This is a genomic window from Streptomyces sp. NPDC041784, from assembly GCF_055591025.1.
In genome coordinates this window covers 352,817-410,141 of the sequence record NZ_JBVJAB010000001.1, presented here as the reverse complement: position 1 = coordinate 410,141, position 57,325 = coordinate 352,817, and the positions used below count along the sequence as shown (strand labels likewise).

At 72.8% G+C, this 57,325-nt stretch carries 49 protein-coding genes (2 of these 49 cut by a window edge); 20 read left to right on the top strand and 29 right to left on the bottom strand.

What is annotated here, in order from left to right; genetic code table 11:
- The 3 genes in view from ettA to ACZ6D7_RS01790 are tightly spaced (at most 6 nt apart) and all read left to right on the top strand, a layout consistent with a single transcriptional unit that may run on beyond the window.
- A protein-coding gene (ettA, locus tag ACZ6D7_RS01800) for an energy-dependent translational throttle protein EttA (protein ID WP_469482285.1) crosses the window boundary here: on the top strand, positions 1-436 show its final stretch. 1,229 nt of this gene lie to the left of the window's left edge; the window shows 436 of its 1,665 coding nt (coding positions 1,230-1,665); the start codon falls outside the window, past its left edge; its stop codon occupies positions 434-436.
- 6 nt (positions 437-442) lie between these two features.
- Complete coding sequence (locus ACZ6D7_RS01795; RefSeq protein ID WP_469482283.1) at positions 443-853, top strand: acyl-CoA thioesterase; 411 nt, start codon at positions 443-445, stop codon at positions 851-853.
- Positions 850-1,533, top strand: coding sequence for a DUF8185 domain-containing protein (locus ACZ6D7_RS01790; protein ID WP_469482279.1), 684 nt, complete (start codon positions 850-852; stop codon positions 1,531-1,533). Before ACZ6D7_RS01795 ends, ACZ6D7_RS01790 begins: the two co-directional genes overlap by 4 nt.
- Before the next feature lie 42 nt (positions 1,534-1,575).
- Here ACZ6D7_RS01790 and ACZ6D7_RS01785 read toward each other — a convergent pair whose 3' ends face one another.
- On the bottom strand, positions 1,576-1,980 hold the full coding sequence (locus ACZ6D7_RS01785) for a globin (RefSeq protein ID WP_469482277.1): 405 nt from the start codon (positions 1,978-1,980) through the stop codon (positions 1,576-1,578).
- Positions 1,981-2,096: 116 nt separating this feature from the next.
- On the opposite strand from ACZ6D7_RS01785, the gene ACZ6D7_RS01780 reads away from it, so the two are divergent.
- A complete protein-coding gene (locus ACZ6D7_RS01780) occupies positions 2,097-3,128 on the top strand; it encodes a methyltransferase domain-containing protein (protein WP_469482275.1) in 1,032 nt (343 codons plus the stop codon).
- 43 nt (positions 3,129-3,171) lie between these two features.
- On the opposite strand, the gene ACZ6D7_RS01775 is transcribed toward ACZ6D7_RS01780, so the two are convergent.
- From ACZ6D7_RS01775 to ACZ6D7_RS01705, 15 genes are all read right to left on the bottom strand, one after another.
- Complete coding sequence (locus tag ACZ6D7_RS01775; RefSeq protein ID WP_469482273.1) at positions 3,172-4,818, bottom strand: FHA domain-containing protein; 1,647 nt, start codon at positions 4,816-4,818, stop codon at positions 3,172-3,174.
- A gap of 47 nt (positions 4,819-4,865) precedes the next feature.
- Positions 4,866-6,212, bottom strand: a complete 1,347-nt coding sequence (locus ACZ6D7_RS01770) for a vWA domain-containing protein (RefSeq protein WP_469482271.1) — start codon at positions 6,210-6,212, stop codon at positions 4,866-4,868.
- Between the two features lie 122 nt (positions 6,213-6,334).
- Positions 6,335-7,693 (bottom strand): PP2C family serine/threonine-protein phosphatase, encoded by a 1,359-nt coding sequence (locus ACZ6D7_RS01765; protein WP_469482269.1) that lies wholly within the window; start codon positions 7,691-7,693, stop codon positions 6,335-6,337.
- Positions 7,694-10,216 carry a serine/threonine-protein kinase gene (locus tag ACZ6D7_RS01760; protein ID WP_469482267.1) on the bottom strand — a complete coding sequence of 841 codons (2,523 nt, stop codon included), beginning with the start codon at positions 10,214-10,216 and terminating at the stop codon, positions 7,694-7,696.
- Between the two features lie 2 nt (positions 10,217-10,218).
- Entirely contained in the window at positions 10,219-11,538 is a 1,320-nt protein-coding gene (locus ACZ6D7_RS01755) for a hypothetical protein (protein WP_469482265.1), read from the bottom strand.
- A 53-nt stretch (positions 11,539-11,591) separates the two neighbouring features.
- Entirely contained in the window at positions 11,592-12,623 is a 1,032-nt protein-coding gene (locus ACZ6D7_RS01750; RefSeq protein WP_469482263.1) for a glutamate ABC transporter substrate-binding protein, read from the bottom strand.
- Between the two features lie 14 nt (positions 12,624-12,637).
- Positions 12,638-14,053: a hypothetical protein gene (locus ACZ6D7_RS01745; RefSeq protein WP_469482261.1), complete on the bottom strand. Its 1,416-nt coding sequence runs from the start codon at positions 14,051-14,053 to the stop codon at positions 12,638-12,640.
- Positions 14,054-14,216: 163 nt separating this feature from the next.
- Positions 14,217-15,188, bottom strand: a complete 972-nt coding sequence (locus ACZ6D7_RS01740; protein ID WP_469482259.1) for an N-acetylglucosamine kinase — start codon at positions 15,186-15,188, stop codon at positions 14,217-14,219.
- On the bottom strand, positions 15,179-16,444 hold the full coding sequence (locus ACZ6D7_RS01735; protein ID WP_469482257.1) for a 6-phospho-beta-glucosidase: 1,266 nt from the start codon (positions 16,442-16,444) through the stop codon (positions 15,179-15,181). Before ACZ6D7_RS01735 ends, ACZ6D7_RS01740 begins: the two co-directional genes overlap by 10 nt.
- Positions 16,445-16,451: 7 nt before the next feature.
- Complete coding sequence (locus ACZ6D7_RS01730) at positions 16,452-17,345, bottom strand: carbohydrate ABC transporter permease (protein ID WP_469482988.1); 894 nt, start codon at positions 17,343-17,345, stop codon at positions 16,452-16,454.
- A 13-nt stretch (positions 17,346-17,358) separates the two neighbouring features.
- Positions 17,359-18,327, bottom strand: coding sequence for a carbohydrate ABC transporter permease (locus ACZ6D7_RS01725; RefSeq protein WP_469482255.1), 969 nt, complete (start codon positions 18,325-18,327; stop codon positions 17,359-17,361).
- Between the two features lie 2 nt (positions 18,328-18,329).
- Entirely contained in the window at positions 18,330-19,679 is a 1,350-nt protein-coding gene (locus tag ACZ6D7_RS01720; protein WP_469482253.1) for an ABC transporter substrate-binding protein, read from the bottom strand.
- 95 nt (positions 19,680-19,774) lie between these two features.
- Complete coding sequence (locus ACZ6D7_RS01715; protein WP_469482251.1) at positions 19,775-20,986, bottom strand: ROK family transcriptional regulator; 1,212 nt, start codon at positions 20,984-20,986, stop codon at positions 19,775-19,777.
- 225 nt (positions 20,987-21,211) lie between these two features.
- Positions 21,212-21,778, bottom strand: a complete 567-nt coding sequence (locus ACZ6D7_RS01710; RefSeq protein ID WP_469482249.1) for a hypothetical protein — start codon at positions 21,776-21,778, stop codon at positions 21,212-21,214.
- Between the two features lie 24 nt (positions 21,779-21,802).
- On the bottom strand, positions 21,803-22,915 hold the full coding sequence (locus ACZ6D7_RS01705) for a mechanosensitive ion channel family protein (RefSeq protein ID WP_469482247.1): 1,113 nt from the start codon (positions 22,913-22,915) through the stop codon (positions 21,803-21,805).
- Between the two features lie 314 nt (positions 22,916-23,229).
- Between ACZ6D7_RS01705 and ACZ6D7_RS01700 the strand changes: the two genes are divergently transcribed.
- Positions 23,230-23,766, top strand: coding sequence for an HNH endonuclease (locus ACZ6D7_RS01700; RefSeq protein WP_359001736.1), 537 nt, complete (start codon positions 23,230-23,232; stop codon positions 23,764-23,766).
- A 121-nt stretch (positions 23,767-23,887) separates the two neighbouring features.
- Here the strand turns inward: ACZ6D7_RS01700 and ACZ6D7_RS01695 are convergent, their stop codons facing one another.
- From ACZ6D7_RS01695 to ACZ6D7_RS01675, 5 genes are read right to left on the bottom strand one after another with little or no spacing between them, the layout of a single operon-like run.
- Positions 23,888-24,487, bottom strand: a complete 600-nt coding sequence (locus ACZ6D7_RS01695; RefSeq protein WP_469482244.1) for a hypothetical protein — start codon at positions 24,485-24,487, stop codon at positions 23,888-23,890.
- Complete coding sequence (locus ACZ6D7_RS01690) at positions 24,484-25,896, bottom strand: hypothetical protein (RefSeq protein WP_469482242.1); 1,413 nt, start codon at positions 25,894-25,896, stop codon at positions 24,484-24,486. The genes ACZ6D7_RS01695 and ACZ6D7_RS01690 overlap by 4 nt, the downstream gene beginning before the upstream one ends.
- Positions 25,893-26,666 (bottom strand): ABC transporter ATP-binding protein, encoded by a 774-nt coding sequence (locus tag ACZ6D7_RS01685; protein ID WP_469482240.1) that lies wholly within the window; start codon positions 26,664-26,666, stop codon positions 25,893-25,895. The genes ACZ6D7_RS01690 and ACZ6D7_RS01685 overlap by 4 nt, the downstream gene beginning before the upstream one ends.
- 59 nt (positions 26,667-26,725) lie before the next feature.
- The gene (locus ACZ6D7_RS01680; protein ID WP_469482238.1) at positions 26,726-27,766 is read right to left on the bottom strand and encodes a zf-HC2 domain-containing protein; all 1,041 of its coding nucleotides are present in this window, start codon (positions 27,764-27,766) and stop codon (positions 26,726-26,728) included.
- On the bottom strand, positions 27,763-28,338 hold the full coding sequence (locus tag ACZ6D7_RS01675; RefSeq protein ID WP_469482236.1) for an RNA polymerase sigma factor: 576 nt from the start codon (positions 28,336-28,338) through the stop codon (positions 27,763-27,765). The genes ACZ6D7_RS01680 and ACZ6D7_RS01675 overlap by 4 nt, the downstream gene beginning before the upstream one ends.
- Before the next feature lie 221 nt (positions 28,339-28,559).
- Between ACZ6D7_RS01675 and ACZ6D7_RS01670 the strand changes: the two genes are divergently transcribed.
- The 3 genes from ACZ6D7_RS01670 to ACZ6D7_RS01660 all read left to right on the top strand — a co-directional run bounded on the left by ACZ6D7_RS01670 (position 28,560) and on the right by ACZ6D7_RS01660 (position 31,295).
- Complete coding sequence (locus ACZ6D7_RS01670) at positions 28,560-28,766, top strand: hypothetical protein (protein ID WP_469482234.1); 207 nt, start codon at positions 28,560-28,562, stop codon at positions 28,764-28,766.
- Complete coding sequence (gene malQ, locus ACZ6D7_RS01665) at positions 28,767-30,959, top strand: 4-alpha-glucanotransferase (RefSeq protein ID WP_469482232.1); 2,193 nt, start codon at positions 28,767-28,769, stop codon at positions 30,957-30,959. It abuts the gene before it with no gap.
- Between the two features lie 84 nt (positions 30,960-31,043).
- On the top strand, positions 31,044-31,295 hold the full coding sequence (locus ACZ6D7_RS01660; RefSeq protein ID WP_469482230.1) for a hypothetical protein: 252 nt from the start codon (positions 31,044-31,046) through the stop codon (positions 31,293-31,295).
- A 412-nt stretch (positions 31,296-31,707) separates the two neighbouring features.
- Here the strand turns inward: ACZ6D7_RS01660 and ACZ6D7_RS01655 are convergent, their stop codons facing one another.
- Positions 31,708-32,298: a TetR/AcrR family transcriptional regulator gene (locus ACZ6D7_RS01655; protein WP_469482228.1), complete on the bottom strand. Its 591-nt coding sequence runs from the start codon at positions 32,296-32,298 to the stop codon at positions 31,708-31,710.
- 131 nt (positions 32,299-32,429) lie between these two features.
- On the opposite strand from ACZ6D7_RS01655, the gene ACZ6D7_RS01650 reads away from it, so the two are divergent.
- Positions 32,430-33,911, top strand: coding sequence for an FAD-dependent monooxygenase (locus ACZ6D7_RS01650; RefSeq protein ID WP_469482224.1), 1,482 nt, complete (start codon positions 32,430-32,432; stop codon positions 33,909-33,911).
- A 45-nt stretch (positions 33,912-33,956) separates the two neighbouring features.
- Here ACZ6D7_RS01650 and ACZ6D7_RS01645 read toward each other — a convergent pair whose 3' ends face one another.
- Positions 33,957-34,514, bottom strand: coding sequence for a MarR family winged helix-turn-helix transcriptional regulator (locus tag ACZ6D7_RS01645; protein ID WP_469482222.1), 558 nt, complete (start codon positions 34,512-34,514; stop codon positions 33,957-33,959).
- 78 nt (positions 34,515-34,592) lie between these two features.
- Between ACZ6D7_RS01645 and ACZ6D7_RS01640 the strand changes: the two genes are divergently transcribed.
- The gene (locus ACZ6D7_RS01640; protein ID WP_469482220.1) at positions 34,593-35,519 is read left to right on the top strand and encodes an EamA family transporter; all 927 of its coding nucleotides are present in this window, start codon (positions 34,593-34,595) and stop codon (positions 35,517-35,519) included.
- Between the two features lie 34 nt (positions 35,520-35,553).
- Here the strand turns inward: ACZ6D7_RS01640 and ACZ6D7_RS01635 are convergent, their stop codons facing one another.
- On the bottom strand, positions 35,554-36,447 hold the full coding sequence (locus ACZ6D7_RS01635; protein ID WP_469482218.1) for an SDR family oxidoreductase: 894 nt from the start codon (positions 36,445-36,447) through the stop codon (positions 35,554-35,556).
- Between the two features lie 170 nt (positions 36,448-36,617).
- Here ACZ6D7_RS01635 and ACZ6D7_RS01630 point away from each other — a divergent pair, with 170 nt between their 5' ends.
- A complete protein-coding gene (locus ACZ6D7_RS01630) occupies positions 36,618-37,505 on the top strand; it encodes a LysR family transcriptional regulator (protein WP_469482216.1) in 888 nt (295 codons plus the stop codon).
- Between the two features lie 59 nt (positions 37,506-37,564).
- Here ACZ6D7_RS01630 and pepN (ACZ6D7_RS01625) read toward each other — a convergent pair whose 3' ends face one another.
- The gene (gene pepN, locus ACZ6D7_RS01625) at positions 37,565-40,132 is read right to left on the bottom strand and encodes an aminopeptidase N (protein WP_469482212.1); all 2,568 of its coding nucleotides are present in this window, start codon (positions 40,130-40,132) and stop codon (positions 37,565-37,567) included.
- A gap of 141 nt (positions 40,133-40,273) precedes the next feature.
- On the opposite strand from pepN (ACZ6D7_RS01625), the gene ACZ6D7_RS01620 reads away from it, so the two are divergent.
- Both ACZ6D7_RS01620 and ACZ6D7_RS01615 read left to right on the top strand, forming a co-directional pair.
- A complete protein-coding gene (locus tag ACZ6D7_RS01620; RefSeq protein ID WP_469482210.1) occupies positions 40,274-41,455 on the top strand; it encodes an MFS transporter in 1,182 nt (393 codons plus the stop codon).
- Between the two features lie 59 nt (positions 41,456-41,514).
- Entirely contained in the window at positions 41,515-41,994 is a 480-nt protein-coding gene (locus ACZ6D7_RS01615; RefSeq protein ID WP_469482208.1) for a DUF1203 domain-containing protein, read from the top strand.
- On the opposite strand, the gene ACZ6D7_RS01610 is transcribed toward ACZ6D7_RS01615, so the two are convergent.
- Positions 41,991-43,007, bottom strand: coding sequence for an aspartate-semialdehyde dehydrogenase (locus ACZ6D7_RS01610; protein WP_469482205.1), 1,017 nt, complete (start codon positions 43,005-43,007; stop codon positions 41,991-41,993). The two genes, ACZ6D7_RS01615 and ACZ6D7_RS01610, sit on opposite strands and share 4 nt — an antisense overlap.
- Before the next feature lie 319 nt (positions 43,008-43,326).
- Here ACZ6D7_RS01610 and ACZ6D7_RS01605 point away from each other — a divergent pair, with 319 nt between their 5' ends.
- Together ACZ6D7_RS01605 and ACZ6D7_RS01600 are read left to right on the top strand one after the other, a co-directional pair.
- Positions 43,327-43,854, top strand: a complete 528-nt coding sequence (locus ACZ6D7_RS01605; RefSeq protein ID WP_469482203.1) for a sigma-70 family RNA polymerase sigma factor — start codon at positions 43,327-43,329, stop codon at positions 43,852-43,854.
- A gap of 1 nt (position 43,855) precedes the next feature.
- Complete coding sequence (locus ACZ6D7_RS01600) at positions 43,856-44,695, top strand: hypothetical protein (protein ID WP_469482201.1); 840 nt, start codon at positions 43,856-43,858, stop codon at positions 44,693-44,695.
- Positions 44,696-44,753: 58 nt separating this feature from the next.
- On the opposite strand, the gene ACZ6D7_RS01595 is transcribed toward ACZ6D7_RS01600, so the two are convergent.
- Positions 44,754-48,071, bottom strand: a complete 3,318-nt coding sequence (locus tag ACZ6D7_RS01595; RefSeq protein WP_469482199.1) for a S8 family serine peptidase — start codon at positions 48,069-48,071, stop codon at positions 44,754-44,756.
- A gap of 256 nt (positions 48,072-48,327) precedes the next feature.
- Between ACZ6D7_RS01595 and ACZ6D7_RS01590 the strand changes: the two genes are divergently transcribed.
- The 3 genes from ACZ6D7_RS01590 to ACZ6D7_RS01580 all read left to right on the top strand — a co-directional run bounded on the left by ACZ6D7_RS01590 (position 48,328) and on the right by ACZ6D7_RS01580 (position 52,213).
- Positions 48,328-48,789, top strand: coding sequence for an NUDIX hydrolase (locus ACZ6D7_RS01590; protein ID WP_469482197.1), 462 nt, complete (start codon positions 48,328-48,330; stop codon positions 48,787-48,789).
- 300 nt (positions 48,790-49,089) lie between these two features.
- Positions 49,090-50,862 carry a TIGR03767 family metallophosphoesterase gene (locus tag ACZ6D7_RS01585; protein ID WP_469482195.1) on the top strand — a complete coding sequence of 591 codons (1,773 nt, stop codon included), beginning with the start codon at positions 49,090-49,092 and terminating at the stop codon, positions 50,860-50,862.
- A gap of 160 nt (positions 50,863-51,022) precedes the next feature.
- Complete coding sequence (locus tag ACZ6D7_RS01580; RefSeq protein ID WP_469482986.1) at positions 51,023-52,213, top strand: glycosyltransferase; 1,191 nt, start codon at positions 51,023-51,025, stop codon at positions 52,211-52,213.
- Between the two features lie 94 nt (positions 52,214-52,307).
- On the opposite strand, the gene ACZ6D7_RS01575 is transcribed toward ACZ6D7_RS01580, so the two are convergent.
- Together ACZ6D7_RS01575 and pepN (ACZ6D7_RS01570) are read right to left on the bottom strand one after the other, a co-directional pair.
- Positions 52,308-53,402 carry a hypothetical protein gene (locus tag ACZ6D7_RS01575; protein WP_469482193.1) on the bottom strand — a complete coding sequence of 365 codons (1,095 nt, stop codon included), beginning with the start codon at positions 53,400-53,402 and terminating at the stop codon, positions 52,308-52,310.
- A gap of 187 nt (positions 53,403-53,589) precedes the next feature.
- On the bottom strand, positions 53,590-56,175 hold the full coding sequence (gene pepN, locus ACZ6D7_RS01570; protein ID WP_469482191.1) for an aminopeptidase N: 2,586 nt from the start codon (positions 56,173-56,175) through the stop codon (positions 53,590-53,592).
- Positions 56,176-56,322: 147 nt separating this feature from the next.
- Here pepN (ACZ6D7_RS01570) and ACZ6D7_RS01565 point away from each other — a divergent pair, with 147 nt between their 5' ends.
- Together ACZ6D7_RS01565 and ACZ6D7_RS01560 are read left to right on the top strand one after the other, a co-directional pair.
- Positions 56,323-56,967 carry a mycothiol-dependent nitroreductase Rv2466c family protein gene (locus ACZ6D7_RS01565; RefSeq protein ID WP_469482189.1) on the top strand — a complete coding sequence of 215 codons (645 nt, stop codon included), beginning with the start codon at positions 56,323-56,325 and terminating at the stop codon, positions 56,965-56,967.
- Between the two features lie 57 nt (positions 56,968-57,024).
- Positions 57,025-57,325, top strand: the start of a protein-coding gene (locus ACZ6D7_RS01560; protein WP_469482187.1) for an SAM-dependent methyltransferase. It continues 476 nt past the right edge of the window; only the first 301 of its 777 coding nucleotides appear in the window; its start codon is at positions 57,025-57,027; its stop codon lies beyond the right edge, outside the window.

Here is a 57,325-nt window from a genome sequence, read left to right as displayed (position 1 = left end):
GGACTACATCAACGTGGGCCAGGTCGAGATGCCGAGCCGCGCGTACGTCTCCGCCTTCGGCTTCAAGGGCCCCGACCAGCAGAAGCCGGCCGGTGTGCTCTCCGGTGGTGAGCGCAACCGCCTCAACCTCGCGCTCACCCTCAAGCAGGGCGGCAACCTGCTGCTCCTCGACGAGCCGACCAACGACCTCGACGTCGAGACCCTCTCCAGCCTGGAGAACGCGCTGCTCGAGTTCCCCGGCTGCGCCGTCGTCGTCTCCCACGACCGGTGGTTCCTCGACCGGGTCGCCACGCACATCCTCGCCTACGAGGGTGACTCCAAGTGGTTCTGGTTCGAGGGCAACTTCGAGTCGTACGAGAAGAACAAGATCGAGCGGCTGGGCGCGGACGCCGCGCGTCCGCACCGCGCCACCTACAAGAAGCTGACCCGGGGCTGATCGATCTTGCGGCACATCTACCACTGCCCGCTGCGCTGGGCGGACATGGACGCGTACGGCCACGTCAACAACGTGGTGTTCCTCCGCTACCTGGAGGAAGCCCGTATCGACTTCCTGTTCCGCCCGGAGAAGGACTTCAAGCAGGGGTCCGTGGTGGCGCGCCACGAGATCGACTACAAGCGGCAGCTCGTCCACCGGCACAAGCCGGTCGACATCGAGCTGTGGGTCACGCAGATAAGGGCCGCGTCCTTCACCATCTCCTACGAGGTGAAGGACGGGGACGTCGTGTACGTCCGGGCCTCCACCGTCATCGTGCCGTTCGACTTCGCGACGCAACGGCCGCGCCGGATCACCGCGGAGGAACGCGAGTTCCTCGAGGAGTACCAGGACGACGTGGAGGAGGCCGTCGCCGCATGACGGTGCTCCACCTCGCCGACGAGGGGGAGGCGGCGGATCTCGCGGCCTTCCTCTCCCGGCTGCTCCACTACGACCGTGGAGCCGCGGTCCGGGTGCAGGCGGCCGGCACCGCCCTCGCCGTCTTCGGCCGGCCGCCCTCCTTCGAGGTGCTCGCGGTCCGCGCCGTCCGGCTCGCCAAGCCGTACGAGGACGGGCTCGACGTCACGCTGGACGCGACCGTGTCCGCCGGAGAGCTGCTGGAGAGCGTGGACGAGTCCGCGGCCACGGCAGCCGTCCCGGCGGCGGTCACCGGGCCGCCCTGGGCCGGAGTGCTGCCGCCCCGCGGCGGCTGGCGGGCCGAGCCGGGACTGCCCGCGCCGGACGCGCTGCGGGTGATGGTCGGCGCGGCCGTCGGTGAATTCCGGCGCCGTACCGAGGAGTTGGCGCCCGAGGGCCGTACGAGGGCCGCACTCGACCGGATCGGGCGGGAGATCTGGTCCCGGACCGTCGGGGACACCGGGCTGCCCGTACGGGCCGTCCACGCCGCCCAGTCCCTGGGGTTCCTGCGGGCGGCGACGGCCGCCGAGGAGCTGGCACTGCTCTCGTCGGGCGCGTGGCTGCGGCTGCGCACGCCGTACGGGTCGATCGTCGTACGGCGTACCGGGACGGGCCTCGGGATGCCGGCCCTCAGCGTCCGCTGAGTCCGCCGCGTCCGCTGAGTCTGCTGCGTCCGGCCCGGGGGATCACTCCGGGGTGTTCACCATCGACGCCGCCGCGTACGTCAGGTAGTTCCACAGCGTCGTCTCGTGCTCCTCGGACAGACCCAGCTCGTCGACCGCGTCCCGCATGTGCCTCAGCCAGGCGTCGTGCGCGGCCCGGTCGACCACGAACGGGGCGTGCCGCATCCGCAGGCGCGGGTGGCCGCGGTTGTCGCTGTACGTCGTGGGACCGCCCCAGTACTGCATGAGGAACAGCGCGAGACGCTCCTCGGCCGGGCCCAGGTCCTCCTCCGGGTACATGGGCTTGAGGATCGGGTCCTCGGCGACTCCCTGGTAGAAACGGTGCACCAGCCGGCGGAAGGTCTCCTCCCCGCCGACCTGCTCGTAGAAGGTCTGCTCCTGAAGCGTGCCGCGCCGAATCTCTTTCACCTCCCCATGGTCTCAGACGCGAAGACGGAGGTCTCCAGGCTTAGGACCACCAGTACCGGCACACTGGGCAGGGCGGGGTGCTCGCTTCCCGGGGCCCGGCGCCGCACAGTGGAGACATGAGCGCCCACCATCCCGGCCGCGACGACAAGGGCCTCGCAGATCTCCCGGACTTCGCGGATCTCCCGGACCTCGCGGCTCTCGCCGTCTCGGAGCGTGCGGCGCTGGTGCGCGAGATCGAGGCGAGCGGGGCCTTCGCCCCCGACCCCCGCTGGCGGGAGGCCTTCATGGCCGTCCCGCGCCACCTCTTCGTGCCGTACTACTACGTCGGCGGCGTCGGCGGCCATGAGCGGCGCTGGGGCGAGAGCCCCGACCCGCGCGCGCGGGAACGGTGGCTGCGCGGCGCCTACGAGGACACCCCTCTGGCCACCCGGCTGCGCGACGGCGAACTGCTCTCCTCCAGCAGCCAGCCCTCCCTGATGGCGCTGATGCTGGCCGCGCTGCGCGTCGAGGACGGCGACCGGGTCCTGGAGATCGGCGCCGGCACGGGCTACAACGCGGCGCTGCTGTCGTACCGGCTCGGCGACTCCTGCGTCACCACCGTCGACCTGGACCCGGAGATCACGGAGTCGGCGCGCAGGCACCTCGCCGCCGCCGGGTTCCACCCGGCCGTCGTCACGGGGGACGGGGCGCGCGGGGTGCCGGAGCGGGCGCCGTTCGACCGGATCATCGCGACCTGCACGCTGGCGTCGATCCCGCGCGCGTGGGTCGCCCAGTGCCGCCCCGGAGCGCTGATCCTGGCGCCCATGGCCACCGGACTGATCGCGCTGACGGTACGGGACGCCGGGAACGCCGAGGGCACGTTCCTGCACACCCCCGCCTACTTCGTGCCCCTGCGCGGCGAGAGCCGGCCCGACTCCGAGCCCGCCGCGTGCGGCGGGGTGCCGCGGCGGGCCAGGGAGAGTGACCTGTTCCGCTTCCTGCTGGCGCTCACCCGGGGCACCCTCGACCCCCAGGAGGCGTACGCCCTGTGGGAGCGCGAGGGCAGGCCGGGCCGGGAGCGGTACGGCATCACGGTCGGTGCCGGGGCCGTGTGGGCGTGGCTGGACGAGCCGGAGGGGCCGTACTCCTGGCCCCTGCCGGCCTCCTGACCGGGGTCTGTGTCCCGAGCCCCTGTCCGGGGTCCCCGGATCCCTATCCGCGGCGGACGGTGATCGTCGTCCAGGCGCCCACGTGCACCCGGTCGCCGTCCTGGAGCGGTACCGGGACGAACGGCTGGATCGGTTCCTCACCGCCGTTGACCGTCGTGCCGTTCGTCGAGTTCTGGTCGACGACCGCCCAGGTGCCGTCCGGCTGCTGGACCAGCACCGCGTGCTGGTGCGAGACGCCCGGGTCCTCCGGCGGCACCGACAGGTCGATGTCGGGGGTCTCGCCGGTGGAGTGGCGGCGACGGCCGATGGTGACCTGGTTGCCGGTGAGCGTGCGCTGCTGCTCGGGCGAGTACGCGGGCAGGTTGAGCCCCGCGGCCTCCGGGCCCGAGCGGTGCATCATCGCCATGAAGTACGCGCGGTCGGGACCGATCGTCGCCGTCCAGGTCGCCGGCTGCTGCGGGTACGCCGGGCCGGGCGGCGGCGCCTGCCGGCCGCCGGGCTGCGGGTAGCCGTAGCCACCGCCCTGGGGCGAGCCCGGGCCGCCGGGACCACCGGGGCCGCCGGGGGCCTGGTGGGACGGCGGGGAGAGCACCCAGTCGTCGTCACCGCCGCCGAAGGACGGACCGCCGGACTGCGGCGGCCGACCCGTCTCCTGCGGGAAGCCGGGCGGGGCGGTGGGACCGGAGGGCTGGAACGCCTGCGGGGCGCCCGGACCACCGGGGCCACCAGGGCCACCACCGGGACGGCCGGGGCCGCCGGGGCCCGTCGCGCCCGGACCGGGCGGCGGCGGAACCGGCCGCGAGGGGTCGCCACCGAAGACGCCGGGACCACCGGGGCCGCCAGGCCCACCGGGACCGCCCGGTCCCGAGGGGTCACGTCGGAAGGGGTCGGACGATGGGCCCGACGGCGGCTGTCCGAAGGCGCCGGGGCCGGTGGGCGGGCCGGGAGGAGCGGAGGGGTCGTGACCGAAGGCGTTGGGGCCACCGGAGGTGCCGCCGCGGCCCGACGGGTCGCGCCCGAAGGCACCGGGACCGCCCTGACCGGAGGGCTCACGCCCGAAAGCGCCCGGACTTCCGGGACCACCGGCCGTAGCGCCAGGACCGCCCGGACCCGACGGGTCACGGCCGAACGCCCCCGGACCACCGGGACCACCGGGGCCACCGGGACCGCCGGGACCGCCCGGACCCGACGCCTCGCGTCCGAACGGCGGCGGGCCGCCCGGTCGGGACGACGGGTCGCCGCCGAACGGCGGGCCCGGCGGGATCGGCTCGGCGGGGCGGTTCACCTGGGACGGACGTGAACTCTGGTAGTCGAAGGAGTCGCTGCCGCCGAAGGACGGGGGCGGCGCCTGGAACCGCGGATCGGGGCCCGCGCCCGCACCCGGGCCGCCGGCCGGCGGGCGCGGGGCGGCCGGTGTGTACGAGGTCGCCGTGTTGGTGAGGAAGTTCCACCGGCACTCCTCGCAGAACGGCGCACCGCCCTCACGGGGCGTACGGCACTGCGGGCACAGCTCGGGCTCGCGGTCCGGCACGGAGGAGAGGGGCCGGCCCCCGGGCTGGGTGCCCTGCGGGGGCGGGAAACCGTAGCCGCCGGGCGGCGGGGGCGGAGGTACGGCACCGGCCATGCGGTGACCGCAGACCTCGCACCAGTCGTCGGAACCCGACTGGTGTCCGTTCGGGCAGGTCGGCATGTCGGCGCGTCCCCCTTTCCTTCGGTGTCCCAAATGGGTCGCTCAGGTCACTTCTTTACACGAACAGTCTTTGTGGACCGGGTCTCGAGCGTCATCTCGTCGGCGTCCGCGACCTTCGCCTTCAGTCGCACAGTACCTGTCGGGGCATCGACCACGTCCACCACCTTCGCAAGCAGTTTCGCAGTATCCGCGTTCCCCGAGACGCTCGCGAGCTGAACCGCCCTGCCCAGTTTGGCCGTTGCTCCGTCCATATCGCCCGCTTTGCGGAGATCCAGCCCCTGCTGGATGACCTGTGCCAGTTCGGCCTGTCCCGTGTAGTGCGCGACCTGCGGGTTGATCGAGGTCGAGGCGGCCATGTCGTCGGTCCACACGGCCTTGACCAGGCCCGGGGACCCCAGGGCCTGCACGGTGCCTTCGGGCTGCGGCACGACCAGCGAGACGCGCGCGGCGAGCATCTCCTGGCCGATGTTCGCGGCCGGGACCTCGACGCAGACGTGGTAGTCGCGGGACTCGTCGCCCCAGGAACCCGTGGGGTAGTCGCCCGCGCGCGGGCCCGCCTCCGTGCGGCGGTCGGTCAGCTCCTCGACCGTCGGGGCGACCTGCTTGACGAACTTGATGGTGGTGCCGACCGGGGTCCACAGCCGCAGCGCGACGTCCGCGACCTCCTTGCCCATCGCCGTCTCCATCATCTGCGTGAAGTCGGCGGCGAGGCCGGACGGGTCGGCGACGATGTCGGCGGTGCCGAGCAGCGCGGAGGCGATGCCTGTGACTTCTTTCACTTCCCAGTCGGTGCCCACACCACGGGCGTCACAGGTGAACCGGCCCGCGCTCGCGTCGAGGGCGGCCTTGAGGTCCTGCGGCGACTCGTGCTCGTTGCGGCCGTCGGTGAGCAGGATGCCGTGCCGGATCGCGACATCGGCCGAGGACAGCAGCCGCTCGGCCAGCCGCAGCCAGGTGCCGATCGCCGTGCCGCCGCCCGCGCTCAGCCGGCGCAGGGCCTGCTTGGCCTGCTCGCGCGTGGTGGCGTCGGCGACCGCGAGCCGCCCGCCGCCCGGGTAGACCTCCTTGGCCACGTGCGTGCCGCCGATCACCGCGAAGTGCACACCGTCGCGCAGGGTGTCGACGGCGGCGGCCGTGGCGTCCCGGGCGTTGCGCATCTTGGTCGGCGGGTAGTCCATCGAGCCGGAGCAGTCCACCATGATCGCCACGGCGGCGGACGGGCTCTCGCCCGGCGCGTAGAGGTGCGGCGCGGCGACCGCCGTGCCCACGGTGCCGCCGCCGGTGGCGGTCACCGTGACGATCGCGTTGACCTCGCGGCCGCCCTCCGGCAGGTACTCGTTCTGGTAGACGTCCACCGAGAACTGCGGCACGTTCGACTTCGAGAAATTGGCCATACGTACTCAAATCCCCCTCGTGCGCCTCGTTGAAGCGAGGCGAAGACTGTGGACGGACCGGTCCCCTCCGGTCCGTCGAGGCTTCCCCGTGAGCTGTGTTCAGGTACGGCTTTTGTGCGGCCTCAGGCGGATCCTGCCCCCTGCGGCGGCGCGGGGAACGGCACGACGGCCACTGTTACGTTGTCGTGGCCCCCACCGTCCAGGGCGTGCCCGACGAGCACGCGGGCGCCGTGCAGCGGACGGACTGCGGCGTCGAGAGGGACCACGTCGGCCATCTCGTCGGCCGCCTCAGCGTAGTTCCACAGGCCGTCGGTGCACACCACGACGACACCGGGCCGGTCCGGCTTGAAGGAAGCGGTGTGCGGCTCCAGTTCGTAGGCGTCCGCGCCGAGCCAGCCGGTGATCGCGTGGGCGCGCTCGTCGGCGTACGCCTCGGCCTCGTTCATCAGGCCCGCGGCGACCATCTGGGCGGCCCAGGAGTCGTCCTCGGTGAGCCGGGCCGGGGGTGAACTGCGGTCCGCCGGGACCCAGTAGGCGCGGCTGTCGCCGACCCAGCCGACGACCAGCAGACCGGCGGTGACGACCGCGCCGACGAGGGTGCAGGCCGGGGCGTTCTGGTGCGGGGCGTGCTCGCGGGCGGTGGCCGGCTCGTCGGCCAGCGCGTTGACCGCGTGCGAGGCGGCGACGATCGCCTCGTGCATGGCCGCCTGCGGGTGGGTGCCGTGCGGCAGGGCCGCCAGCAGCGACTCGCTCGCCGCCCTCGACGCGGCCATGGAGGCGTCGTCGGGGCGGGTCGCCGAGGACACGCCGTCGCAGACGATCGCGACGAGCGCGGGCGAGCCGTCGGGCAGCGCGGTGGTGCCGAGGCCGAAGGAGTCCTCGTTGCGGTGATGGCGCAGCCCGCGGTCGCTGACGGCGGCCAGCGGGCCCGACTCCAGCTCCATGTGGTCGCGTTCGCGGGGCTGGGCGTGCCCGCAGTTCTCGCAGTACCCGTCGTCGTCGACCCGCCCGGCGCGGCAGGCCACACACACCTTGGCGGGCTCGGCCACCACGGCGGCCTCGGCGGCCACCCGCGGATCCGGAGCCTGCAACGGATACTCCTCGGGCTCCGCGGGCCGGTCGAACCGGACACCGGTGGCGGGGATGTCGGGGGTGTCGGGGGAGACGACGGGAACACCGGAGTGCGGGGGCACGGGCGCGCCCGAAGGGTGCGGGAGGGCACCGCTCGGGCCCGCCACCGACGGAGCCCCGCCGGACGGCGGCACCGGCTGCGCGGGCGCCGCCGTCGACCAGGCCGCCGTCTCCGCGGGAACCGGTGGCGCCGAGCCGTTCATCGTGAGGGTGGGATGGTCGTCCGGGTGGGGCGGTACGACCGACAGGTCGTATCCGCACGCTCCGCAGAAACGGTCACCCGCATCGAGCGGCTCCGCGCAGCTCGGACACGTCGGCAGCGCTGCCTGCCGGGGGATCTGCGACATCAACTACACCCACGTCCGGGGGCGGTAACGATTGGCACGTTCCACCAGGTCGATCCTCTCCTCACCGCCACTCGCCAGCCGGGCGAGCGTGCGGTACGAGCGCTCCAGGCCGAAGCGGAGCCCCCGCTCGTCCAGTTCGCTGCCGAGCAGCACCCGACGGGCCCCGGGACCCGCGCCCTGGCCACCGGAGAGTATCCAGTCCAGCGCGCACCCGAGCACCTCCGCGGACAACTGCTCGCGGCGCGTCGGGTCGAGACCGTACGCGTCCAGCGCCTCGACCTGCGCGGCGCCGGCGGTGAGGTCCTCCAGGAAGGGTACGTCGGAGGCGACCGCGGTCCGCTGCCGCAGCCGGGCGCGGACCGCCGCCACCCGGGCCGCGGTGTAGTGGATGGAGGACTCCGGCACCGACTCCAGCGTCTTCACCGCCCCCCGCCGGTCCCCGGCCGCCAGCTGCACGCGCGCCAGCCCGAAGGCCGCGCTGACATAGCTCGGGTCGGTCGACCACACAAGCCGGTAGTACTCGGCCGCGTTGTCCAACTGGCCCAGCACCTCGGCGCACAGACCGAGCGCCAGCTTGGGCGCGGGCTCGCCCGGGAAGGCGTCGTAGATCGCGTCGAAGGCGAGCGCGGCACCCTCGTGGTCGCCGGTGGCCAACGAGGCCACGCCCCGGTACCAGACGACCCGCCAGTCGTCGGCCCGCTCGTCCTCCAGCGCCCCCAGGGACAGCTGGGCGGCCTGCTGGTCGCCGTTCTCCAGCAGGGCGCGGACCTGCCGCAGCCGGGTCTCCACGGACGGCGCCGGCGCGGCCGTGAGCGCCGTGATCAGCTCGGCCGGCGCGGAGGCCAGCAGACCGGCGAGGAAGCCGGCGTTGGGGTCGGACGGGTCGACGTGCGGGACCGGCAGCGCGAGGGCGGCGGCCGGCGCGGGCACGGTCCGCACCAGGCCCGCCGTCACGGCGGGCGCGGGAGCCGCCGGGGCCGAACTCCCGTTGGCGCGGCGGGGCGCGACGACCCGCGCCCCGAGCCGTGACACCTCCGCGTCCAGTCTCGGGAACAGCTCCGTGTCCGTGACCTTCACCTCGGGGCCGAACAGCGTCGACAGCGCGGGCCGGGCCCGCCCGCTCTGCAGCGAGACGACCTCCCGCAGCACACCCGTCAGCTGCTCCGCCATCTCCTGCGCGGAGGCGAACCGGCGGGCCGGGTCGGGGTCGGTGGCGCGTACCAGCAGCCGGTAGAAGGACTCGTACCGGCGGAAGACCTCGATGTTGTCCGGGTCGGGCAGCGAGTCGGCGAAGACCGTCGTGTAGCCCTGGAAGTCGAAGGTCAGGACGGCCAGCGTCCGGCCGACCGTGTAGAGGTCGCTCGCCACCGACGGGCCGACGTCGGCCACCTCCGGCGCCTGGTAGCCGACCGTGCCGTAGATGGCCGACTCGTCGTCGTCCATCCTGCGCACCGCGCCCATGTCGATCAGCTTGAGCTGGTCCTCGGTCTGGATCGCGTTGTCGACCTTGAAGTCGCAGTACAGCAGGTTGCGGCTGTGCAGATGACCGAGCGCCTCCAGGGCCTCGATGCCGTACGCGCAGGCCTGCTCCACGGGCAGCGGGTCCCGCTTGCCGTCGGACGTGCGGCGCGCGTTGGCGATCTCCTTGAGGGACTTGCCGCCGACGTACTCCATGACGATGTAGCCGTCGAGCGAGCCGGTCCGCTGGTCGAGGTGCTCGACGAAGTTGTAGATCCGCACGATGTTGGCGTGCTCGATCTCGGCGAGGAAGCGCCGCTCGGAGATCGCGGCGGCCATCGCGTCCTGGTCGCCGGTGTCCAGCAGGCCCTTGAGGACCACCCAGCGGTCGGAGACCGCCCGGTCCACCGCCAGGTAGACCCAGCCCAGGCCGCCGTGCGCCAGGCAGCCCACGACCTCGTACTGCCCGTGCACGACGTCCCCGGCCTTCAGCTTCGGGACGAAGGAGTACGGGTGGCCGCACTTGGTGCAGAAGCCCTCCGTGCGCCCCGGCTGCTTGCCGCGCGAACGGCCCACCGGGGCACCGCAGTCGGAGCGCGAGCAGAACCGCTTGCGCTCGGGCACCTCCGGGTTCTCCAGGACCATCTCGCGGGGGTCGGGCTTCGGCACCTGCGGCACCGAGACCAGGCCGACGCCGAGCCGGGCCCGCCCGGAGGAGCCGGCCGTCGAACCGGAGCTGCGCACCGACACCGAACGGCCCGTCGACTTCCCCGACAGGGAGCGCGAGAGCCGGCCCGACACCGAGCGGCGCGACTTCGACGAATGCGACGACGTACGGGAGCTGCGGGCGCTGCGGGCCGAGCGGGAGCTGCCGCTGCCCGCCGAGCCCTTGCCGCCGCCGGTCATGCCGGTGGCGGGCGAACCGACCAGCCCTCCTCCAGAGGGGGGACCCCCAGCGGAGACGACCGGCGCCAGACCGCAGGTGTCGCAGTACAGCTCGCCGCCGCCCACGTCCTCGTACGATCCCTCGCAGCCCGGTCGCTGACACGACTGTCCTGCCTGACTCATGGCTACCGCTCCCCCCTGTGGTCCTGAGGTCCGCCCTGTTCCGCCGCGCGCGGGGCGGTCAGCAGTTCGGCGGCCGCCCGCTGGTAGCGCAGGACGGCCTGTTCGGCGACGCGTAGATCGCAGGGCGCGCTCCACAGCATGCGACGCGCCGCGTCGTAACGCTCGATGAGGAACGGGTCCTCGGCGAGGCCGTGCCGGGCGACCTTCGCCTTGTACGCGTCGAGCCGGCCGCGCAGCTCCGCGCGGACCGCCAGCGGCGCGGTGACCGCCGTCAACGACTCGCGGGCGCGCAGCAGTTCGTCCTCGGCCTTCTCCTCCAGGGACTCCAGGAGCGGGGACAGCCGGTGCCACTGGGCGTGTCTGCGGTACTCGGCGGCCGTCGCCAGCTGCTCCTGGAGCACGGTCGGCGGACCGCTGACCACCGGCACCTCCGTCGCGGCGATCTTCGCCAGCACCTCGCCGCGCGCGGTGCGCGCCTCGGCGAGCGTACGGTCCGCGCGGCTGAGGATGTCCCGCAGCTTCACCAGCCGCTGCTCCGCGTCCTGACGGACCGTCAGAACAGCGTCGATCTCCCGTCGTACGTCCTCCAGCGCGCGTGCCTCACGGTCGTACACGGTGGTGTCCGGACGGCCGCCGCCCGGCGCCGAGCTGCCCTGCGTGGGCACCCAGTACCCCAGCGGGTCGGACACCACCTGCTCGCGCAGGCGCGTCAGCGTGCGCGTGATGCGCTCCAGGTCGTCACCCGCCGGGTGCTCGCCCGGGCGCACCCCCACCGAGTGCGCCAGCCGGTGGGTGCGCTGGAGTTCCGCGGCCAGTAAATCGATCCGTGCGGGCAGCGCCGACCACACCGCGTCGGCGGCGACGACCATGTCCAGCGACGAGGCGTACAGGTCGTTCATCCGGTCGACGAGGGAGGTGAGCGAGAAGCTCTCGCTGAGCTTGCCGGTGCCGTGCATCGTCGGCGCGCTCGCCAGCGCCGACCCGGCGACCGTCACCGACTCGCCGCGCAGCAGCTCCGTCAGCTCCACCAGATCCTCACGGCTGGACCAGCGGCGCCGCGAACGGATGTCCCGCGCGGAGCGCAGCGCGTCCGTGTACGCGTCGAAGTACGCCCACAGCAGGGTGATCGACGCCTCCGCGCCCGCCCAGCGCTCTCTGGTGACACCGGTCAGTTCGGCGCCTTCGAGGAGTCGGCGGCCCGCGTGGTCCTGGAGGGCGAGGAGCGAGGTCTCGATCGCCTCGTGCTCCGCGCCGAGCCGCGCCAGCGCACGGTCGACCTCGTCCCGGTCCATCACCGGCCCGGGGGGTCCCGTGACGCCCATCGATCACCTCTCGTCGCTGTGTGGTCGTTCGTTCGCTTCCTGCCGGCGCTCCGTCAGCTCTTGCGCAGGTACTGCGCGGGCGTGGGCGGTTGCGACGTCGCCGCGTCGCTTCCCAGTGTCGCCGACAGCCATGTGTCGTACGACGCCTGCCAGCCGCTCGCCCGGTACTCCACCAGGATCCGGTTGACCCGGCGTACCAGGTCGTCGGCGTCCTTGTTCATCGCCACGCCGTAGTACTCGGTCGTGAACGGGTCGCCCTTGAGCTCCACCGTGGGGTCCTGGGCGGCCTGGCTCGCCGCGAGCGCGCCGTCGGTGACGACCCCGTCGACCTCGCCGAGCTGAAGCCGGACCAGACAGTCCAGCTGGTTGGGCACGACGGTGCCGAGGTCCACGCTCTTCGGGATCCGGCCCGCGTCCCGGTCCTCGGTCAGCTGGGCGTTGGCCGTCGAACTGGCCGCCGTGCAGACCTTCTTGCCCGCCAGCGTGTCGTCGTACCCCTTGATCGTCGAGGACTTGGGGGCGAGGAGCTGCTGGCCCGTCTTGAAGTAGGGCGCGGAGAACGAGACATCGGCCAGCCGGGCGCAGGTGATCGTCATCGTGCGGACGACCATGTCGACCCGGCCCTCCTGGATGGCCGGGATGCGCTGGTTGGTCGGGATGGCCTTGAACTGGACCGCGTCCGGGTCGCCGAGGATGTCCTGGGCTATCCGGTGGACCAGGTCGATGTCGAAGCCCTCCAGCTCCGCCGTGGTGTTGTTGGGGTCGCGGTAGCCCCAGCGGTAGCTGTTCTGGTCCACGCCGACGACCAGCTTGCGCTTCTCGCCCTGCCGGGCCTTGATCGCGGCGATCGTCGGGCCGTCCGCGCCGGACGGCGACAGCGTCTGCTTCTCCGGGGCCTCACAGGAGGCGTCGGCCGCCCGGGTGCCCTCGGCGACCCCCGGGCCGCCCAGGCCCGCCGGGCCCTCCCCGTGGGACTGGGTCAGCGGCAGCAGCATCACGAAGGCCAGCGCGAGGGCGCAGATGACCGCCATCGCCCCTACGCCGCCCCAGCCCTTCAGACCGGCCCGCACACGTCGTGCACGCATCGTCACGCCCCCTCTCACCGGTACTCCGACAGCCTGCGGCCGATGCCGAGGACCGCGCCCGCCGCGCCCAGGACGGCGAGGACGGCCGCGCCGATCGACAGCCCGGTCATCGCGTCCAGACCGTCCCCGGCCGCCTGCCGGAACTCGGTCTGCTCGTGGGCGAGCGCGTTCTCCAGGTTCGTCTCGACACTGTCGAAGCACTCGCCCGTCGCGCCCTTGCCGCCGATCACCAGGTCCAGCGCCTGCTCGTAGTTGCCGTTGTCGTCCTGCGCGCGGGCCGCCGTGTGCCGCTTCTTCCACTCGGCCATGTTGCCCTCGGCCGAGGTGACCGGCTGCTCGCCCGCCTTGTCGTCGGCGAGCTTCGCCGCCTGCGCGAGGCCCTTGCCGAGGGTGGCCATGTCGGAGGTGAACTCGTGGTCGTACTTGTCGACCGTCAGCTCCTTGCCGTCGGCCGTCACCTTCGTCGTCTCGGCGCCGCGCGCCACCAGCGTGAGGTTCTCGTTGCCGCGCGCCTTGAGGGAGGCGATCCGGGCGTCGTGCAGCACGTTCAGCGAGCGGACGCCGTGGTCGTAGGAGTCGTTCAGCCCGGCGCGGGCCACGCTGTGGCCGATCACCAGCCAGAGCAGGACGACGGTGGCGGTCGCCGTGGCCGCGACCAGGCCGTGGTTCAGGACCCGGTTCGTACGCCGGTAGTTGCGGTGCTGGGCCCAGGCCAGGCCGGCCAGCGCGAGGACACCCAGCGCGATCGCCGCCCACGGGTAGGGCGTGGCGTCCGCGTAGTCGTCCTCCAGGCGCTGGTTCTCCTTCTTGTAGAGGTCCTCCGCGGCCGGGAGCATCTCGTCCTGCATCTTCTGGTTGGCGTACCGCAGATAGGCGCCGCCGACCGGGAAGCCCTGCCGGTTGTACGTCCGCGCGCGCTCGACCAGGCCCTTGTACTCGGGCAGCAGCTTGTTCAGCTTCGTGATCGCGGCGGCGGAGGGGGAACCGGGGTCGGCGTTGTTGGCCGCGGTGATGAGCTTGGCGGCGGCCTCGTCGATGTCCTCCTCGTAGCGTCGCCGGGACTCCGCGGTCTCCTGGCCCCCCGCCAGGAAGCCGCTGGAGGCCGCGGTGTTGGCGTCCGCGAGGGAACGGTAGATGTCCGCGGCGGCCGTGCTCAGGGGCTGGCTCTTGTGCAGCACGTCGTCGGCGGCGGCCTCGCGGTCGGCCGTCTGCCAGGCGGTGACCGCGCCGAACGCGACCACGAGGAGGGCGAGGAGGGCGCCGATGATGCGGAGGCGGCCTGGTTCCGTGGTCGCGGCGGCGCGCGCCTTGTCCACGCCCTCGGCGAAGGCCGTACGGCGCGGTGGCGCGGGTGCGGGCACCACCGCGGGCGTCGGCGGTGGTGCCGTGCTGGTCGTTGGCGGGTTTGCCACGTCTCTGACCTCCCCCATGGTCATGTCTCGCCGCAAGTATCGCTGGCGGGAGTGACAATGCGAACCCGGTTGGCTGGATCTTGATCAGATCGCAGTGACCCTCCGCTCATGAATACGCGGTGGGCGTGTGTTCGGTTCCTTCCCGAGGGGTGGGGATATGTGCCCCTCGGGCCGGTTCACCTCACGCTTCGAAGAACTCCCGTGTCCTTTCCCGCGCCTCGGGTCCCAGCCGCACGTGGTCCATGCCCAGCAGCGCCGCCCCCAGCACCGGGCGGGCCTTTACCACCCTCGTCTCCGCCTTGGGTGCCTTCTCCGCCAGCAGGTTCCGTACCCCGTCGTCCAGTTGACCGTGACCCGCCGTCAGGACACCGCCGCCGAGCAGGACCGGGGTCTCCTCCTCCAGGAGGTCCAGGCGGGTCAGGGCGACCAGGGCCATCGTGGCCACCTCCTGGGCCAGGCGGTCGACGATCGCGCGGGCCACGCGGTCGCCGGCCGCCGCCGTCGCGAAGAGCACCGGTGTCAGCTCGTGCCGGCGCACGTCGGGGACCCGGCCCAGATGCAGGGCCTCGATCAGCGCGTACATGGTGGCCAGGCCGAAGTGGGCCGGGAGCGCCTCGGACAGGGCGGTCGCCTCGCCGCGGCCGTCCTCCGCGCGTGCCGCGTGCCAGACGGCCTCCTCGGCCAGGCCCCAGCCGCCGCCCCAGTCCCCGGAGAGACGGCCGAGGGCCGGGAAGCGGGCGGTGCGGCCGTCGGGACGCATGCCGACGCAGTTGATGCCGGCACCGCAGACGACGGCCACGCCCCGGGGCTCGGAGACGCCCGCCCGCAGGATCGCGAAGGTGTCGTTGCGGACGTCGACGGAGGCGCCCCACGCGCGCGCGTGCAGGGCCGCCGCCAGCTGTTCCTCCTCGACGGGCAGGTCGGCGTTGGCGAGGCAGGCCGAGACATGGGCGACCGAGCCGACACCGGCGGCGGCGTACGCGCGCGTGACGGTGTCCGCGAGGGCGTCGACCGCCGCTTCGACACCGTCCGCCGGGGGCCGGAAGCCGCCGCCGCGGGCCGTGGCGAGCACCTCCCCGTCCGCCGCCACGACGGCCACGTCGGTCTTGCTGTTGCCCGCGTCGATGGCGAGGACACTTGCCGTCAGGCCCACGCCAGGTGCTCCCTGTTGTGTGCGATCAGCCGGTCGGTCAGCTGCTCGGCGTACGCGTACTGGCCGACCAGGGGGTGGGCGAGCAGGGCGCGGAAGACACGGTCACGGCCGCCGCGCAGCGCCGCCTCCAGCGCCAGGTCCTCGTACGCCGTCACGTTGGCCATCAGGCCCGCGTACAGGGGGTCCACGGAGGCCGTCGGCAGGGGGGAGGGGCCCTTGGGACCGACCGCCGCCTGGACCTCGATCACCGCGTCGTCGGGGAGGAAGGGGAGCGTGCCCTCGTTGCGGGTGTTCACCACCTGGTACGGGCTGCCCGACCCGGTGAGCAGCGCCGCCGCCAGGTCCACGGCCGCCTCCGAGTAGAAGGCCCCGCCGCGCTTCGCCAGCAGCTCCGGCTTCTCGTCCAGGGCCGGATCGCCGTACATCTCCAGCAGCTGCCGTTCCATGGCGGCGACTTCGGCCGCCCGCGACGGCTTGGTACGCAGTTCCCGTACGACCTCGTCGTGGGCGTAGTAGTAGCGCAGGTAGTACGACGGGACCACGCCCAGCCGGTCGAGGACGGGGCGGGGCAGGTGGAGGTCGGCGGCGATGGCGTCGCCGTGGTCGGCCAGCAGGTCCGGCAGGACGTCCTCGCCCTCGGGGCCGTCGAGCCGTACCGCCGTCTCCCAGGTGAGGTGGTTGAGGCCCACGTGGTCGAGGTGGACGTCCGACGGGGAGACGCCTAGCAGCGCGGCGAACTTCCGCTGGAAGCCGATGGCCACGTTGCACAGGCCGACCGCGCGGTGGCCCTCCTCGAGGAGGGCGCGGGTGACGATGCCGACCGGGTTGGTGAAGTCGATGATCCAGGCCCGGGGGTTGGTGCGGCGGACCCGTTCGGCGATGTCCAGGACCACCGGGACCGTGCGCAGCGCCTTGGCCAGACCGCCGGCGCCGGTGGTCTCCTGGCCGACGCAGCCGCACTCCAGGGGCCAGGTCTCGTCCCGCTCGCGGGCGGCCTGGCCGCCGACGCGGAGCTGGAGCAGGACGGCGTCGGCGCCGTCCACCGCCGCGTCCAGGTCGGACGTCGTGACGATCCGGCCGGGGTGGCCCTGCCGGGCGAAGATGCGCCGGGCCAGGCCGCCGACCAGGTCGAGGCGTTCGGCCGCCGGGTCCACCAGGACCAACTCCGTGACGGGGAGGGTGTCCCGCAGCCGTGCGAAGCCGTCGATCAGTTCGGGTGTGTAGGTCGAGCCGCCGCCGACCACGGTGAGTTTCACAGGAGGTTCAACCCTTTACTCCGGTCAGGGTGACGCCCTCGACGAACGCCTTCTGTGCGAAGAAGAACACGAGGATCACCGGGGCCATGACCAGCACGGTGGCGGCCATGGTGAGGTTCCAGTCGGTGTGGTGGGCGCCCTTGAAGGACTCCAGGCCGTAGGACAGGGTCCACGCGGCCGGGTTCTCCGAGGCGTAGATCTGCGGTCCGAAGTAGTCGTTCCAGGCGTAGAAGAACTGGAAGAGCGTGACGGCGGCGATGCCGGGCTTCGCCATCGGCAGGATCACCTTCAGCAGGGTGCGCAGGTCACCGCAGCCGTCCACCTTCGCCGCGTCCACGTACTCGTTCGGGATGGTCGTCAGGAACTGGCGCAGCAGGAAGATCGAGAACGCGTCGCCGAACGCCATCGGGATGATCATCGGCCACAGCGTGCCCGACAGGTCCAGCTGCTTCGCCCAGAACAGGTACATCGGGATGACGACCACCTGCGGAGGCAGCATCATCATCGAGATCACCAGCATGAGCGTCAGATTGCGGCCCCGGAAGCGGAACTTGGCCAGCGCGTACGCCACGGGGATCGAGGAGACGACGGTGAGGACTGTTCCCAGTCCCGCGTAGAGCAGCGTGTTCTTCCACCAGGTGACGAAGCCGGGGGTGTCGAAGACCTTCCGGTAGTTGGCCCATTCCCAGGTGTGCGGGATCAGGTCCCGGCTGAGCGCCTGCGAGTCGCTCATCAGGGACGTCAGGAACACGAACACGAAGGGGAGGGTGAAGAAGAGGGCCGCCGCGACGCCCAGGGAGTGGATCGCGATCCATTCGAGGAGCGCCTTGCGGCGCGCGGTGCGTTCGGCGGGTGAGGCCGGGGTGTTCGTCTCCACCGGCCGCTCCAGCACGGGGGCGATGTCCTGGGCCATGTCAGTCACCTGCCTGGATGAGACCGCCCCGGCGCCGCATCAGAAGCGCGGTGAACGCCATCGACAGGACGAACAGGACCAGGGCGACGACACAGGCGGAGCCGTAGTCGAAGCGCTGGAAGCCGAGGTTGTAGACGAGCTGGGGGAGGGTGAGCGTGGAGTGCTCGGGGTAGCCGGGCTCGAACATGGTGCCCGCGCCCTGGATCACGCCCGAGGCGACCTTCCCGGCGACCAGGGGCTGGGTGTAGTACTGCATCGCCTGGATGACGCCCGTGACGACCGCGAACATGATGATCGGCGAGATGTTGGGAAGGGTGACGAACCGGAACCGCTGCCAGGCCGACGCGCCGTCCAGCTCCGCCGCCTCGTACTGCTCCCTCGGTACGTCGAGCAGCGAGGCCATGAAGACGACCATCAGGTCGCCGACGCCCCACAGGGCCAGCAGGGTCAGGGCCGGCTTGGACCAGGTCGGGTCGTTGAACCAGCCGGGCGCCGGGATGCCGATCGTCTCCAGCATCGAGTTGACCGGGCCCGTACCGGGGTTGAGGAGGAACGCGAAGGCCATGGTGGCCGCCACGGGCGGGGCCAGGTAGGGCAGGTAGAAGAGGGTGCGGAAGACGCCCGTACCCGTCTTGATCTTCGTGATGAGCAGGCCGATCCCGAGTCCGAACAGGACTCGCAGGCTCACCATGATCACGACCAGCCACAGCGTGTTGCGCAGGGCGGGCCAGAAGAAGGGGTAGGACTCGAAGACGTACGTCCAGTTCTTCGTTCCGCTCCAGGTCGGCGGCCTGAAGCCGTCGTAGTGCATGAACGAGAAGTAGACCGTCGAGATCATCGGGTACGCGAAGAAGACCGCGAAGCCGATCAGCCAGGGCGAGAGGAAGGCGAGGGTGCGCAGTGCCTGTTTCCGCTGCTTCGCAGCGAGGCCGGAGCGCGGGCGCCTCGCCCTCGACGTGAGGGCGCTCATCGCTACTTCGCCTGCGCGATGTCCGTGTCGATCTGCGCGGCCGCCTTCGCCAGACCCGCCTTCAGGTCGGTGACCTTGCCGCTCTCGTAGTCGTAGCCGAGCTGCTGGACGGTGGTCAGGTAGACGCCGCCGTTGACCGAGGCCGGGGAGGTGGTCGAGTTCGGGTTCGCGGCGATGTCGAGGAAGGTCTTGAAGCGCGGGTCGTACGTCAGGTCCGGGGACTTCAGCGCGGCCAGCGTCGAGGGCACGTTGTGGATGGCGTTGGAGAAGGCGACCACCGCGTCCGTGTCGGTGGTCATGTACTTCACCAGTTCCCAGGCCGCGTTCTGCTTCTGGCTGGTGGCGGCGATGCCGGCGATGGTGCCGGTGATGTAGCCCTTGCCGTACTGGTCGGCCTGGTCGTCGGGCACGGGCAGCGGGGCGACGCCGATCTCGAAGTCCGGCTCGGCGTCCAGGGCCATGCCCAGGCGCCACTCGCCGTCGAGCTGCATGGCCACCTGGCCGGTGTGGAAGGGGTGCTTGGGGCCCCATTCGTCGCCGAGGCCGGAACGGTACTTCTCCAGCTTCTTGAAGCCGCCGAGGTCGTCGACCAGTTTCTTCTGGAGGGTGAAGGCCGCCGCGACCGCCGGGTCCGTGCCGATCGTGGACTTGCCGTCCTGGTCGAAGTACGTCGGCGAGAACTGGCCCATGTAGTGCTCGGTGGTGGTCTCCCAGCCGTGGTAGTTCGGCATGAAGCCGAGCTGCTTGTAGGTGTCGCCCTGGGCGATCGTCAGCTTCTTGGCGTCGGCCTCGAACTCGGACCAGGTCTTGGGCGGGCTGGTGATGCCGGCCTTCTCGAACGCGGTCTTGTTGTAGTAGAGGCCGTAGGCGTCGCCCAGCAGCGGTACGGCGCAGCGGTTGCCGTCGAACTGGGTGTACTCGTTCATCGCCTTCGGGAACGTGGTGTCCGGGTCGATGTCCGACTTCTCGAAGAAGGGGTTGAGGTCGACCAGGGCGCCGGAGGAGCAGAACTTGCCGACGTTGTTGGTGGTGAAGGAGGAGATCACGTCCGGCGCCTTGCTGCCGCCCGCGCGCAGCGCCTGGTTGATCTTGTCGTCGGTCATGTTGCCGACGACGTTCACGTGGATGTCGGGGTGCGCCTTCTCGAAGCCGACGACCAGCGCCTTGACGGCCTTCACCTCGTTCGGCGCGCTCCACGCGTGCCAGAAGGTGAGGGTCGTCTCCTTGGACGCGTCGTCGTCCGCGCCGGTGGCGGACTGGCCGGTACAGGCGGTGGTGCTCAGGAAGAGGGCGGTGGACGCGGCGAGGGCGAAAGCCGCCTTTCGGACCGCTGCGGGGATGCGTGTGGGCATGACGGAGCCTCCCAGGGACAGGGCGGGGTGAGGTGAGGTGACGTGCGAGAAGGGGAGTTGCGAGGGTTGCTGCGGGGGGTCGCTACGGGGGTGCGTCAGCGCGAGGTGTCGAAGACCTCGTCGCGGGTGGCCGCCAGCGCGCTCTCCAGCGCGCCGCGCAGCACGGGGTGTTCGGTGACGTCGCCCATGACCAGCTTGGGCCGGGACGCGGCCAGTTCCGCCAGTTCGGCCTCGACGAGGGCGCGCAGCACCTCGCCGCCGGCCGTCAGGGAGGCGCCGCTGAGGACGACGAGTTCGGGGTCGAGCACGGAGACGAGCGAGGCGAGACCGGTGGCGAGCCGGGTCGCGTACGTCTCCAGCAGCAGCCGGTTCAGGACGGTGTCCTCGGTGGCGGCCCGTTCGACGAGGGCGGCGGCCGCCTCGGCGTACGGACCGGACGGGACGTCGTTCATGCCCAGTTCCCGGGCCAGTTGGGGGAGGGCCTGGGAGCCGGCCAGCTCCTGGTAGCCACCACTGTTGGCTTTCGTGACCTGCCTGACCAGCGGGACTCCTGGAACCGGCAGGAAACCTACCTCTCCCGCGCCGCCGGTCCAGCCGCGGTGCAGCCGGCCGCCGAGGACGAGCGCGGCGCCGAGACCGCCCTCGTTCCACAGCAGGACGAAGTCCTCGTGTCCGCGGGCCGCGCCGAGCCGTTGTTCGGCGACGGCGACGAGGTTGACGTCGTTCTCGTACTCGACCGGCATCGGCAGGGCTGCGGCGAGGTCGTCGAGCAGCGCGGGCGTGTGCCAGCCGGGGAGGTGGGAGGCGTAGCGGAGCCGGCCGGTGGTGGGGTCGAAGGCGCCGGGGGTGGCGACGACGAGCCGGCGCACGTCGTCCCGGGTGAGGCCGGCGGCCTTCACCGCGCCGTCGAGGGCCTCGGTCACCTGCCGTACGACGGCCCCCGCGGCCTTCCTCGCGGGGGTCGCCACCTCGTACGTGCCCACGGTCCGGCCGGTGATGTCGGCGACGGCGGCGAGGATGCGTTCGGGGGTGACGTCGAGCCCGGCGGCGTACGCGGCGGCCGGGTTGACCTCGTACAGCTGGGCGTTGGGGCCGGGGCGGCCCTCGGTGGTGCCGGTGGCCAGGACCAGGCCCGCCGCCTCCAGCCGGGCCAGCAGCTGGGAGGCGGTCGGCTTGGACAGGCCGGTGAGCTTGCCGATGCGGGTGCGGGACAGGGGTCCGTGCGCCAGGAGGAGGTCGAGGGCGGCGCGGTCGTTCATGGCGCGCAGGACGCGCGGGGTGCCCGGCGTACCGGCGGTTCCTGCCATGGGTCGACACCTGCCTTTCTGAACTGCCCAGCTTTTCAGTGACGCGGGACGCGAGTCCACTTCGGGTTCGCTTCCGCCACTGTTAGGAAAGTTTCCTATCGGCTGGAAGGGAAGGTAAGCCCGGTGCGAAGGGGGAGTCAAGGAGGGAAAACGGATACCGCCCCCGAGGCAACAGAGTCGTTACCTCGGGGGCGGCGGATGGGACGGCGGGTGGGGCGGCTGGGGCTACTTCACCTCGACGTAGTCACCGACGGCCGACTTGGCGGCGGTGGTGGACGTGCCGGCGAAGACGAAGCGGTAGGCGCCGCTCCTGGTCGCCTTCGTGGTGGTGGAGAGGGCGCCGCCGGTGCCGGTGGTGACCGTCTTCACCGTCGTGTAGGCGCTCGCGCCCTTGGCCTTGAACTGGAGGGTCACCTTCTGGCCCGCGTAGCCGGTGTACGTGCCGGACTCCCAGTTGGCGCGGCTCAGCTTGCCCTTGACGGTGAGCGTCTTGCCGGCGCGCGCGGGCTCCGGGGTGGCGTTCACGGTCAGCTTGGCGGCCCGCTGGAGCTTCGCGGTGCCGAGGCCGCCCCAGATCGAGTAGCCGTACTCGACGCTGACCTGGTTGTCGGAGTCGTCGAGGTCCTGGTCGATGTGGCCGTAGAGCCCGGCGACCTTCCAGGTCCCGGCGTCCGCGGCCTCGTAGAGGCTGTCCCACGGGTCGATGACGAGCGTCTCCGCGCACGACTCGGTCACCGTGGTGCTGGTGGTGGCCGTCGTGGTGCAGACCGGCGCGGTCTCCGGCTCGATCAAAACCGTTCGCCTGCTGGCCCGCCCCTACTTCATCGGCGTCCCGGGCGCCGCCGGAGCGGCGGGAGTGATCGGCGTGGCCGCCATGGCCTGCGGAGACGCCGTGTTGGCGTACACGGACGGGGCCGCGACGGCGGCCGTCGGGTCCACGTCCGGGTCCTCCTCCGGAGGAACCGTCGCGCCGCCCACGATGCGGATGTCCGCCGCGTCGAAGGCGCGCTTGACGCGCCAGCGCAGTTCGCGTTCGACCGAGAGGGACTTGCCGGGCATCGTCTTCGCCGAGAGGCGGACGACCATCGAGTCCAGGAGCACGCTGTCCAGGCCCAGGATCTCGATCGGGCTCCACAGCAGCTCGTTCCAGGGCTCTTCCTTGCTCATCTTCTCGGCGACCTCGCTCAGCGTGGCCTTGACCCGGTCCAGGTCCTCGGACGCCTTGACGGTGACGTCGACCCCGGCCGTCGCCCAGCCCTGCGAGAGGTTGCCGATCCGCTTGACCTCGCCGTTGCGGACGTACCAGATCTCACCGTTGTCCCCGCGCAGCTTCGTCACGCGCAGGCCCACCTCGATGACCTCGCCGCTGGCCACGCCCGCGTCGATCTGGTCGCCGACGCCGTACTGGTCCTCCAGGATCATGAACACGCCGGAGAGGAAGTCCGTGACCAGGTTGCGGGCACCGAAACCGATCGCCACGCCCGCGACACCGGCGGACGCCAGCAGCGGGGCGAGGTTGATCTCGAAGGTGGCCAGCACCATCAGGGCCGCGGTGCCCAGGATCAGGAAGCTCGCCACCGACCGCAGCACCGAGCCGATCGCCTGCGAGCGCTGCCGCCGCCGCTCGGCGTTGACCAGCAGACCGCCCAGGGTGGAGCCGTCGACGGACTCCACGGTCCGGTTCATCCGGTCGATGAGCTTGGTGATGGCCCGCAGCACGAACTTTCTCAGCACCGCGGCGATCACCAGGATCAGCAGAACCCGCAGACCGATCGCCAGCCACGTCGACCAGTTCTGCTCGACCCAGCTGGCCGCGTTCGTCGCGCTTTCCTGGGCGTCCTCGAGGGTCGGGACCGTCACGGTCGGCGACCCCGAGGGAGTCGGCGACGGCGACGAACCGGCGGCCAGCAGGACGGCGGACAAGGACACGGCAGGTACCTCCAGGTGCAGCGGTCCACCCCCGGTGCGGTGGTCAAGGTCTTCAAGGTCACGAAAAGGTCACCGGACGGGCAGGGTCACCACACTAACGGGGCATTGTGTGTGCTTAGGCGAGATACGTGAAGGAGAGACGGGCCTCACCCGCGCTTGAACTGGCCACGGTCCTGGGGATGAATCAGGGTGTGGTCGAAAACACTCCCAGCCCGTTACCGGGACATGGTGGCGCGTCCACCAGGCAAGAGGAGAGACTGACCTCAGATCGTCCCGGCGCGAGCCACGCGCCGCCGACGCACAAGGAGGCATCCGTGCCGCATGTCCTGGTCCTCAACGCGTCGTACGAGCCGCTCGGCGTCGTACCGCTCCGCCGCGCGCTCATCCTCGTCCTGGAGAACAAGGCGGTCTCCTTGGAAGAGTCAGGCGCCTTCATGCACAGCGCGACCGTCACAGTCCCCGCACCCAGCGTGGTCCGGCTCAAGCGATTCGTCCGGGTTCCCTATCGGGGGCCCGTTCCTCTTACCCGGCGCGCCCTCTTCGCGCGTGACGGGGGCCGGTGCATGTACTGCGGTGGCGTCGCAACCAGCGTCGACCACGTCATCCCGCGCAGCCGCGGGGGCAAGCACGTGTGGGACAACGTGGTGGCGTCCTGCCGTCGCTGCAATCACGTCAAGGCAGACCGCCACCTCGTCGAGATCGGCTGGCGGCTGCGCCACAAACCCGCTCCGCCCACCGGCCTGGCCTGGCGCATCATCGGAACCGGCCACAGGGACCCGCGCTGGCTGCCGTACTTGCAACCGTACGGCGCGGACGACGCCCTGGCCCGGATCGACGGCATCTCCGCCTGACGATCCGGGCTTCTTCATACCCCGTTCCCTGCCCCGTTCCCTGCCCCGTGGCGCCGCCGGCCCGACCGGCCCGGCCACGGGGCATCGGGGCGGCGCACGGGGCACGGAACGGGTCACGGGCTCAGCCGCGTGGCCCCTCCGGCCGCGCGCCCCGAACGACGTACAGGGCCGCCCCCAGGACGAACGCGCCCCCGGCCGCCGCCCACGCCCCCGCCTCCTGCTCCGGCCGCATCGGCCACGCCCACACCGTGACCGCCCGCCCGCGCACCCCGTCCGACGCCAGGTACACGGTGCTGACGTAGGCGAAGGCCGGCAGCCAGCTCAGCCGGGCGCCCAGCGCGGCCGCCGCGGCGGCCGTGACCCCGGTGCAGCCGAGCAGGTTGCGGAGCATGGCCGGCGGGCCGTAGCCGGTCCCGTCCCCGAGCACGGCGAGCGACAACAGCGCCGCCGCCACGGCGGTCAGGGCCAGCACCTGGGCCAGCCGCCGCGGCCACCACGGGCGTACGGCCGTACGGTCCAGCTCGTCGGACGCGGTGTGCAGGCCGTTCCCGATCACGGCGGCGGCCAGCAGCGGGGCCAGCGCCACGACCGGCTTCTGGTGCGGGTCCAGGTAGGTGTCCGTCCGGCCCGCTGCCCAGACCGCGAAGGCGGCGGTCCCGGCGAGCGCGGCCAGGGCGGCGGGGACGGCGCGGGAACGGGCGTACAGCAGGACTCCTTTCACAGGGCCGGCACCCCCTTCGCGTCGCAGGAGCCCGCCGTCGCGAAGTACGCCGACAGCCATGCGCGGCGCTCCTCCTCGCCCATCGCCACGAGCCGGGCCCGGGCGGTCGTCCGCTGCGCCAGACCGCTGCGGCGCTCCTCGTCACCCCGCGCGTCCAGCCCGTCGAAGGTCTTCTGTGCGGGGCTCGGCGCGAGGAGGTTCTCCACGGCGTCGTCCGCGAGGCTCACGCGCGGGTCCAGCCTGTCGCAGTCGCCCCGGCGCTGGAGCGCCGCCACCGCCTCCCACGCGTACTGCTCCGGATCGGTCAGCCGCCCCCGCACCACCGACCAGCCGAACGGCGTCAGCATGGGCAGCTGCGCCTCGTCGGCGCGCGGCTCACCGGTCCGGTCCTCGAACCGGACCGGCAGGTTCCGAACGCCCTCCAGGCGGCCGGTGACCCCCGAGAGGGCCGCCGTGACCTGCGGCAACAGCTCGCCGTAGCGGGCGTTCACACACACCTGGGGCGTGGTCGAGGTGTCGCAGACCTGGCGGCCCGTGACCGGGTCCGTCCGCCACAGCCCGTCGCCGGCGGCCACCAGCAGCCCGCCCGCGGCGACCGCGGCCGCCAGCGGCAGCAGCGCCGCGTACCGCGGACGGGCCGCGTACGCCAGGACGGCGGCCGCCGCGAGCCCCGCCGTCCACACGGTCACCGCGACCGGCTGCCAGCCGACCGGGATCTCGTCGGCAGCGACCGGGAGGGCCGGGTTCAGGAAGCGGCCGGCGCTCTCGCGCGCCGACATCGACACGCCGAGCACGCCGTACCCGGCCAGCGCCAGCAGCGGCGGTGCCAGCCGCCAGGCCACCAGCCGCCCCACGACCTGCCCGGCCACCGCCGCGGCCGCGAGCGCCACCACGTCCGCCGGCAGCAGCGCGAGAGACGGCCGGTCGCCCCGGGCGTACGGCCAGGTCGCGAGGAGCGCGCCGGCCGCCGCGACCAGGTATCCCGCGGCCACCCACAGGGCCAGAGGCAGCGCCGACACCAGGAACCTGGCCAGCGGCCCGCGGACGGCCGTCCCCCACAGCTCCTCCGTACGGCGCCGGCGCTCCCGCCCGCCCTGCCGGCAGCCGGCGGCCGCCGCGAGGGGGAGGAGGATCAGCAGCGTGTCGTGCAGCTGGGTCCGGGTCTCCGCCCAGCCGCCCTGCCACCGGTCGGCCGAGCCGCCCAGCACCACGGCCACGGTCAGCGTGACGGCGGCCCCGGCGAGGGGCGCGAGACCGCGGACGCTCTCGGCGCGCAGGGGGTGGACGCGTACGCGCCGTACGGGTGCGGGGGGCTTCTCCGGCCCCGTCCCCGTTCCCGTCCCCGTCTCTGTCTCTGTCTGTGTCTCTGTCTGTGTCTTCGCCTCGGCCTTCGTCTTTGCGAGGGTCATCGGGTGGCCTCCGCTCCGGTGCGGTGGGTGCGCAGGGCCGTCGTGTAGCCGCGTTCGATCGGGTTGTCGCCGACGCCGTCCGCACCGGTCCCCTCGCCGAGGGCGCTGAGCGAGGCGGGGGAGCCGCGGTAGGCGACCCGGCCCGCGTCCAGGAGGGTGACCTCCGTGCAGGCGGCGGCCACGTCCTCCACCAGGTGGGTGGAGACGATCACCGTGGCGGAGGCGCCCAGTTCGCGCAGCAGCGCACGGAACTCCACGCGCTGCTCGGGGTCGAGGCCGGCGGTCGGCTCGTCGAGGAGCAGGACGTCCGGGTCGTTGACGATGGCCTGCGCGATGCCGACCCGGCGGATCATGCCGCCGGACAGCGTCCGCACCTTCGCGTCGGCGCGGTCCGCGAGGCCGACGCGTGCGACGGCGCGTTCGACGGCGGCCGCGGTGTCCGCGGCGGGCAGTTCCTTCAGCCAGGCCACGTAGGCGACGAACTCGCGGACCGTGAAGCCCGGGTAGTAGCCGAACTCCTGCGGCAGATAGCCGAGCCGGGCCCGCACCGGGCCGCGCCGACGCGGGTCGCCCACGTCCTCACCGAGGATCTCCACCCGGCCGGCGCTCGGCCGCGCGACGGTGGACAGGACCCGGATCAGGGAGGTCTTCCCGGCGCCGTTCGGACCGAGCAGACCGTGCACGCCCCGGCCGAGGTCGAGGTCCACGGTGTCGAGGGCGACGGTTCTGCGGTGCCGGACGTACAGACCGGTCACTCGTATCGTGCTCAAGGGGACTCCGGAGGAAGAGGGGACTTCGGAGGAAGAGGGGATTTCGGAGGAAGAGGGGTTCACCGCTGGTCCAGCCGGTCGTAGGCGGAGCGGCGGACGGCCAGCAGGGTCGCGCAGAGCACGGCCGCGGCCGCCCACGCGCCCTGCGTGAGCGGGCCGTCGAGGTAGCGGGAGAGCTGTTCGGCGAGGCGGGCGGCGAGGGTGTCGCCGGGTGCGGCGAGGCGGGCGACGGGCGTCCCGCCGGGGCCGGCGAGCGCCGGGAGGAGGACGGCCGCGAGCCAGCCGCCGCCGGTCACGGCGGTCGCGGCACGGGTGCCGACGTACCCGGCCAGGACCAGCGAGGCCAGGGTCAGCGCGAGTCCCGGGAGCAGCCAGGCGGCCGCGCCGGGGGCGCCGGAGGCGGGCAGCAGCAGGCCGGTGAGGGTCAGCGGCGGCAGGCTGACGCCGAGCACGGCGGCCGTCCGGGTCAGCACCAGCCGCAGCCCGCCGGACGGGGTCGAGGCGATGATCTCGTACAGCGGATCGGCGTGCCGCCCGTAGGACAGGGCGACCCCGACGACCGGCACGAGCGGTGCGATCGCCAGCAGCAGCGGACGTACTCCGTCGACGCCGGCCCCGTACGCGAGCCCGAGGGCGCCGACCGCGACCGTCACGACGGCGGCCGGCCAGGCGCCGCGTACGGCGGGACCGGCGGCCCAGAGGGCGCGGGCGAGGCGGGAGACGCGGAGCCCGCCGGGGCGGGAGGACCGGACGCGGGAGGACCGGACGCGGGAGGACCAGAGGCGGGCGCCGTGGACGCGGGGTGTGGGCATGGACGTGGACGTGGGGGCGGGGGCGGGTTTCGCGACCGGCGTCGGCAGCGGGGCGGCGCCGGTCACGTCCGCCAGGGCAGCCCCCCGCACCTCCGACAGCACAGCCCCCCGCACCTCCGCGAGGATCGCCGCCGTGTCCGTGCGTCCCACCGCCTGGGAGACACGCCTCGCGCAGCCCCCGCAGTGCTCCAGGTGCTTCTCCAGGGACCAGGCGTCGGACTCCGGCAGCGTGCCGTCGGCGTAGCGGGCGGCGAGGGTGTCGGTGATGTGCCAGGGCGAGTCGCTCATGCCGGGCCTCCCGCCGGGGTGGGGTTCAACTGGGCCAGGGCCGCGCGGAGTTCGGCGCGGGCCCGCATCGCGCGGGTCTTGACGGTGCCCTCGGGAATGCCGAGCAGGCGGGCCGTCTCCCGGGTGGTGAGCCCGTCGACGACGGTCGCGCGCAGTACCTCCCGCAGCTCGGGCGAGATCCGGCCGAGGGCGGTGCCGACGTCGCCGAACTCCAGCCCGGCCAGCACCCGTTCCTCGGCGGACTCGACGGGTCCGGCCTCCGGGGGCGGCGCCGCCTCGGCCCGCGCGGCGCGCTCCTGCGCCCGGCGCGCGTCGACGAGCCGCCGGGCGGCGATGGTCCACAGCCAGCCGCCCGCCTCCCCGCCGTGGTGCCCGCCCGCCGACCGCCACACGGTCACGAAGGTGTCCTGCAGGACCTCCCGGACCACCTCGGCGTCGGCGCAGCGCCGGGCCAGCCGTGCGTGCAGCCATCCCGCGTGCCGGTCGTACAGCGTGGCCAGGGCCGCCGCGTCGCCGTCCGCCACGGCCCGCAGCAGCGCCGCGTCCGTGTCGCTCTCCCCGTGGCCCCTCATGGGGCGGAACCGTCTCACACCCTCTCTGTCGGACGGCCGCGCGCCGCCGGTTCACGGGACGGCGGCAGGGGTGGCCGATAAAGTGCGATCAGTCCGTTTCGTGAGAAATGTCGAGGTGGGGAATGTGGCGAGATGCGCATGGTCGGCGCCCCGGACGTCTGCCGTCGCGTCCGCTGGGTAGGGCTGCGGGTGAGCCGTCCCCCACGCGACAAGGAGCCACCGTGATCGCACCGGCCCACTCCAAACGCCCGGCGGAGCCGTCCGCCACCCTCGAAGCGCCCTTCGCGGAGCCCCACCTGTGCGCCTTCAGCGCCGAGGGCGCCTGTGCCGAGGCGCCGCTCACCAGTGAGCCGCCGCTGCCCGATGCCGAGCCGCTCACCAGCGAACCGCCGCTCGCCGCCGCGGACTCCGACTCCACGAGGCCGTAGATGACCGCACCCCTCGGCGAGGACCTCGCCCGGCTGGCCGCGCTGCACGGTGTGGCCGTCTCCTACCAGCCGTCCCCGGACCGTACGGTCACCGCCCCGGCGACCGCCGTCACCCGGGTCCTGGCCGCGCTCGGCGTCGACGCGGGCGACCCGCAGGCCGTGCGGGCCGCGCTCGCCGCACGGGAGGCGGAACTGCGCGAGCGGCTGCTGCCGCCGACCGTGGTGTGCTGGAGCGGCGGCCCGTGCGAGGCGCTCGCCGCCCTCCCCGAGGGGACCGAACTCCGGGTCGAGACCGAGCAGGGCGAGATCAGGGAGGGGAGTGAGACCGGCCTGGGGGAGATCCCGGAAGGGTTCGAGACCGGCCTGGGGGAGATCCCGGAAGGGTTCGAGACCGGCCCGGGGGAGATCCCGGAAGGGTTCGAGCGGGGGGACATCCGGGAGGCGATCGGGCGGCTCCCGCACGGGGTGCACCGGCTGACCGCCACCGCGCCCGACGGCCGCACCGCCCGCGCCCACCTCGTCGTGGCCCCGCCCCGGCTGCCCACGCCCGCGGGACGCTCGTACGGACTCCTCGTCCAGCTCTACTCCCTCCTTTCCCGGCGCTCCTGGGGCATGGGCGACCTCGGTGACCTGGGGGAGCTGGCCGGGTGGGCCGGGCGGGCGCTCGGGGCCGGGTTCGTGCAGGTCAACCCGTTGCACGCGGCCGTGCCGGGGGCGCCCACCGATCCGTCGCCGTACCGGCCGTCCTCGCGCCGCTTCCCCGACCCGGTGCATCTGCGCGTCGAGGACGTGCCCGAGTTCGCGTACGCCGACGACGGCACGCGTGCCCTGGTGGAGCGGGCCGGGCGGCTGCGCGAGGCCGTGCTGGAGAAGGGCGAGCTGATCGACCGGGACGCGGTGTGGGCGCTGAAGCGGGAGGCGCTGGAACTGCTCGCCCGGGTGCCCCTCGGACCCGGCCGGCGCGCCGCCTACTGCGACTTCCTCGCCGAGCAGGGCCAGGCGCTGGAGGACCACGCGACCTGGTGCGCGCTCGCCGAGGCGCACGGCCCGGAGTGGGGCGGCTGGCCGGAAGGGCTGCGCGACCCCCGGTCCGCCGAGACCGCCCGGGCCCGCCGGGAGCTGATGGACCGCGTCGACTTCCACTCCCGTCTCGCCTGGCTCACCGACGCCCAGCTCACCGCCGCCCAGCGCGCCGCGCGCGAGGCGGGCATGCCGGTCGGCATCGTGCACGACCTCGCGGTCGGTGTGCATCCCGGGGGAGCGGACGCCTGGGCGCAGCAGGAGTACTTCGCCGCGGGGATGTCGGTCGGCGCCCCGCCGGACGCCTTCAACGCGCGCGGCCAGGACTGGGGCCTGCCGCCCTGGCGCCCGGACCGGCTCGCCGCCTCCGGCTACGCCCCGTTCCGGCGGCTGCTCAGGGGCCTGTTCCGGTACGCGGGCGCGCTGCGCATTGACCACGTCATGGGTCTCTTCCGGCTCTGGTGGGTCCCTCAGGGAGAACCGCCCACCCAGGGAACATACGTCCGTTACGACGCCGAGGCCATGCTCGCCGTCCTGGTGCTGGAGGCCTCCCGGGCGGGCGCGCTGGTGATCGGCGAGGACCTCGGCACGGTGGAGCCCGGCGTGCGCGAGGCGCTGCGCGAGCGCGGGGTGCTGGGCACGTCCGTGCTGTGGTTCGAGCGGGACTGGGGCGGCGACGGGCGCCCGCTGCCCCCCGACCGCTGGCGCGCCGACTGCCTGGCCACCGCCACCACGCACGACCTGCCGTCCACCGCCGCCCGTCTCACCGGCGAACACGTCGAACTCCGTGACCGGCTGGGCCTGCTGACCCGCCCGGTGGAGAAGGAACGCGCCGAGGCGGCCGCCGACACGGCGGAGTGGCTGGCGCTGCTCGCCCGGCTGGGGCTGCTGGCGGGCAGCGCCGGAGGCGGCGACTCCGCCTCCGAGGAGGCCGAGGTCCAGGCCGTCCACCGCTTCCTGGGACGCACCCCCGCCCACATGATCGGCGTCTGGCTCCCGGACGGCGTCGGCGACCGCCGCCCGCAGAACCTCCCCGGCACCTGGGACCAGTACCCGAACTGGCGCCTGCCGATCGCCGACCCGGACGGCCGTCCGGTGACCCTGGAGGAACTGACAGCCTCACCGCGCCTGCACGGGCTCGTCGACGTCCTGCGGGAGGCGCCGCCGGAGTAGGCCGGGGGACGGGGCGCGCACGGCCGGGACCCGTACGGGCACCCCGGACGCGCGGCTCTTCCGGGCGTTCGCTACTTTTGCTCTGTGGACAAGAAGAACGCCCTGCGCGCCGGCGCCCTGGCTGCCGGTACGACGCTGATGATGCTGCTCATGTCGTCCCCCGCGCTCGCGCTGACCCGCGACGACGGCGACGACCCCGGCTCGGGCCTGAGTGTCGTCGACACGCTGGGCCTCTTCGTCGTGCTTCCGATCGTGATCTTCGCGGTCATCACCGGGCTGGTGATGGTGCTCGACAAGTCCAGCCCCGAGCACCGCGTGGTCAAGCCCAAGGCCTGACGCCTCCCACCCGACAGCACCCTCCCCGAAGGCGCCGTCCCCACCCGCTGTACGCGCACCTCGCGCCGTACGGCGACGGGGGTGGCGCTTTTGTCTTGGGTTGACCCGGGGTTCGTTCGGGTGGGAACCCCACGGTCATCCGATCCGGGTCTCGTAGCGGCCAGGCCGAGCAGGGCGGCGACGTCGTCCGGCGCGGGCACCTCACCGGCGTGGGTGATGCGCCGGCCGCCCTTGCCCCCGCGAGCTGCGGCCTCGGCTCCCCACGCGTCGGGCCGCCCCTGCTCCCGTGGGATCAGGTACGGCATCGAGGTGCTGACCCACGTGCTGTCGCTCACGGCGACCTCCTCCTGTGTGCGGTGGCCGGCCTTGCCGCTTCGTGCGGTGACATGCGGGCGATGCTCGCAGCTCGTCGTCAGATGGCCGCCGGGTGCGGTGCTGTCAGGTAGCGCTGGATCGTGGGGGCCAGCCAGGCCACCGCCTCCTCGCGGGGGAGCGCCACCGCCGGGGGGATGCGCAGGACGTAGCGGGTGAGGGCGAGGCCGAGGAGCTGGGTGGCGCAGAGGGCCGCCCGGGTCGGGACCTGTTCCGGGTCCGGGCAGACCGCGCGGGCCGTGGGCAGGAGCTGGTCGCGGAAGATGGACTGCATGCGCTCGGCCCCGGCGTCGTTGGTCACGCCGACCCGCAGGAGTGCGGTGAGCACCTCGTTCTGCTCCCACATGTCGAGGAAGTGGGTGACCAGGGCGCGGCCGATGTCCTCGCGGCCGAGTGCGCCGAGGTCGGGCAGCTTCAGGTCGACGGCGACGGCCGCCGCGAACAGGCCCTCCTTGTTGCCGTAGTAGCGCATGACCATGGAGGGGTCGATCCCCGCGTCCTTGGCGACGGCGCGGATGGTGGCCCGCTCGTAGCCGTCGGAGGCGAAGCGTTCGCGGGCGGCGGTGAGGATCGCGTCGCGGGTGGCCTCGGAGCGCCGGCGGGTGCCCGGGGCGGAATCTGTGCCGTTCATATCGACAAGAGTAGGTCAACATGCGTTGGCCAACAAGTGTTGACGTCCTCGCGGCGGGTGCTCTACCGTTGTGCCAACAAGCGTTGACCAACACGCGTTGACCAACAAGCGTTGGCATCCAGGAGGCCAAGATGACCGGCACCACGGACAGCACCGGCACCACGCAGAACACCGACACCACCCGCAGCGTGATCGTCGTCGGCTCCGGCCCCACCGGTCTCCTCCTGGCCGGCGACCTCGCCGCCGCCGGCGTCCCCGTCACCCTCCTCGAGAAGCGCCCGCACCACATCAGCAACCTCTCCCGCGCCTTCGTCCTGCACGCCCGCACCCTGGAGCAGCTCGACGCCCGTGGCCTCGCCGACGGGATCGAGGAGGCCGGCCGCGCCCTCGACCGCCTCCGCCTCTTCGGCCGCCTCACCATCGCCCTCGACACCCTCCCCTCCCGCTTCAACCACCTCCTCGTCATCCCGCAGTACGAGGTGGAGAAGGCCCTGTACCGGCGGGCGGCGGAGGCGGGGGTGCGGTTCCGGTACGAGTCCGAGCTCACGGGGCTGGCCCAGGACGCGGACGGCGTGACGGTCACCGTCCGGACCGCCGCCGGGGTGACCGAGGAGCTGCGCGCCGCGTACGTCGTCGGCACCGACGGCATGCGCAGTGCCGTACGTGACGCGATCGGGCTGCCCTTCCCCGGCCACTCGGTGATCCGCTCCGTCGTCCTCGCGGACGTCCGGCTCGCGGAGGAGCCCGAGTCGCTGCTCACCGTGAACACGGCCGGCGACGCGTTCGCCTTCCTCGCGCCGTTCGGTGACGGCTACTACCGGGTGATCGGCTGGAACCGCGCCCGGAACGTCCCCGACAGTGAGCCCCTCGACCTCGACGAGGTCAGGGAGGTCACCCGGCTCGCCCTCGGCCGGGACTTCGGGATGCACGACGCTCGTTGGATGTCCCGCTTCCACAGCGACGAACGCCAGGCGCCCGCCTACCGCGTCGGCCGCGTCTTCCTGGCCGGTGACGCCGCGCATGTGCACACCCCGGCCGGCGGCCAGGGCATGAACACCGGCCTCCAGGACGCGGCCAACCTGAGCTGGAAGCTCGCCCAGGTGCTGCACGGCCACGCGCGCCCGGAACTGCTCGACACCTACCAGGCCGAACGCCACCCCGTCGGCAAGGCCGTGCTCCGCAGCAGCGGCGGTATCGTCCGCCTCGCGATGGCCAAGCGCCCCTGGACCCTGGCCCTGCGCGCCGCCCTCACCACGTTCCTCGGTGCGGCCGCCCCCGCCCGCCGCCGGGCGACCGGCCAGATCACCGGCATCGGCTACCGCTACCCCGCGCCCCGCGGCGCCCACCGCCTCACCGGCACCCGCGTCCCGGACGTCGCCCTGGCCGACGGCGGCCGGCTCTACGAGGCCCTGCGCGGCGGCCGGTTCGTCCTGGTCACCCCTGAGGCGTACGAGGACGGGGGTGCCGCCCGCAAGGGCCGCCTCGCGGTGGAGCGCTGGGCGAGCGACCGCCGTACGGTCCTGCTGGTGCGGCCCGACGGATACGTGGCCTGGGCGTCGGACACCGCCGACCCGGACACCGTCGAAGCGGCCCTCGCGACACACGTCGGCTGAGGCACCCCGGCCGGCCGGGCGCCCCTGCCAGGCCCCCCCGCCCGCCTACCGCTCCGTCGTCTCCGCGGCGAACAGCACCTCCCGCAGGAGTTCGGCCAGCTGGGCGGCGCGTTCGGGGGTGAGGGCGGCGGAGAGGGTCTCGGTCTGGGCGGCAAGGCCCGCGCCGACCGCCCGGTCGACCAGGGCCAGCCCCTCCTCGGTCAGCGTCACCCGCAGGCCCCGCCGGTCGTGCGGGTCGGGCGAACGGCGCAGCAGCCCCGCGCGCTCCAGCTTGTCGAGCCGGCCGGTCATCCCGCCGGTCGTGAGCATCAGCGTGGCCGAGAGCTGGCGGGGCGAGAGGGTGTGGGGCGCGCCGGAGCGGCGCAGCGTGGCCAGGACGTCGAACTCGCCGCGACCGAGGCCGAGGGCGCCGTACGCCTTCTCCGACCGGTCGCCCATCGCACGCGAGATCCGGTGGATCCGGCCGAAGACCTCCATGGCGGCGGTGTCGAGGTCGGGCCGGACCTCCGCCCACTGCTCGATGATCGCGTCGACCGGGTCCTTGCGCGCGGGCTGTGCGAGCTGCGACGGCTGCGCGGGCTGCGGTGGCTGCGGGGTGTTCATGCGGTGAGTATCCGTCCGCTTCCGGTCGCCCGCAAGAAAGTAGCTTGAAGGTAAGTTGCTTACTGCTAAGCTATCTTCATGCAGAGGATCACGACCGTCCTGCTCACCGCCCTCGCCCCCGTCTCCTGGGGCACCACCTACGCCGTCACCACCGAGTTCCTCCCGCCCGACCGCCCCCTGTTCACCGGCCTGATGCGCGCCCTGCCCGCCGGACTGCTGCTGCTCGCCCTCGGCCGGGTGCTGCCGCGCGGCATCTGGTGGGGCAAGGCCGCGATACTCGGCGCGCTGAACATCGGCGCCTTCTTCCCCCTCCTCTTCCTCTCCGCCTACCGGCTGCCCGGCGGCATGGCGGCGGTCGTCGGCTCGGTCGGGCCCCTGTTCGTCGTCGGCCTCTCGGCGCTGCTGCTGGGGCAGCGGCCGACCGTACGGACCCTGCTGACCGGGGTGGCCGCCGCGTTCGGCGTCAGCCTGGTCGTCCTGAAGGCGGCCGGGGCGCTGGACGGGCTCGGTGTGCTGGCCGCGCTCGCCTCCACCGCCTCCATGTCGGCCGGCGTCGTCCTGACGAAGAAGTGGGGGCGTCCCGAGGGCGTCGGCCCGCTCGCCCTCGCCGGCTGGCAGCTCACCGCGGGCGGCCTGCTCATCGCGCCCGTCGCCTTCCTCGTCGAGGGCGCCCCGCCCGCCCTGGACGGCCGTGCGGCCGCCGGCTACCTCTACCTGGCGCTCGCCAACACCGCGGTCTCGTACTGGCTCTGGTTCCGCGGCATCGGCCGGCTCACCGCCACCCAGGTCACCTTCCTCGGCCCGCTCTCCCCGCTGACCGCGGCCGTCGTCGGCTGGGCCGCCCTCGGCCAGGAGCTGACCCCGGTCCAACTCGCGGGCATGGCCCTCGCGTTCGGCGCGACGGTGGCGGAACAGCTGGGGGCGGGCGGCGGCACGGCCGTACGACCGTCGCCCCGAGCGGCCGCTACGGCGGCGGGCAGGCCGAGTCGCGACGCGGTCGGTTGAAGTCGCGACCCTGCCAGTCGATGGCGCGACCCGGTCAGTTGAAGTAGTGCCCCTCCTCGAGATCCGCGAGGAGACCGGGGCCCGTCGGCTCCCAGCCCAGCCACTTCCGGGTCAGCGCGCTTGACGCGGGCACGTCGAGACCGACGACGTTCGCCAGCCAGCCGAAGTGGGTGCCCGCCTCCTCACGGGAGAGGTCCCGCACCGGCAGGCCCAGCCGGCGGCCTATGACGGCGGCGATGTCGTGGAACGGCACCGCCTCGTCGTCCACGGCGTGCAGCCGGGTGCCCGCCGGAGCCGATTCCAGGGCGAGCCGGACCAGGCGGGCCGCGTCCGAGCGGTGCACGGCGGGCCAGCGGTTGGTCCCGTCCCCGACCTGGGCCGAGAAGCCCGTCCGCAGGGCGATGGAGATCAGCCCGGGGAGGAAGCCGTGGTCGCCCCGGCCGTGCACGGTCGGCGCGAACCGCACGGCCGAGGACCGGACCCCGTGTCCCGCCAGGGCCACGGCCGTGTCCTCCGACCGCGCCCGCATCATCCCGAACGACTCCGGCGCGACCGTGTCCTCCTCCGTGCCGACCCTGCCCGGCGCCAGCCCCGCCGTCCCCGAGGAGACCACGAACGGCTTGCCCGAGCCCTCCAGCGCCGCCCCGATCGTCTCGACGGCGCGCAGATCCGTCGCACAGGAACCGGCGAAGTCGGCGAAGTCGTGGACGAACGCCAGATGGACGACACCGTCGGCCGCTGCCGCGCCCGCGCGCAGACCGTCGGGGTCGGCGAGGTCCCCACGGTGCACCTCGGCCCCGGCCGCCGTCAGCGACGCGGCGGCCGCGTCCGAGCGGGCGAGCCCGGTGACCCGGTGCCCGGCGTCGAGCAGTTCACGGACCACGGCGGAGCCGATGAACCCGGTGGCACCCGTGACGAAAACACGCATGGTGAAGCCCTTCGAAGAGGAATGCGAGTGGAATGCGCATGGAATGCGAGTGAGGCGAGCGGAGGTGTCTCCATCCTCGGAAGGGGTGGCCCCGCGCGTCCAAAGCCTGTTCCGCATCGCGCCATACGGTTCGGGCATCACCGCAGGCCGGACGGGAGTACGCTGCTCGGATGGCCGTATCCGTCCCGGACCTCGACCTCCGCCTCGTCCGGTACTTCGCCGCCGTCGCCGAGCACCGCCACTTCGGACGGGCCGCCGAGGCGCTGCACATCACCCAGCCGTCGCTGAGCCGGCAGATCCGCCGCCTCGAACAGCAGGTGGGTGCCCGACTGCTGGACCGCACCCCGCGGGGCACCCGGCTCACCGAGGCCGGCGAGGTGTTCCTGCCCCGCGCCCGCACGCTGCTGCGGTCCGCCGCCGAGGCGGCCGCGGAGACCCGGGCGGCTGCCGCGCCGGCCCGGATCACCGTCGGCTACACGACGGGGCTGATCGTCACCCCGGCGGTGCGCGAACTGCGGCGCCTCCATCCGGACGCGGACGTACGGCCCGTTCACCTGGACTGGAGCGAGGCGCGCCGGGCCCTGCTCGACCACCGGGTGGACGCGCTCGTGATCCGGCTGCCGTTCGCCGGCGACCACCTGGACGTGACGGTCCTCTACGACGAGCCCCGGGTCCTGGTCGTCCCCCGCGATCACCGCCTGGCCGGCAGGGAGTTCGTGACGCTGGACGACATCGCGGACGAACCCCTGCCCCGGGTGCCCGGTGCCGACCCGGCCTGGAACGCCTTCTGGCGCATCGACCCCCGGCCGGACGGCAGCCCGGCGCCCGACGGGCCCGTCGTCCACGACCTGGAGGACAAGCTGGAGGTCGTCGCCGACGGACAGGCCCTCATCATCACGGCCGGAGTGCGCAGTCACCGCCTGCGCCCCGACCTCACCACCGTCCCGCTGCGGGGCGTCGAACCCAGTCAGGTCGCCGTGGCCACCCGCACCGGCGACCGCGGCCGGCTGGTCGCGGCCTTCCGCAAGGTCGCCCGGACCCACCTCACGAGGGCGTGAGAAAGGGCGCCCGGTGCGACACCGGGCGCCCTCGTCGCCGTAACGAGCTGTCGGAAGCGCTACCGCGCGTCGGCCGCCTGGGCCCGCAGCGCGCGCTCCACGCCCGAGCGGGACTCGGAGACGAGGCGGCGCAGGGCCGCGTTCGGCTCGGCGGAGGCCAGCCAGGCGTCCGTCTTGTCCAGGGTCTCCCGGGAGACCTGGATCGTCGGGTACAGGCCGACCGCGATCTGCTGGGCGATCTCGTGCGAACGGCTGTCCCAGATGCCCTTGACGACCTCGAAGTACCGGTCCGTGTACGGGGCCAGCAGCTCGCGCTGGTCGGTCTGGACGAAGCCGCCGATGACGGCCTCCTGGACCGCGTTGGGCAGCTTGTCGTCCTCGACGACCGACGCCCACGCCTCCGCCTTGGCCTCCGGCGTCGGACGCGCGGCCCGCGCGGTGGCCGCGTGACGCTCACCGGCGGCCGTCCTGTCGCGCTCGTACTCGCCGGCGATCTCCGTCTCGTCGAACCGGCCGACCGCCGCCAGGCGCTGCACGAACGCCCAGCGCAGCTCGGTGTCGACGGCCAGGCCCTCGATCGTCTGCGACCCGTCCAGCAGGGCCTCCAGGAGGTCCAGCTGCTCCGGCGTGCGGGCGGTGGCCGCGAAGGCGCGGGCCCAGGCCAGCTGGTGGTCGCTGCCGGCGGCGGCGGACCGCAGATGGGCCAGCGTGGCGTCGGTCCAGCGGGTCAGCAGGGCCTCGCGGGCGGTCGGGTCGGCGTACAGGTCGATGGCGAGCTTGACCTGGCGGTGCAGCGACTGGACCACGCCGATGTCGGACTCCTTGCCGATGCCCGAGAGCACCAGGGACAGGTAGTCGCGGGTCGGCAGTTCGGCGTCCCGGGTCATGTCCCAGGCCGACGCCCAGCACAGGGCGCGCGGAAGGGAGGACTCGAAGTCGCCGAGGTGCTCGGTGACGAACGCGAGCGACTGCTCGTCCAGGCGGACCTTCGCGTACGACAGGTCGTCGTCGTTGAGCAGGAACACCGCCGGACGGCGCCGGCCGGCCAGCTGCGGTACGGCGGTCAGCTCGCCGTCGACGTCCAGCTCGATCCGCTCTTCGCGCACCAGCTTGCCGCTGTCGTCGTCGAGGTCGTACAGGCCCACGGCGATGCGGTGCGGGCGCAGCGTCGGCTCGCCCTTGGCGCCGGCGGGCAGGGCCGGGGCCTCCTGGCGGATCGCGAAGGACGTGATGACGCCGTCGGCGTCCGTCTCGATCTCCGGGCGCAGGATGTTGATGCCGGCCGTCTCCAGCCACGCCTTCGACCAGGCCTTCAGATCGCGGCCGGAGGTCTTCTCCAGCGCGCCGAGGAGGTCGGAGAGGCGCGTGTTGCCGAACGCGTGCGCCTTGAAATAGGCCTGCACACCCTTGAAGAACTCGTCCATGCCGACGTACGCGACGAGCTGCTTGAGGACGGACGCGCCCTTGGCGTAGGTGATGCCGTCGAAGTTGACCAGGACGTCGTCCAGGTCACGGATCTCCGCCATGATCGGGTGGGTGGACGGCAGCTGGTCCTGCCGGTAGGCCCACGTCTTCATGGAGTTGGCAAACGTCGTCCAGGAGTGCGGCCAGCGCGACCCGGGCGCGTACGCCTGGCAGGCGATGGACGTGTACGTGGCGAACGACTCGTTCAGCCACAGGTCGTTCCACCACTCCATGGTGACCAGGTCGCCGAACCACATGTGGGCCAGCTCGTGCAGGATGGTCTCGGCGCGCACCTCGTACGCCGCGTCCGTCACCTTCGACCGGAACACGTACTGGTCGCGGATGGTCACCGCGCCCGCGTTCTCCATCGCGCCCGCGTTGAACTCCGGCACGAACAGCTGGTCGTACTTCTCGAACGGGTATGCGTAGTCGAACTTCTCCTGGAACCAGTCGAAGCCCTGCCGGGTGACCTCGAAGATCGCGTCCGAGTCGAGGAACTCGGCGAGGGACGGACGGCAGTAGATGCCGAGCGGGACGCTCTGCCCGTCCTTCTCGTACACGCTGTGGACCGAGTGGTACGGGCCGACGATCAGCGCGGTGATGTACGTGGAGATCCGCGGCGTCGGCTCGAAGACCCAGACGTCGTCCTTGGGCTCGGGCGTCGGGGAGTTGGAGATGACGGTCCAGCCGGTCGGCGCCTTCACCGTGAACTGGAAGGTGGCCTTGAGGTCCGGCTGCTCGAAGGACGCGAACACGCGGCGGGCGTCCGGCACCTCGAACTGCGTGTACAGGTACGCCTGCTCGTCGACCGGGTCGACGAACCGGTGCAGGCCCTCACCGGTGTTCGTGTAGGCGCAGTCGGCGACGACCCGCAGGACGTTACGGCCCGCCAGCAGGCCCGGCAGCGCGATCCGGGAGTCCTCGAACACCTCGGCCGCGTCCAGCGCGTCGCCGTTGAGCGTCACCTCGTGGACGGCCGGGGCCACCAGGTCGATGAAGGACGCGGCACCGCCTTCGGTGACGTCGAAGCGCACCGTGGTCACGGACCGGTAGGTACCGCCCTCCTGCGCGCCGGAGAGGTCGAGATCGATCTCGTACGAGTCAACGGTGAGCAGCTTCGCCCGCTGCTGCGCCTCTTCGCGAGTCAGGTTTGTGCCAGGCACGCGGTCATCTCCTCGATATGTGTGGGTTGCGCCATCCTTCCACGGGACGGCCGCCCGGGGCGACGACGTTCCTGGCGGGGATCGGTGTCCGCTCTCCGGGACGGGGTGGGAAGCGTCCGTCCGGCGCTGAATGGTGGAGGCATGTCCTCCACCACCCCCACCTCGGTCTCCCCTGACACCTCCACCACTCCCGCGGGCCGTTGGGCCGCCGTGCTGGCGCTCGGCGGGGCCACCTTCTCCGTCGTCACCACCGAGATGCTGCCGGTCGGACTGCTCACCTCGCTCGGGGACGGGCTGGGCGTTTCCGCCGGGACGGCCGGGCTCGCGCTCACCCTGCCCGGGCTGGTCGCCGCCGTCGCGGCGCCGCTGCTGCCGGTCGCCGTGCGCCGGGCCGACCGGCGGCCCGTGCTGTGCGCGTTGCTGCTGCTGCTCGCGGTGGCCGATCTGCTGTCCGCGCTCGCCCCGGACGTCGTCGTGCTGCTCGTCGCCCGGGCGCTGGTCGGGGTGTGCATCGGCGGGGTGTGGGCGGTCGCGGCCGGGCTGGCGGTACGGCTGGTGCCGGCGGCCTCCGTCGGGCGGGCCACGGCCGTGGTGTTCAGCGGGATCGCCGTCGCGTCCGTGCTCGGCGTGCCGGCCGGAACGGTCCTCGGCGCGACGGCCGGCTGGCGGTGGGCCTTCGGGGGGCTCGCCGTGCTCGCGGTGGCGGTGGCCGCGGCGCTGGCCCTCGCACTTCCCCCGCTGCCCGCCGAACACGCCGTGTGCTTACGGGAGTTGGGACGGGTGGCCGCCGTTCCCCGGATACGGCGGGGACTGGCCGTGGTGGGCCTGCTGGTCACCGGACACTTCGCGGCGTACACCTATGTGCGGCCCGTGCTGGAACGGGCACCGGGGCTCGGGGCCGGGGAGGTGAGCACCCTGCTCCTCGGCTACGGCGTCGCCGGGGTCGTCGGCACCTTCGCCGCGGGGCTACCGGCCGCGCGGGACCCGCGGCGGACGGTGTGCGCCGTCGCGGCGGGCGTGGGGACGGTAGCCGGCCTGCTCGTCCCCGCGGGCGGATCGCTCGGCGCGTCGGCTCTGCTGCTCGTCCTGTGGGGACTGGCCTACGGCGGTGTCTCCGTCTCCGCCCAGACCTGGCTTTCGGCCGCGGCACCCCGGGCACGGGAGGCCGTGTCCGCGCTGACCGCCGGCGTCTTCAACACCGCGATCGCCCTCGGCGCGTTCACCGGCGGCCGGGTGGCAGACGCGGTGGGGGTGACGGGGGTGCTGTGGCTGGGGGCGGGGCTGGCGCTGCTGTCCCTGCCGTTGGCGGCGCGCCACGACTGACGAACACGGCGTCCGGAATCCGCCGGTGGCGCGCGGCGGCCGGCGGGACGCTGGAGCGCATGACCATCAACCATGTCGTACGTGCCGTCGCGCCGAAGGCCGTCCGTGAGCTGCTCGAACTCGACGACGCCGGACGTCCCGCCGCTCCCTTCGTCGACCGGGAGGGCGGGGCGCCGCTGCGGTGCTGTCTGCGGCGCAGCGTGCCCGGGGAGTGCCTCGCCCTGGTGAGCTACGCGCCGTTGCGGCGCTGGGCGGCGGGTGCCGGGGTCGATCCGGGGGCCTATGACGAACAGGGGCCCGTGTTCGTGCACGCCCAGGCGTGCGCGGGGCCGGACGGGGACGACCCGTATCCCTTCGGGGGCGCGCACCGGGTCCTGCGGCGCTACTCCCGCGACGGGCACATCCTGGGCGGCGCGCTGGTCGCGGCCGGCGGCATCGAGGACGGGGTCCGCGACGCGCTCGACGGCCCCGACGTGGCGTTCGTCCACGTCAGGGCCGTCGAGTACGGCTGCTTCCTCTACGAGGTCGGCCGGCTCTAGCCCTTCAGCTCCGCCGCCACCAGCTCCGCGATCTGCACCGCGTTCAGCGCCGCGCCCTTGCGGAGGTTGTCGTTGGAGACGAAGAGGGCGAGGCCGTGCTCGACGGTCTCGTCGCGGCGGATGCGGCCCACGTACGACGGGTCCTTGCCGGCCGCCTGGAGGGGGGTCGGGATGTCGGTGAGGACCACGCCCTCCGCACCGGTCAGCAGCTCCGTCGCGCGCTCCACGGACAGCGGACGCGTGAAGCGGGCGTTGATCTGGAGGGAGTGGCCGGAGAAGACCGGGACACGCACACAGGTGCCGGAGACCTTCAGCTCGGGGATCTCCAGGATCTTGCGGGACTCGTTGCGGAGCTTCTGCTCCTCGTCGGTCTCGTACAGGCCGTCGTCGACGATCGAGCCCGCGAGCGGGATCACGTTGAAGGCGATGGGGCGCTTGTAGACGTGGGGCTCGGGGTAGTCGACCGACTCGCCGTCGTGCGTCAGCTTGTCCGCGTCGGCGATCACCTTCTGCGCCTGGCCGTGCAGCTCCGCCACGCCCGCGACGCCCGAGCCGGACACCGCCTGGTAGGTGGCGACGACCAGCGCCTGAAGGCCGGCCTCGGCGTGCAGCGGCTTCAGGACCGGCATGGCGGCCATCGTCGTGCAGTTCGGGTTGGCGATGATGCCCTTGGGGCGGTTCGCGATCGCGTGCGGGTTCACCTCGGAGACGACGAGGGGGACCTCCGGGTCCTTGCGCCAGGCCGACGAGTTGTCGATCACCACGGCGCCCTGCGCGGCGACCTTCTCCGCCAGCGCCTTCGACGTCGCGCCGCCCGCCGAGAACAGGACGATGTCCAGGCCGGTGTAGTCGGCGGTCGCCGCGTCCTCCACCGTCACGCCGTCCAGTTCCGTGCCCGCGGAACGGGCCGAGGCGAACAGCCGCAGCTCGGTGACCGGGAAGTTCCGCTCCTTGAGGATCCTGCGCATGACCGTGCCGACCTGACCGGTGGCTCCGACGATTCCGACCCTCACGGCGACTCCCTCTGTCTCGTTACGTACGTATTGCCTGGCCGTGGCTTTTCCATCATGCGGCCGACACCGGCCCACCTGTCCAATTCTTTGGCCTGCATGCCCGAGGGCTGGGACGCCCCGGCGCCCGTCCCGGTTGCGGAACTCCCGCCCGCACACCCCCTGAGCTGGAGAAATTCGCCCGACGGCCACCCCGTGCCGCAAGCTGTGCTGCCCCGCGCCGCGGTGTGACGTACGCCTCTGAACGATTCCCCTCGGTTGCGCCGAACGTTTTGGCGCGCCCCGGCGTCGTAGAGGTGACGCGGCGAGGGGAGGGGTGTCTGTGCTGCGCAGAATCGCCCGCCGCGTCCAGGGGGAGGACCACGGTGACCCCCTGGACGCGGCGCAGGAACGCCGGGTGCGGGCGGTGCTCGCCCTGGGCGGGGTACCGCAGACGGACCTTTCGGACGGGGTGCAGCAGGTCCGGCTGCGGCTGCTGGAGCGTGCGGCGAAGGGGTACGAGGCCCCGCGTGACGTCTCCGCGTGGGCGGCGGTCGTCGCCTCCAACCTCGCCATGGACTGGCACCGCGCCAAGCGCCGCCAGGAACGCCTCGGCGAACGGCTGGCCTCGCTGCGCCAGCACGAGCACCCCTCCGGGGAGGACACCAGCGTGCTCTCGCTCGCCGTGGCCCAGGGGCTGGACGATCTGCCGGACGCCCAGCGGCAGGTCGTCGTGCTGCGCTTCTTCGCCGATCTGCCGGTGCGCTCGATAGCCCAGGAGCTGGGTGTCCCGGAGGGCACGGTCAAGAGCCGTCTGCACACGGCGGTCCGGGCCCTGCGCGCCCGCCTGCACGAGGACGAGGTGGTGTGAGATGCCCGCCGAGATGGACCACGAACACGGCCACGAACACGGCCACGAACACGGCCAGGACCACGGCCCCGGCCCCGGGCACGTGAACGGGTCCGCGCGCGACACCTACGACGGCATGGACGCCCTCATGGCCGCGCTCACCGACGCGCCCCTGTCCGCCGAGGCCCGCGCCGACGCCGGCTACCTGGCCGCCCACCGGTCGGCGACCGCCGACGTGGCGGTGCTGCGCGCACAGCTCGCCGTCCTCGCGGACACCCTGGCGGGGCCCGAGCCCGAGGCCGCGCCCGAGTCCGCGCCGACGCCCGTGGAACGGGCCACGGCCGTCGTACGGCCCCTGCGGCGGCCACCCCGCCGGCTGCTCCCCTTCGCGCTGCGGGCCGTCGGTGTCGCCGCCGCCGGCGCCCTGGTCGCGGGGTCGGGCTGGCTGCTGCTCCAGGCCGGCGGGGGCGCCTCCGACGGCGGTGCCGCCAGCGCCGCCGACAAGAGCGTGAGCGAGGAGGCGGCCGTCGGCCCGTTCGGCGACCCCGGCTTCCTGGCCTGCGCCCGGCTGGTCGTCGAGGGTGACGTGACGGCCGTCGAACCGGTCCCCGGGACCGGCGACGAGCGGATCACCCTGCGCGTGACCCGCTCGTACAAGCCGGAGAAGACGGGGAAGGAGGTCGGCTTCGTCCTGGCGGAGGGCATGGATCCGCTGGTGGCCGAGGGCGACCATGTCCTGGTCGCCCTGCCGCGCGGGTCGTCCTCCCCGGACGTCTGGACGGTCGGCGAGGCCGCCGTCGCCGCCGACCGGTACGTGCTGCTGCGCGCCCTGCCCCAGGCGGCGGACATGACCTGCGAGTGACGCACACGACGAAGGGGCGGGCGCCCGTACGGACGCCCGCCCCCTCAGCCCTGTGCCGTTACGGCGTGACCTTCTCGATGGCCACGTTGCCGACGCCCGCGACGGTGCCGCGCGCGTTGACCAGCTGGACCTGGCCGAAGAAGGCCCGGCCCTCCGGCGCGGGGGCCGCGGCGGTGACGGTCGCGGCGACCGACGTCGAGGCACCCGTGGCCAGCTTCACCGGCGTCGAGGCGTCGACGGCGACGGTGCCGAGCGAGGACGAGAAGAACACGTCCACGTAGTCGTACGCCGTCGTGCCGGCCGGGACCGAGTAGCCCGCGACCTCGATGGTGTACGTACCGGCGGCGGGCGACGGGATGGAGACCGCCTCCTCCGAGTCGCCGTCGGCCTGCTGCGCGACCTGCTTGCCCTCGGAGTCGTAGACCGTCAGGTCGAGGTCGGCGCCGGCGTCCGAGACGTTGCCGATCGAGACGTCGAGGGACTTGGCACCCGCCGGGACCTCGACCGTGGTGGTCTGGTTCTCGTGGTTGGCGATGGTCGGCCGGGTCGACTTGGAGGAGCCGAGCGGACCGCCGGCCAGCTTGCCGTCGATGGCGGCGAAGTTGTTCGTCACCTTCCAGGAGACGGGGGCCGGGGTGCCGACCTTCGCCTCGGGCACGGTCACGGTCGCCGGGTCGAACGCGGCGCCGTACACGGTGACGTCCAGCTTGTAGGGGTTGTCGAGCAGCGGCGAGGTGCGGCGCGACTCGACCTCGATCTCCCAGACGCCCGGCTGCGGGTCGGCGTAGGAGCGGGCGTCGGGCTTGCAGCCGTTGCCGTCGAGGTAGTTGTTGTAGCAGTAGATGGTGGCGCTGTCCTCGACGGCGACACCGTACGGGTGGATCGAGATGAACCGGGTCTGGCTCTTGTCCTTCAGCCCGCTCATGGCGACCTCGAGGGAGGTGGCGCCCTCGGGGACGGTCAGGAAGTAGTGCTGCGAGCTGTTGCGCTGCACGGTGTTCTTCGCGGAGAACGTGTGGGCCACCGGCGTCGAGACCACGACCGTGTTGAGGACCTGCTTGTCGATGCCCTCGGTCTTCGGGTCGTCGACCTCGAGGATCGCGCTCTTGAGCCCGGCGGACTTCGGCTTGGCCTGGATCTTCACGGTGACCGGCTTGTTCAGGCCGAGCTTCACCTCGTCCGAGCCGACGATCCGGAAGGCGCCGGCCGCGTTGTTCTCGAGGTGCAGCTCGTGGCGGATCGCCTTGTCGGCGCCGGTCGTACGGGTGATCGTGACCTCGTACGTCTTCTTCTGGCCGGCCTTGAGGCCGCCCTCACGGTCGTAGATGCCGGTGCCGAAGCCAGGCGTCTTCAGCGCGAAGTCGAGCGCGGTGTCGACGGGGGCCTTCACCGTGTACTCGTGCGCGGTGGCGCCCTTCTTGATGGACTTCCAGGCGTCGACGATGTTGATGGCGCCGGCACCCTCCTCGTAGGCCTGCAGACCCTTGATGTGGTCGGCGGTCGAGGTCAGCGCGGTGCGCAGGGTCGCCGGGGTGAGGGCGATGTTCTTCTGCTTGGCGGCCGAGATCAGCAGCGCCGAGGCGCCCGCGGCCTGCGGGGAGGCCATCGAGGTGCCCTGGAGCATGGCGTAGCCGGCCGGCAGGGTGTAGCCGGACTCGGCGACCGGGGCGCCCGGCAGCCAGGTCTGGATGGTGTTGATCGCGGCGCCCGGGGCGACCAGGGTCGGCGTGAAGCCGCCGTCCTCACGCGGGCCGCGCGAGGAGAAGGGCAGCAGCGCGTACTTCTTGGTCACCTGCGAGCCGTAGTTGGCGGCCCAGGTCTCCTTGGAGATGGCCGCGCCGACCGAGATGACCTTGTCGGCCAGGCCGGGGTCACCGATGGTGTTGGCGCCGGGGCCCTCGTTGCCGGCCGAGATGACCAGCTGGACGCCGTAGGTGTCGATCAGGCGGGTGTACAGCTCGGCGCGCGCGTTGTTGCCGTCGTTCAGGCCGGGCAGACCGCCGATCGACATGTTGACGATGTCGACGCCGCGGTTGACGACGAGGTCGATCATGCCCTCGGTGAGCGCGACGTTGGAGCAGCCCGGACCGAAGACGCAGGCGCGGGAGGAGACGACCTTCGCGCCGGGGGCGGCGCCGTCCATCTTCCCGCCGAACAGGCCGTTCGCGGCGGTGATGCCCGCGACGTGGGTGCCGTGCTCGCTGGAGATCATGCCGATGTTGACGTAGTCGGCCTTGTTGCCGGCCGCGTCGTAGACGACGTCCTTGCGGGTCTCCACGACGAACGGGATGCGCTCGGCGACGTCGGTCGCCGGGTTGTCCGTGCCGAAGTACCCGACCTGGAAGCCGTCCTTGTACGCCTTCATGGCGGCGTCGTCGGCGAAGTCGAGGTTGTCGTCCGTGTCGACGCGCACGGTGCCGGTCGCCGGGTCGTAGAGCACGCCCCAGGCGTCGGTGGTGTCGCCGTCGCGGTTGACGTCGCCCAGCTGGTCGCCGCCCGCGGTCGCGGACTCGTAGAAGTAGTTGAACCGGTAGGAGCCGGCCGGGGCCTTGAAGGTCTCGGCGACGCCGGTGTTCACGGGCGTCCGGGTGAACTGCGGACCGTCGGCCACGTTGGTCATCCGGCGCCAGGAGAGGTCGCCGTCGGAGACCGGGTCGGTGGAGGTGACCCAGTCGACGATCTTGCGCTCGCCGGTGGTGGTCTTCTGGAGCGCGGGGTGCGCCAGGTCCACACCGGAGTCGAGGACGCCGATGGTGACACCGCGGCCGTCCGCCTTCGGGTTCTTCTTCACGAAGTCGACGGCGCCCGTCTCGAAGGACGGGTTGTACGGGTTCTCGGCGGGGGTGTTCTTGTCCGGAGCCTTCGCGGTCCTGGCGCTCGACGTGCCCTTGGCGCCCTTGGCGGTGTCCGCGCCCGGCGTCGGGTCGTCCAGCGGGATGTCCTCCCGCAGGTCGATGGCGTGCACGGAGGAGAGCTTCGCGGCGGCGGCGATGGCCGCGTCGGCCTTGGCGGTGGGGACCGTGGCACGGACGTAGCCGACCTTGTCGAAGGTCCGGCCCACGAGCCCGCCCTTGACGGCGTCCAGCTGCTCGGCGACCTGCTCGGTGCCGCCCGGCGCGGTCGCGACCATCATCGTGACGGTCTTGTCGCCGTCGGCCTTGGCCTCGGCGAGGAGGGCGGCGTCGTCGGAGCCGAGCTTTTCGGGGGCGGACTTGGCGCCCGGGTCGGCGGCGGCCGGGGTCCGGTCGGCGCCCGCGGCGAAGGCCATGGGTATGGGTGCGGCCGCGGACAGCGCTGCCACCAGGCCGGCGGCCACGGCGATGCGGGCCACGCGTCCGGCGCCCGAAACGGGCTCGCGCTGGGGGGTGAAGGTCATCGGCATCCCTCGTACGTAAAGGAACGAGCGTCGGGCAACCGGGCTGGTCATACCCGATCGCGAACGTCCGGAATGTGGTCCCGGACGACCGCAAAGCTTTACGCAAGAGGAGGTTGTTTGGGGAGTGTTGACCGAATCGAAATGGATGTATGGGGAAAACCCTCTACGCGAACCCTGTATGAGGGCTGTCGACCCCCTGTGTCCCCCCTGTCCGGTCTCGACCGGCTAACGTCGTTGTGTGCGCAAGAAGTTGAGGGTGGCGGCCTACGCTGTCTGCGTCCGTGACGACCGGATCCTGCTGGCGCGCTCACCGGCCCCCGACGGCACGCCGGAGTGGGTGCTGCCCGGCGGCGGCATGGAGCACGGTGAGGACCCCCTCGACACCGTGGTGCGCGAACTCGACGAGGAGACCGGCTACCGGGTCGAGGTCACCGGCCTGCTCGGGATGGACTCCGCCCACCGCGTCTTCCGCCGCGAGGGCCTGCGCGGCCCCGTCGACCACCACGGGGTGCGCATCGTCTACGAGGCCAGGATCGTCGGCGGTGAACTGCGCAACGAGGTGAACGGCTCCACCGACCTCGCGGCCTGGCACGACCTGGCCGACGTGCCCGCGCTGACCCGGATCCGGCTGGTCGACGTCGCGCTGAAGCTGTGGCGCGAACGGCCGGTGGACGGACGGGTGTTCGTACCGCCGGAGGACCAGGCGGGGACTGGGTGACGGGAAGAGCGACGGGAAGGGTGACGGGGCAGGGTGCGGGACAGGGCGCGGGGAAGAGCCCCCTACCCCGTCAGATGAACGGCGAGTGACCGGCTCCGGGCCGCCCGAGGAGCACCCGGGGAGCAGCCGAGGGGCGTCCACGGCGCCCTAGATCCACGTCCGGCGATCGGCGTTTCGCGTTGCTGGGGCGTTCACGCGCAGGCCACCCCCGGTGTCGAGCATCCGGTACGAGCGGGACGTTCGCGGCTGCGATCGACCCGCGTCCACTGCCGACGCGTTCGCACTCGGGGAGATGGCGCCATGTCGCGCACACGCTCTGTCACGTCCTCCGTGCTGGGGGTCGACCGTCGTACCGTCCTCGCCGCCACCGCGGCCGTCTCCGTCTCCGTGGGCGTCGGTTACGCCCTGCGGCCCACCGACAGCGAGGCGGCGCCCGCCGCGCAGGTGCCCGCGGCCCGTCAGGAGCCCCAGCCCGCCGGTCCGCGGGCCTCTGCGGCACCCGCCGCCGCACCGCTCGCCCCCTTCACCAAGGGCACCACGCTCGCCGCCGTCGCCGCCCCGCGCGCCGGCTCCGGCTACCGCCGCATGGGCAGCGCGCCCGGCTGGGGGCGCGTGGTGCGCGGCGAGCTGGCCGCGCCCAAGTCCGGCCGCGCGGGCCGCCGTACGACCCTCGCGGCCTTCGTGCAGCTCACCGACCTGCATCTGATCGACAGTCAGCATCCGCTGCGCCTGGAGTATCTGCGGGCGGCGAGCGACATCTCCTGGCGTCCGCACGAGGCGCTGACCGTGCAGGGCGCGATCTCGCTCGTGGAACGGGTCAACGCGCTGCGGGCCGCTCCGGTGACCGGGGCGCCGCTGGACTTCGTCGTCACCACCGGCGACAACACCGACAACAACGCGCACACCGAGCTGGACTGGTACCTGACGGTGATGAGCGGCGGGCGCGTCACCCCCAACTCCGGGGACCCGCGCCACTACGAGGGCGTCCAGAACAGCGGCGTCCCCCTGTACTGGCAGCCCGACTCGGCCTCCCGCGACGTCTACAAGCAGCGCGGCTTCCCCCACCTGGACGGCTTCCTGGCCGCCGCGATCCGTGAGGTGCGCAGCCCCGGACTGACCCTGCCCTGGTACTCCACCGTCGGCAACCACGACGCCATGCCGCTGGGCTGCTACGCGCACGGCGACAGCTGGCTCGCCGAGTACGCGGTGGGCGGCCGCAAGCTGATGGAACTGACCCCCGCCGAGGCGGTGCGGCTCCAGCAGAGCATCAGCAAGGACCGCGACCCCCGCGGCACGGTCCTGCGCGACCTGCTGAAGTCCAAGACCCGCGCGATGCGCGCGGTCACGCCGGACGAGCGCCGGGCGCCCTACACGCCCGCCGAGCACGTCGGCGCCCACCTGGACCCGGCGTACCGGGGCGCGGGTCCGGTCGGCCACGGCTACACGCGGGCCAACCTGGAGGCGGGCACGCAGTACTACACCTTCCCGATCGCCGAGAACGTGCTCGGCATCAGCCTCGACACCACCGACCCCGGCGGCCACTACAACGGCTCGATCGGCACCGCGCAGCTGAAGTGGCTGGACGCGACCCTGCGGGCGCACCGGGATCAGTACGCCGTCGTCTTCAGCCACCACACCAGCGAGAGCATGTCCAACACGCGCCCGGACCCGGCGCACCCGGGCGACCGCCGCCACGAGGGCGCCGAGCTGGTGGCCCTGCTCGGCCGGCACCGCAACGTGGTGGCGTGGGTGAACGGCCACATCCACCGCAACGACATCACCCCGCACCAGGGTTCCGCGGGTTCCTTCTGGGAGATCTCCACCGCCTCCCATGTGGAGTTCCCGCAGCTGGCGCGGGTGGTCGAGCTGGTCGACAACAAGGACGGCACCCTCTCGCTCCACACCACCCTGATCGAGTCGGCCGCCCCCCACCGCACGGACTTCGGCGACCTCTCCCAGACCGGTCTGGCCTCCCTCTACCGGGAGCTGTCGGCGAACGCCCGCTTCGACGGAGCCCGCCTGAGCGGCGAGGGCAAGGACCGCAACACGGAGCTGCTGCTGAAGAGGAGGTAGTCCGTCCGGGGGTGTCGCCGACCGTACGAGGACCTGTGACGTCACGTTCATGCAAGGGAAACGTCCGTACCGCCTCATATCGGCTAACCCGCACTTCACGGGGATGGCTTGATATCGGTCCAAGGCGGGTGATCGTGTGCGCAGAGGCAACGGACTGCGTGTGCTGTCGGTGTACGACGGTTTCTTTTCCGGAGGCGCCCGGATCGTGCACAGCGATGTGGTGCTGGGGCTCCGCGAGGGCGGCCAGCACCACCGTGTGCTCAGTGTCCACGGCGAGGTCCACCGCGAGGCCACCCGGCAGCGGATGGAGGACGACGCCTGCTACCGGAATCTGACGGCGGCCGGGGTGGGCGTCACCTCCCTCGGCCGTACGTTCGGTCCCGGGGGTACGGATCCGGCCGTCTTCACCGGCCCGGAACTGGCCGATACCGCCAGGGCCACGGCCGACGCGGACGTGATCCTCTCCCTCAAGGAACAGCCCCTGGCCCTGCTCGGCCAGGCCGGTCTGCCCCGCCGCCCGGTGGTGGTCTGTCTGCACCGCTCCGACCCCGGGAACCAGGGCCGCGCCCTCGACGACCTCAAGGCCGCGATCGCCGACGGCACGGTCGCGGCGTGCGTGTGCTGCGCGGAGTCGACCCGGGCGGCGTACGAGGCGGCGGGCGTCCCCGCGGGCCTGCTGCACGTCATCCCGAACGGCGTCGACCTGATCCGTTTCCGCCCGGACCCGGCCCGCCGCCTCGCGGTCCGCACCTCCCTGGCGGTCCCGGCCGACGCCCCCGTGATCGTCTTCGCGGCCCGCTACGACGCGATGAAGAACGTTCCGCTGTTCCTGCGGGCGGCGGCGCGGTGGCTGTCCGCGGTCCCCGGCGGCCATGTCCTGATGTGCGGGGCGGGCATGACGGCGGCCAACCCGGGCCTGACGGCGGACCTCGCGACCGCGTTCGGCGACGCGGCGGCCGGCTCCCCGGACCGTCTGCACCGCCTGGGCGTACGCCACGACATGGAGGCCGTCTACGCGGCCGCCGACGTGGTGTCGCTGACCTCCTCCTGGGGCGAGGCGGCCCCGCTGTGCCTGATCGAGGGCATGATGTGCGGCGCGGTCCCGGTGGCCACGGACGTCGGTGACACCGCGGCGATCGTCGCGGGCCACGGTCTGCTCACCCCGCAGGACCCGACGGCGATCGCGGCGGCCTGGACGGAGGCGGTGACCCACCGCGACACCTGGGCCCCCGCCCTGGCCGCCGACCGGGAACGGTTCAGCCGCACCCGCATGATCGCCTCGTACGCGGCCCTGATCGACCAGGTCTACGCGGGCACCGCAGACCGGGTCCCCCTGCCCGAGGACGGCTGAGCCCCCGCGGCCGCCCGAGCACACGAGGAGGGGCCGCCGGCACCGGGCCCTGGCGACCCCTCCTCTCCCCTCCTGGTTCCGCCCCGGTCCGTCACTACCGGGGCAGCACCACGACATACGCGGCCGGGTCGCGGTCCCCGGCCGCCATCAGGGCCGTGCGGATCACCGCCGCCTGCTGCTCCCTCGCGTCCCGCAGCTTCCTGGGCGTGATGTGGACGACCGTGATGCCCAGCCGCTCCAGGTGCTCCCGCTTGCGGGCGTACTCCGACCACAGCGCGTCGTCTTCCTGGCGAGGCGCCCGCGTGTCCAGCTCCACCGCCACCGCCTGCTCCGGCCAGTACGCGTCCAGACCGCCCAGGTGGGGCCCGCCCGGCAGCCGGAGGTCGACGTTCCACACCGGGTCGGGCAGTCCGTACTCGGCGACCATCCGGTAGAGGCGGTCCTCCGCGATCGCCCGGCCCTCGGCCAGCAGTGAGTCCACCGCGTCCACCACGTGCGGCCGGCTCAGCAGCTTCGCGTTGTTCAACTCCCGTACCACCGCGGCCGGTTCGCAGTGGCCCCCGCGCACGGCCTCCGACAGCAGCCGCCGTACCACGCCCGCGTCCGTCAGTCCGGCGACCGCGTCGGCCAGGGCGCGCGGCACGGGGGCGACCGGGAGGCCCGTCGCCTGCTCGGGGTGGGGCAGGCCGGTCGTGCGGACGACGTGCGCGAAGCCCGTCGAGCGCAGCCTGCGCAGCCGCGGGACCAGGACGTCGATGCGCTCCAGGGAGGGCAGCGGGGGAGCGGAGGTGAAGCCGTACAGGGTGAGCGCCGCCAGGCCGGTGATCATGGCCTCCGTGTACACCGGGCGGTGCGGGCCCTCGGCGTCCGGCTGGGCCGGCACCCCGGCGGCCGGCGGCACCTCGCGGGCCGCGTACAGCAGCACCGCGTGCAGCCGCTCCTCGCTGGTCGGCGGTCCCGGGTGGAGCGCGTACACGCCCGGCAGGAGCTGCTGCCAGGGGCCGCCGGGACGGCACTGCTCGGCGGTCTCGGCCGGCGCGACGCCGTGCGAGCGGAGCTGGGCGGTCGTCAGGACGCGGCGCCCGCCGTCGCGCGCCAGGTGGCGCAGCGGGCGGGGGCAGGGGGAGGGTGAGGCGGAGGGGACCGGGGGGAGCGGGGGGACCGGGGGGAGCGGGGTGTTGTGGTTCATGACTCGGGGATTCCGCATCCGATCCGCCCTGTAACCACTGTTACGCGCTCGTCGACAAATGCGGACAAGACCGCACTAAAGGACGGGTGTTCGGGTGCCGATAGCGCGCGGAAAACCCCTGGTCCGCCGGGGGCGGTCCAGGGGTTACGGGTATGACTGAACGAATTGCGTAACGGTGACCGGCGGCTCAATCCATGGGCAGAGCTTCCTGGGCCCGCAGCGCCCGCGCCAGATCGTCCCGCCCCTCCAGCACGAGTCGGCGCAGCGCCGGCGGCGCCGACGCGTGCGCGGCCAGCCAGGCGTCCGCCGCCGCGAGCGTCTCCGGGGAGTCCTGGAGATCCGGGAACAGCCCCCTGACCACGTTCATCGCGATCTGGATGGAACGCTCGGACCAGACGCGGCCGATCACCGCGAAGTACTTCTGCGCGTACGGCGCCAGCAGCTCCCGCTGCGAGGACTGCCCGAAGCCCGCGATCGTGGCCTCCACCAGGGCGTTGGACAGCGCGTCCGACTCCACCAGCTGGGCCCACGCCTGCGCCTTCACCGCCGCCGAGGGACGGGCGGCCAGACAGCGGACCTGGTGGCGCTTGCCGGACGCGGTGTCGTCACGGGCCAGTTCCGCCGCGAGCACCCCCTCGTCCGCCGCGCCGTGCGCCGCGAGCGGCTCCAGGAACGCCCAGCGCAGCTCCTGGTCGACCACCAGACCCTCGATCTTCTCCGTGCCGTCCAGCAGGCCGCGCAGCAGCGCCAGATCGTCCGGCGCCGACGCCATCGAGGCGAAGAACCGGGCCCAGGCCAGCTGGTGCTCGCTGCCCGGCTCGGCCGCCCGCAGATCCCGCAGGGCGGTCCCGGCCAGCAACAACTCGCCCGCGGGCCGCCGGTCCCGCGGCACGTAGTGGACCAGCGCCGAGCCCGCCTGCGCGTGCAGCATCTGCAGGACGCCGATGTCGGACTCGCCGCGCGCGAACCGCACCACCAGGTCCACGAAGTCGGACGCGGGCAGCAGCGCGTCCCGGGTCAGGTTCCACAGCGCCGACCAGCACAGGGCACGGGCCAGCGGGTCGGTCATCGAGCCCAGGTGCTCCAACAGCGTGGCCAGCGAGGTCGCGTCGAACCGGATCTTGCAGTACGTCAGGTCGTCGTCGTTGACCAGCACCAGCTCCGGGGCGTCCTGGCCGACCAGCTCAGTCACGACCGTACGCGGGCCGTCCACGTCCGTCTCGGCGCGCGCGTACCGCACGAGCCGCCCCTCCTCCAGCCGGTACAGGCCGATCGCCACCCGGTGCGGGCGCAGCTCCGGGTGCGACTCGGCGGCCTCCTGGAGCACCGCCAGTTCCCCGACCCGGCCCGACGCGTCCAGCAGCACCTGCGGGGTCAGCGCGTTGACGCCCGCCGTCTGGAGCCAGGACCGCGCCCACGCGCCCATGTCCCGGCCGCTGGTCTCGGCGAGCACCGACAGCAGGTCGCCGAGCCGGGTGTTGCCGTACGCGTGCCGCTTGAAGTAGCGCCGGGCGCCCTCCAGGAACGCGTCCTGGCCGACGTACGCCACCAGCTGCTTCAGCACGCTGGCGCCCTTGGCGTAGGTGATGCCGTCGAAGTTGAGCTTGGCGTCCTGGAGGTCGCGGATGTCGGCGGTGACCGGGTGGGTGGAGGGCAGCTGGTCGGCGCGGTACGCCCACGCCTTGCGGCGGTTGGCGAAGGTGATCCAGCCGTCGGTGAAGCGGGTCGCGCCGACCAGCGCGAAGGCGCCCATGAAGTCCGCGAAGGACTCCTTCAGCCACAGGTCGTCCCACCACCGCATGGTGACCAGGTCGCCGAACCACATGTGCGCCATCTCGTGCAGGATGACGTTCGCCCGCGCCTCGTAGGACGCCTGGGTCACCTTGCCCCGGAAGACGTACTCCTCCCGGAAGGTCACCAGACCCGGGTTCTCCATCGCGCCCAGGTTGTACTCGGGCACGAACGCCTGGTCGTACTTCCCGAAGGGGTACGGGTAGTCGAAGTGGTCGTGGAAGAAGTCCAGGCCCTGCTTGGTGATCAGGAAGACGTCGTCGGCCTCGAAGTACGGCGCGAGGCCCTTGCGGCACATGGCACCGAGCGGGATCTCCAGCGTCGTACCGTCACCGAGGTCCCGGGTGTAGGAGTCCGTCACATGGTGGTACGGGCCCGCGACCACACAGGTGATGTACGTCGAGATCGGCTTCGTCTCCGCGAACCGCCAGACGCCGTCCGCCTCCGTGCCGGCCCCGTTGCTCCACACCGTCCAGCCCTCCGGCGCCCGCACCTCGAAGCGGAACGGGGCCTTGAGGTCGGGCTGCTCGAAGCCCGCGAAGACCCGGCGGGCGTCGGCGGGCTCGTACTGCGTGTAGAGGTAGACCTCGCCGTCCTCCGGGTCGACGAAGCGGTGCAGGCCCTCACCGGTGCGGGAGTAGGCGCACCGCGCGTCCACCACCAGCTCGTTCTCGGCGGCCAGGTCCTCCAGCAGGACCCGGGAGCCGTCGAAGACCTCGCCGGGGTCCAGATCGCGGCCGTTGAGGGAGACGGCCGTCACGCTCGGGGCGATCAGGTCCGCGAAGCTGGACGCGCCGGGCTCGTTGCAGCGGAAGCGGACGGTGGTCACCGAGCGGAAGGTGCGCGGGCCGGCCTCGTCCTCGTCCTCGTCGGCCCGGTCGCCCACCGCCGAGCGCAGGTCGAGGGACACGTCGTACCCGTCGACGGACAGCAGGGCGGCCCGCTCCCGGGCCTCGTCGCGGGAAAGATTCTCACCGGGCACGCGGGTCTCCCTCTGGGCGGTGCGCATGGTCGTGGACAGGACCGATCCTGCCACGCGCCCCTGACCCCGGGCAGCAGGGAATGAGCTGCGCCGACGGTGGTGTTCACCTGGGAAAGCCTTATCGCTGAGGATCTCTTGAGGAGACACATGTCCGAGAAGACCCCTGTCGACTTCTGGTTCGACCCGCTGTGCCCCTGGGCCTGGATGACCTCCCGGTGGGTCCTGGAAGTGGAGAAGGTCCGTGACATCGAGGTCCGCTGGCACATCATGAGCCTCGCCGTCCTCAACGAGAACAAGCTCGACGAACTGCCCGAGGAGTACCGCGAGATGCTCGCGGTCAAGGCCTGGCAGCCGGTGCGCGTGGTCACCGCCGCCTGGCAGCTGCACGGGGAGGACGTCCTCGGCCCGCTCTACACCGCGCTCGGCACCCGCTTCCACAACAACGGCGAGGGCCCGACCCTGGAGGCCATAGCGGGCGCGCTCGAGGACGTCGGCCTGCCGGCCTCCCTGATCGACTACGCCGAGCAGACGGACTTCGAGTTCGACGCCCAGCTGCGCGCCTCCCACAAGGAGGGCATCGAGAAGGTCGGCCAGGACGTCGGCACCCCGGTCATCGCCGTTCCCGGCCCCGACGGCGAGCAGATCGCCTTCTTCGGCCCGGTCGTCACGCCCGCGCCCAAGGGCGAGGAGGCCGCCCGTCTGTGGGACGGCACCCTCGCGGTCGCCTCGGTCCCGGGCTTCTACGAGATCAAGCGCACCCGGACCAAGGGCCCGGACTTCAGCAATCTGTGACACGTCCTGCACGGGAAGGCCCCCGCGAACCCCGTTCGCGGGGGCACCATGGACGGCATGACGAAGATCGACACCTCGGTGCCGCACTCGGCCCGCATCTGGAACTACTGGCTGGGCGGCAAGGACAACTACCCGGTGGACGAGGCGGCCGGTGACGCCTACACCGCCGTCTTCCCCGGCATCGTCACCATCGCCCGCAGCAGCCGCGCCTTCCTGGGCCGCAGCATCGGCCACCTGGTCCAGGAGGCGGGCGTCCGCCAGTTCCTCGACGTGGGCACCGGGCTGCCCACGGTCGACAACACCCACGAGGTCGCCCAGCGCCTCGCCCCCGAGGCACGGATCGTCTACGTCGACAACG

Bases quoted from the DNA above. Each gene is read 5' to 3' on its own strand.
- ACZ6D7_RS01755 (WP_469482265.1), bottom strand. From the start codon at position 11,538: ATGGGCGTCACGGGACCCCCCGGGCCGGTGATGGACCGGGACGAGGTC.
- ACZ6D7_RS01650 (WP_469482224.1), top strand. From the start codon at position 32,430: ATGACCGGCACCACGGACAGCACCGGCACCACGCAGAACACCGACACC.
- ACZ6D7_RS01575 (WP_469482193.1), bottom strand. From the start codon at position 53,402: ATGAACCACAACACCCCGCTCCCCCCGGTCCCCCCGCTCCCCCCGGTC.
- ACZ6D7_RS01620 (WP_469482210.1), top strand. From the start codon at position 40,274: ATGTCCTCCACCACCCCCACCTCGGTCTCCCCTGACACCTCCACCACT.
- ACZ6D7_RS01585 (WP_469482195.1), top strand. From the start codon at position 49,090: ATGTCGCGCACACGCTCTGTCACGTCCTCCGTGCTGGGGGTCGACCGT.
- ACZ6D7_RS01770 (WP_469482271.1), bottom strand. From the start codon at position 6,212: ATGGCCAATTTCTCGAAGTCGAACGTGCCGCAGTTCTCGGTGGACGTC.
- ACZ6D7_RS01725 (WP_469482255.1), bottom strand. From the start codon at position 18,327: ATGAGCGCCCTCACGTCGAGGGCGAGGCGCCCGCGCTCCGGCCTCGCT.
- ACZ6D7_RS01690 (WP_469482242.1), bottom strand. From the start codon at position 25,896: ATGACCCTCGCAAAGACGAAGGCCGAGGCGAAGACACAGACAGAGACA.
- ACZ6D7_RS01565 (WP_469482189.1), top strand. From the start codon at position 56,323: ATGTCCGAGAAGACCCCTGTCGACTTCTGGTTCGACCCGCTGTGCCCC.
- ACZ6D7_RS01720 (WP_469482253.1), bottom strand. From the start codon at position 19,679: ATGCCCACACGCATCCCCGCAGCGGTCCGAAAGGCGGCTTTCGCCCTC.
- ACZ6D7_RS01640 (WP_469482220.1), top strand. From the start codon at position 34,593: ATGCAGAGGATCACGACCGTCCTGCTCACCGCCCTCGCCCCCGTCTCC.
- ACZ6D7_RS01775 (WP_469482273.1), bottom strand. From the start codon at position 4,818: ATGCCGACCTGCCCGAACGGACACCAGTCGGGTTCCGACGACTGGTGC.
- ACZ6D7_RS01745 (WP_469482261.1), bottom strand. From the start codon at position 14,053: ATGGGGGAGGTCAGAGACGTGGCAAACCCGCCAACGACCAGCACGGCA.
- ACZ6D7_RS01655 (WP_469482228.1), bottom strand. From the start codon at position 32,298: ATGAACGGCACAGATTCCGCCCCGGGCACCCGCCGGCGCTCCGAGGCC.
- ACZ6D7_RS01790 (WP_469482279.1), top strand. From the start codon at position 850: ATGACGGTGCTCCACCTCGCCGACGAGGGGGAGGCGGCGGATCTCGCG.
- ACZ6D7_RS01760 (WP_469482267.1), bottom strand. From the start codon at position 10,216: ATGAGTCAGGCAGGACAGTCGTGTCAGCGACCGGGCTGCGAGGGATCG.
- ACZ6D7_RS01600 (WP_469482201.1), top strand. From the start codon at position 43,856: ATGCCCGCCGAGATGGACCACGAACACGGCCACGAACACGGCCACGAA.
- malQ (WP_469482232.1), top strand. From the start codon at position 28,767: ATGACCGCACCCCTCGGCGAGGACCTCGCCCGGCTGGCCGCGCTGCAC.
- ACZ6D7_RS01675 (WP_469482236.1), bottom strand. From the start codon at position 28,338: ATGAGGGGCCACGGGGAGAGCGACACGGACGCGGCGCTGCTGCGGGCC.
- ACZ6D7_RS01645 (WP_469482222.1), bottom strand. From the start codon at position 34,514: ATGAACACCCCGCAGCCACCGCAGCCCGCGCAGCCGTCGCAGCTCGCA.
- ACZ6D7_RS01615 (WP_469482208.1), top strand. From the start codon at position 41,515: ATGACCATCAACCATGTCGTACGTGCCGTCGCGCCGAAGGCCGTCCGT.
- ACZ6D7_RS01750 (WP_469482263.1), bottom strand. From the start codon at position 12,623: ATGCGTGCACGACGTGTGCGGGCCGGTCTGAAGGGCTGGGGCGGCGTA.
- ACZ6D7_RS01715 (WP_469482251.1), bottom strand. From the start codon at position 20,986: ATGGCAGGAACCGCCGGTACGCCGGGCACCCCGCGCGTCCTGCGCGCC.
- ACZ6D7_RS01780 (WP_469482275.1), top strand. From the start codon at position 2,097: ATGAGCGCCCACCATCCCGGCCGCGACGACAAGGGCCTCGCAGATCTC.
- ACZ6D7_RS01680 (WP_469482238.1), bottom strand. From the start codon at position 27,766: ATGAGCGACTCGCCCTGGCACATCACCGACACCCTCGCCGCCCGCTAC.
- ACZ6D7_RS01635 (WP_469482218.1), bottom strand. From the start codon at position 36,447: ATGCGTGTTTTCGTCACGGGTGCCACCGGGTTCATCGGCTCCGCCGTG.
- ACZ6D7_RS01630 (WP_469482216.1), top strand. From the start codon at position 36,618: ATGGCCGTATCCGTCCCGGACCTCGACCTCCGCCTCGTCCGGTACTTC.
- ACZ6D7_RS01595 (WP_469482199.1), bottom strand. From the start codon at position 48,071: ATGACCTTCACCCCCCAGCGCGAGCCCGTTTCGGGCGCCGGACGCGTG.